This is a genomic window from Paenibacillus helianthi (assembly GCF_001909055.1).
GTDB classification, from domain to species: Bacteria; Bacillota; Bacilli; order Paenibacillales; family Paenibacillaceae; genus Paenibacillus_AQ; species Paenibacillus_AQ helianthi.
Map to the genome: position 1 here is coordinate 1 of NZ_LVWI01000014.1, position 57,671 is coordinate 57,671.

The following is a 57,671-nucleotide window of genomic DNA, read 5'->3' on the forward strand; positions in this document are numbered from 1 at the left end:
TTTGAACGTCTGGATCAATGGACGCGAATGAGGGTGCGAGCCTTTATGCGCAAAAAGAGATCTACGGTGTCAAACCGGCTGATACCAAACAAAGTACTGGAATCAGCCGGAATGGTATTTCTAACAAGCTTACTCACCACACGTTCCTAATTCAGGAGTGAAATAAGCAATCCGGCGACGGATGAAGGAAACTCACTCCTGAAGATGGGGAACTGACGAAGGAAAGCCGTGTGCGGGAAATCCGCATGCACGGTTTGACGGGGAGTCCGAGGGAGTAATCCCTCGTCTTACCCTACTATCTCTGAAGAGGAGGAAAAGGGTTGAGCTTTTGCAGTGGTCTGAGGAAAGGCTGATGACACCCATGATTTATTCTAACTAAGGCATATCTGTGTTTTGGCCTAATCTATTTGAGCAGGGAAAATCCGAATTAGGGAGGTTACTATGGTCACTGGCCTTTATGCTGAAATTCACCGGGTACTTCGTACAGATTCACAGCTTTTAGAGTTAATGAACCTTGATCCGGCAGATGTATTAAGGGTAGAGCAGCGGATTCAAAAGCGATCGCAGCCCTTAGATCTTATCAAAGGCAACCTGCCTTTAATTAGCTTTTATGCGAGCCGGAAGGGCAAAATTAGCCGAGAGAATGATCTGGTTTATCATTCGTTCATCAAATTCAATACTTACACTGCTAATAATGTGGATTTGGCTTTGAAGATCTCAAAACGGATTGTTGAATTATTTCGGAATGTCATAAGTCCGTTTGAGAATGTGGAGAACTTTGAAACAACGCTGTATAAGGAGCATGAAACGCCAATTCTTATGTCTGATGTATATTGTTTCACTACGGTACTTCACTTTTCTCTATCTTTGGACGGGGAATGTTAGGGATTATTGCAGCCCGCCTACTCTATGCAGGAAGAATAAATAAGAGCTTCGGGCTTGCTGATCAGCTCACAGATTAGACAAGCTTGATGTATCCATTAAAGGAGTGAATTTTCGAATGGCTAAAAAGATGATTATTAAGGGTGTTGGACAATTTCTTGCAAAGAAATATGCAGCCGATGGTAAAGGTGTTGAGGTGGTATCGCTGGGTACGCTTCAAAATCTGAAAATTGACCTTAACGTAGAGCTTGAAGATGTGTTCGGTTCTGATGGCCTATTCGCGATTGATAATCTTGTGAAGTCTAAATCGATTGAAATTACAGCTACAGACGCAAAATTCGACTTGGCTCAGCTATCCCTAATGATGGGATCTACAGTTAAAGAAGATGTAAATGGTTCTCTCTGGGTACTCAATGAACAGCATGAACTGATTAAAGGAGAGCTTGACCGCAGTGCTGCTTCCGGACCGGATGTTGCTCTAGCAGAAGTCACATTCGGCAGCACCCTTTATGGCGATGGCAATTTCACTGTGAAGCTGAAGGATGCCAACTCACTCCTTGAGAAAGTGGCGTACAGCTCAACCGTTGCGCCAACAGACAAACAGTTCATGGTGACTTCCGATGCAGGAAAAACCTATGTGATTCTGAATATATCTCATACCAATAAGGATGTTGTACTGAGCTACCAGCGTACAGAGATCATTGATGTGGTAGATATTCTGGTTGACGAGGTTCCGTTCCCGGTTCATATCATTCATCATGGATCATTTTTGCAAAAAGATGGTACGTTTCAAGGTATTGAAACAGAGTTGTACCAATGCCGGGCAAAAGGTACGTTCTCTATCGACGCTGCCCGGGCTACTGCATCTACTTCTCAGATCACCCTGCAGGTGCTTGATCCGGAACGTGCGGACCGCAAGCTGGGAAGTATCAAACGTTATTCGGCAGCCTCGAACGTGTAACTTCTGAAGCTTGCTGCGGATGAACGAGGCCCGGGTCCCTACCCGGGCCTTTGTTTTTTTCAATAAAACAACACAAAAGGAGTGGGATTATGAGCAAGTCTGTCCAGGAACTACTGCATGCGAAAGAGATGAATGAGGCTGCACTAAGACGGATTCAAGCAGAGAGCACAGAAGAGGAATTACCAGAAGACAAGGAAGTTCGTTTATCAGAACGTGTGTGGTTTGAAGAGGATGAAGAGATTATGTTGCGTAATGGAGAACTTTACCGAATTCCACCAATGACTTTTGGGGATACGAGAGAGTTCATGCAGTACCTGAAAACGGTCAATGTAGGCGAAATCATTCTTAACTTTGCACCGGGCCAGGAAGCCAAGGAAAAAACACTTCATGATATTTTGGGGCTGGCTTTTCAAATCTATCCGGAAATTGCTTACCGCGATAAAGCGGGGAAACTGGTAGTGGATCATTCATTTATTGACCGTAATGTTGATCTTCGTACGGCTAAGCGTATTCTGGATGTCATGATGGATCTCAATGGACTAAAAAAGTAGAACGGGCTGAGGGAGAAGAGCCGACAGGGGTAGAAGTCCGCGACACAGAGACAGGAGGGCCTGTCACATGGAGCGAGGTTTTTTTCTATCTTCATAAGCATTGTAACCTCGATAAGTGGGCAATCAGGAGATACACTTACCCGCAGATTCAGGAACTCCTGAAGCAGGTGCACAAATATATTCGTTTTGAGGTAGAGGTTGTAACCGCGCCTCTTCGGGCAATGTTTGGGGGAGGCGGCGGAGAAGAGGAGCAACCCGAAGGTTATAACGATGAAGACTACCGTGAAATTGATGAAGACGGGGTTATGGCGCTGGCACGTATGTTTGGCGGAGGGTAAAAGTGAAGTCCTGCCTATTCTACTTAGGGTGGGCTTTTTTTTATTTGATAAGGGGAGGGATGAACTATGGCATCTGATCATAATCAGGAGCAAAGTAATTCGTTAGAAGCGGAAATTCTGCTCAAAATGGATTCTCTTGCAAGGCAAACTGCCTCATTTGCTGAGCAGGTGGATGCACTCATTGCTTCTTTGGGCGATATCTCGAAGGAAGCGGGAGCAGTAGATATCGTCGGCCGCAGACTGGAAGCAATAGTTGATAGGATAAAGGGGATGAGTAGTAGCATAGACAGTGTTGAGACTGCACCAGATGACTCCCCGGCTGTTTTTCTGGCCCGGAAGATGGAAGCTCTGCAACAAACCCTCACAGATAAGGTCAGAACGCTGCTGGATATTCAATTTACCGAGCTTGCCAAAGCATTGAACGAGCTGAAAGCTGTGCCGGTGAGCTTCGGTAACGATGCTGCTGGCATTCAGCTTGGCGGGTACCCTCAGTACGGGCGGGATTCCTTGGGACCACAGCGGAAACCTGAATATATGAGCGGTGAGCTGAACACTGCCGTGAAGATTCTGGCGGACCAAAGCCAAAAATTAATGTCCTCTGTTATGAATGCTATGCAAAATATCCTGGGGGATTCGTATGACAATGGTGCATCTCTGTTGCTCTCTATGGGGTATGAAGCCAATAAATCGTTTGAATATCAAATGGCACAGGCAGCTTCAAACTTTAAGATGAAGGATGGGGGGGTTCCAAATTCGCCAGAGAAGCCGGTTCAAAATATGGCACTTGCCTATGGACTGCCTGTGGAAGATGCCGCTGCGGCCTACCGGTATGCGTCTACGGCTGCAACCGATCCGCTTGAAGCACAGCAGATTGCAGCTCAGGCTGCCAAACTGAAAAATATTGGGGGCATGGATACCCAGCAGTCCGCAAGTGGTCTTGCTTCTATTGCTGCCAAGTGGGGACTTAACGCAGCAGGTGTTGAAGATGCCGCCAATATGATGGTTGCGGGTTCAAAATTAGCTTTTACCCAAATAAGTGATCTGCTCGAAATGCAAAAATCTGCAAATATCGCCCCTGCATTTATTGGATCTGATGAGGATAAGCGGCAGACGATGGCCCAATCTATTGCTGTGTCTTCCATGTACCCCTCAATCCTAAGCAGGACAGGAGATCCAGGGGAGGCGTTCTTTATGAATATGCTAGCCCCACTGGATAATCCTGCCTCCAAGAAATTTGAAGAGATGTCTCAGCGGACGGGGTTTAAGACTCTCGATCCCTGGAATGGAAGCCAAGATGTGAATGTGGAAAGGGGGAAGCCGCAAAAATCTGGAATGGACATGCTGTTTGCGATTACGGATGTCATGGATAGGCTCGATACGAATGACCAGGATTATGTTCAACAGACCTATGCCAGCAATTTAGGGAATGACTCCGGTGCAGTTACGGCCCTATTAGAGGACATGGCCCGGGTCAATACAGCCCCAAGTGTCCAGGCAGAGGGTGGTGCTGCAAAGTTTGCAGAGAAATTGCAGGACAAGCAATGGACTGCGGATCAATCCAATCAGATGCTTGCAGAGAGTATGCTGACCTATGAATTCCAGGAACAGAAGCTGAAGACGATGTGGGAGGTTTCGACACAAGGGATATTCGATCATCTGAAGGAAGAGTTCCAAACCGTAAGCTCGAGGGTTATTGCCTTTTTAGATGTGATCCGCAGCCATGTCGGACATTCTTCTGAGGAGAATATAAGTCTCGGGAAGGGTGGGCAGGGTTTAGCTGCTCAGCAGGCTCCGAAGGCAGATCTGCAAAATCACATTACGGCTGTACAAAAACGGCTCGATCTCGTAAACAGTAAGCGCAGCGTTCTGAGTGTCGGCCATTTGAATGACAAGCTTGGCACCCAGCGTGAGGAGTATGAACAGCTCAAACTGCAGCGTGCTGAGATCGAAAGCAGTGGTAAATATGGTTCTGAAGAGCATGTAGATGTTAACCGCCGGATGAACAAGAAGCAATGGGATGTCGATCAGACCCGGCGGAGTCTCGTGTGGGCTCAATCGGTTGATCCAAGGCTGGACTTAGAAGCACAGCATTTGGAACGCACACTGACAATGCTTATTCGCCAGATGAAAGAGATGGATCGTCAGGCCGACTTCGTAAACACCCGGATGGAACTGCTGGACACCGCCATGAGGGTTGACAGGCAGGATGGAGATTTGCTGGTTAACAGCATAGCAAGGATATCCGGGGGATTTATCAGCGGGACCATGAATGCCCGGAAATTTGAAGAAGAGCTGAGGCGGGTTAGTTCCAGTGCAGGCCATTCAGATCAACGTATCAAGCAATTCATTAATGACATGGTACAGCTTAATAAAGAGTTCCAAGATACAGGTGATATTCAAAATTATATAGACGCTTTAGCCCGGTTAGATCGTGCGGCTAGACTGCAAAATTCAGGGACTGCCCCTAAGCAGGCGACTGAAACTGAAAGCAAGCCAGCCTCCGAAGGCAAGGACAGGGATAAGGACAAGGACAAGGACAAGGACAAGGACAAGGACAAGGACAAGGACAAGGACAAGGACAAGGACAAGGATGAGGATAAAAAATCCGCCTATGATGTAGCCAAGGAAGTCCAGGAATTTTTCAACGATGATTGGTATGAGGATAAGGATGAGGAAGATAACGGTGGCAGAAGAAGCGGCTCTGGCGGCTCGGATGAGGAAGATAGCGGTGGCAGAAGAAGCGGTTCTGGCAGCTCGGATGAGGATCATAGCGGTGGTAGACGAAGTGGCCCGAGTGGCTCAAATAGAGGTAGAAGGGGAAGCAGAAGAAGCGGCTCCGGCGGGGGCAGAAGGGGAATTGCAGGAAAGCTGGCAGGCTTGACCAGAGGAGCCGGGAAACTATTCTCTAAAGCCGGGAAATTTGGAAAGCTTGCTTCAACGGTGGGTAAGGGACTGAAGATCGGGCTAAAGAAGGTTCCATTGATTTCGGCAGTTGAAACCGCAATGGACTTTTATAGTGATGTTGTCGCTCCGCTCAGCATGACTAAAGAAGAAAGAGCAAAGCAAGATGCGAGCGGACGGGTTGATCTGCAGAAGAAGGCCCAGGCAATCGGCGACGGTAATTTTTTGACGAAAGCTTTTGGTATTGGTGAAATGATTCTGGATGGCGGTATTCGAGGTGGGATTAATCAAATTTTCGGTGGCACCGGGGTTAAATGGACGGAATATGCGGACGCTCTAAAAATTTCGTTTAGCGGGAAAAAAGGCAAAGATCTTACTAAAGCGCTGGAGCAAAAGTTTAAAGGGAATGCAGACTCTGAGAAAGTAACCAAAAAGGTTGAGGAAAAACCAAAGAAGTCGGATGATCCGCTTGATTCGAATGTAGATAGTAAGAAAGGCGATATAGATTATTCTGACCGGAATCAGGCTGTCCGATATGAGGACGCACAATCGATGATGTCCAGAACGATGAGTCTCCAGCAAAACGAAACCGCTAAAATTCAGGCAACCCATGATGAAAGCTATGCCAAGCTTGTCATGTCCGGCGTTCGCGAGGATTCCGCTGAGATGCGGGCCCTCTTCGAAACTTACTTTAAAAAGAATATTGAAATGCTGGACGGTATCCTAAATGGAACGAAAAATGCGGACGGGAAAATCATTGACGAGGGTCTAATCGCCAAACGCGACCGGCAGCCAGCGGGGTCAGATTCTTATAACGAAATAGACGCCCAGATTGCTAATATACAGGGACAAATCTCTTCACTGAAACTCCAGGACTATCAGATGAGCGCTGATAGTGAGTTCAATGACATCATGGGGCAGCTAAATCATGACTTGAAGATTTCAAATGCGGACTGGAGCATGAAGAGAAGTGATGCTATTCTTTCAGGCGCCAGAGAAGACTCAAATGGTGTCAAACAGATTCAGAACGCGATGTCTCAGGATATTAACTCGCGGATTGGTATCACACTAGGCGATTTGCATACCCTGCTTGATAAAAATAAGGATAACGAAACTCAGCGTAATAAAATACTGGAGCAAATTAAGGAGCTGGAGGTTCAGCAGAAGAATAATCTGGTAGACATTAAAAATAGCTTGCTGCAAGGGAAATCCACTTTCAATCTTCCGGATGGTGTACAGGCCATGAGTTATTACGAAATGAAGGTGAGTGAGGGGACAGCCAAGCAGGTATCCTTTGGTTCTGGAGATGTAAATGTCACCATTCAGGCGAATGTCAACGGCCAGCAGGATTGGACGGCTGTAGGCAATCAGGTGGCAGGCATCGTTAAGAATGCCAACGTCAATGTCTCTCGCGAGCTCTCTCAGCAGGTAAAGACAGGGATGCAATACAATCATAGATAGGGGGAGAGGCAATGCCTGCTCAGTATCCTTTTGGAACAGCAAATGATCGCTATAAGAAACGGTTATTTGTAGAATCAGGACTGAATTTCACAGAAGTAGACGCTAAGATCGTAGAACCCTATGCCCCGCCAAGTCCACAATTATCGCTTAAAGAGATCAAGATCATAAATGCTCCGAGCCATTTTCACCAGATGGGCATTTCTAGCTACAAGGTTCAACTGAGCCTGCTCTTCAAAGATAAAGAGGCTTACAATAATTATCTTACCTACTGCGGCTGGACCCACAAGTTTTATGATGAACGCGGAGTTCTGTATTTGGGATCGCTGGAAAGCATCAACCCCTCGCCAGTATGGCTTAATAATGGTTTGGACAGCAATCAAGACCGCAACAGGGGATATAAGTGCGTGATTGAGCTAGTGCTGATCAAGAAGGATGGCTATGACAAGAAGCACCGTTTTGAATATCAGGATACTGAGGGCCACTGGGCCGAAACGGATATAGAAGAAATGGCTGACGCGGGGCTGGTTACGGTGGTACAAGCAGACGGTACTCCGGTTCTCTACTTCAGGCCGAACGGCTATATTACCCGGGCAGAATTTGTTTCCTTTTTAAACCGGACCCGGCGGTTTGTCGAACGGATGTTGAGAGAGTAGCCTGCAGGCTATTCTCTTTTCCGTTCTATACTATAAATGAGGTGAGCTGAGATGACGACTTGGGTAGATGTTACCCCAAATGATTGGTTCTACAACGAGGTTATGGAAGCGTCCGGGATTGATCTGGAAGATGGGAATCCTATGATTTCCGGAATTGAGTATGGGATGTTTATGGCTGATGCCCCTTATTTGTACGAAGAACAGAGTGGTTCAGAGGGAAAAAAGCAATTTACGCTCTCGAAGAAAATCGTCCCCACTCCGGCAAATCCACTATTTGTATATGTAGATGGTGTGCAGACCGTATATAAGAAGGTAAGCAATCCTTCGGCAACATCGACTCTGATTGAATTCTATAGTGCCCCGCGCAAAGGGTCTATCGTGTCATTTGTCAGCCAGGGGAAAGTTCTTACAGACCGTTTTGGCCGTCCGCAGGACCCGACAAGCTGGTCAGGATTCGGGCATCCGAAGCATGTGCTGGATAATGGGGATGATTACGTCTGGGATCCGTTCAACAGAAGCTATCAGGAATATTGTTATGCGTTCGGCCGACCCTTGAAGCGAATTGTAATTGACGAAGAGCTGTGGGGAGTAAGTGTACCCAGCGCGCTTGTCGCTAAATATCTTGGGAACAAAACGGATTCCTATATGGTATCCCCCGCCCCCAATGCCTGTATCTATCTCCCCTATAATCTAAATGGTGTGACCTGCAAATTTAACTATATTGTTTTTAAAGACGGGTACTACCAGCTGAAGGGCGGAGAGTTCAAGGCGACAGCCGGAATGACTTGGCGTAATGACCGTTTTTTCCCCAACGCATACATCACCCGGGGAGAGGCCTTCACCTTAATCGATAGAGTGCGCAAGACGCTGTATAGCCGATTTAGTGATATTGATGCCCCAACCGCCAAGCTGGATCAATATATGTATGCCGAGGAGGGGCAGCGGCGCTTCCGGTTGAATGGCACGTACCCGGCAGGTCAGGGTCTGCTGAAGGTCAAACGTAATGGTGTACTGCTCACTAAAGATGTGAACTATCAAGAGACGGACAACCATACCATTACTTTTGTGAACCCGCAGCCAGCAGGCACTACTTTATATTTTTACTACGAAAAAAAGGTATCTACTAGATTTCTGGATGTGGGTACACTTACCGCACTATATAACAATGAAACTAAAGAGACGATCACCGTAGATGGACGGGTACCGGATGGGTCCTGGTGGGCGGAGCCGGTGCTTTCTATGGAAGGTGAAACCTTTCAGGATGGCCGGTATTTAATTGAAGGCTATGAGCTCTCCCGGTTTATGAATGGAAACCCTGTAGTGGATAACATGTACACACCGATGGATGCGGTTGCCGAAGGACAGAAGAAGCCCTACTTTCTGCCATCCACACTCTTAAACCGGGCCCAGGCTGTAACATTTCTTAACCGGTTCAGAAAATGGTGTATTGAACATTTTAAATGAGTAAGGGGGATAAGGATGCAGTATGTGACCGAAGAAATGCAAAAGCTTCTGGCTGATCGTTTAAAGCTCGGAGAATATGCGAAACCCGTGTGCCGGGTTGAAGTAGACCGCATGGCCTTTATTCCTGGACGAACAGAAGAGATTTCCTTTGTGACCGGAGAGGCGTCAAAAGAAGTGAGTCTTCAGCAGACATTCATTGAAGAGGGGTCAGCGGGACAAACGCTAGTGAACTATCAGGCTATCGTGCCGCCAGTTCCATCCCGGGGGTCTTTCTCCCCGGACGACATCACCAGTAAATTCGGCATGAGAAATGGGAAAATGCATACCGGTATTGATATAGGCGCATCCGTGGGAGAGACGGTTGTCGCAGTATGGTCTGGACGTGTGTCAGCAACGAGTCATAACAAACCCTATACCGGATATGGCTATTATATTGATGTGCAGCATGACAATGGCGTAATGACCCGGTACGCCCACCTTAGTCAGATCCTTGTCCAGGTAGGCAGCGTAGTCCAGCAGGGCGATACGATTGCGCTTACCGGGAATACGGGACATGTGATGTCTGGAGGAAAGGATGTTCAGGGGAATTATGACGACCCCAGCTCTGACCGGTCGAAAGGCAAGGGGGCTCATCTCCATTTTGAAATCAGAGTAAATAATGATCCTAAGAATCCGCAGCCGTACCTGGAAGGCACCTCCAAAATGTTCACTTCTTCGACGAATACAGGTGGAGGTCTTACCAACGGAGCAACGATTAAAGGAACCGTAGGGGCGCAGGTGTTCAATCAGCAATTTAAGGATAAACAATGGATTAATGTCCTGGGGATCAAAAATATAAGCCCCGATGCGGTTAACCTAAGTTCTATACAGTATATGCAAAGGCCAAGTTATGACAGTTACTTGGTTTACGACTTTGTAGCCAAGAAGGTGAATGCACCGCGTTCATGCTCGTTCGACATCGAGTTTGAATCGGCGAAGGATTGCCTTCTAAAAGTCGGGTATTTCAGCAATGTGACGGAAGGTCTGGAGCTCAATATTTATTTCAATACACAGCTGCAGGTGAAGGTTAAGAGATTCGATGCCGGGAGTTCTATAGAATCTGTTGAAGATGTCCCCTTTCCTGCCGGAACATACACCATCAAGGTCGAGGTTCTATGGTATGGCGGGGTCAGCTGCAAGCTGGGCCTGAATGATATAAGGATTAATGAAGTGAATGGCGGGGTGAACACGGATAAGCTGTCCGCTGCGGATCCTGCGCAGAAAAACGGATACTATGAGACCGCTGAAATCGAGTCTATTGTATTCAATGAAGTGAAGAAAGAGAACTCCTTGCAGGTGGGCCAGTTCGTGTATATGGATACGCTGGTTCTGGACAATATTATTTCGGTTGATATAGATGATCAGCTTGAGATGGAGTCGCATGAAGCCCGAATTGTCATTTCGAACCCCGATGGATACTATTCCCCCGACTATAACCCTTTCTATTTCCCTGAAATGTATCAGGAGTCCCCTTGGAGCTACTATATTAATGGTTATCATGTAGGCGTTCTTTCCGAGAATACGCCAGTGCGTATTTATTACGGGTATGGTCAGAATTTTATTCGTGTCTTTACAGGGCTTATTGACAAAGTGGATGGCGTGGCAGAAGACCATCAACTGACCATTACATGCAGGGATATGTATAAAAAAGTACTGAATCATGTGCTGCTGGAGGATAAAGCCTATCCCAAGGTGAGTGTGCTGGACACTAAAAGAACGGAAACGAAAGTAACGGACGCAGGCAGTGTGACCGACGGATACAGTGGTTCCCGCTTTGAAGAAATTGTAGCGAGGGCTAAGTACAATGCCAAACACCCCAACTTCAAGGGAACTGCTGTAGATTACCTCTTCTTGCTGGCTATTGCAAAGCATGAAACGAATATGGGTACGACAGGAGCGGGCCGGGAGTCCAGTGGAGGCTATATCCTGGGATATGGTGTGCCCAGTGGCTCAGCCAAACAACCGGAATATGCGGGGATTAACAAGCAACTGTATTTTGGAGCCAAACGCTACGCAGAGGCGTTAAAAAGCCGGAGCTGGCGGATCAACTCGCTCGAAGACGTGAAATACTTCTGGCGGGGAGGAGACAAGGGAAGTTATCAATGGTCTAAAGACACGAACTGGCCAAATCCGGTATGGAATATCTATCAGAGTTATGTGGCGGACCCTTCACCCTTTGCTGATGTACCGGCATATCCGCAGACTACGTCTTCCACAACTGCAGCAACAGGTACGGGACCAGATGATCTAAAGGCCGCATGGCTGAAATCCGCAGTCGTGACAGATCTGATTGTTTCTGCTGGAATGACCGGCTGGCGTCAAGCTCCAAACGATATCCACTATCCTGACTATGTGATTGAGGAATCGTATTTCATCAGTACTAGCCAAGCTTCTGGTAAAGTTATTCGTGCTGTCCCGAATAAGGAAGGCGAGTTTGAAGAGGTGGACATTAATGCTGTCTTGACACCGAATGGCTGGCTTAACCCTTATATAGAGGAGTATGGCAAGGAGTTCGAGGCCTTCGAGAGTAAAGCTGGGGATGCCATTTCGGAAATTACCAAGGATACCAACTACCGTTCTTACTGTGACCGTTACGGGACATATCGCCTGGAAATGATTAATATGAACAAACCCATCGCCGGGCAGTTTACTGAATATGACAACCTGGTCTCGCTGGAGAAGTCTACCGACTGGAGCCGGGGCCGCAGCCATCTTGCTGTGTTTGATGATGAAGGGAAATATATGCACTTTGTAGACACGGAGATCCTGCTGGAACTCAAGGGCGAGGTCCGGACTGCGGTCCTTAATGTTCCGTATGCCAAAAGTGAGGCGGAGAAGCGTAAGATTGCCGAAAGATTTTTCTTTGACAATAAGTGTATATGCCGCACCCTCCAAATCTCTGTTCCGGGAAATCCTGCGCTGGAAGTAATGGATAGAGTATACATCTCCGACCGCAATACAACGACAAGAAGTGTCTACACTATTAAAGGGATCAGGTCATCGTTCTCCGTCGAGAATGGTTATTTGCAAATCATCGACCTCACCTGGTCGAGCGGAGAGGGGGCTATTCTCTAATGGCCGGTGTAGCCAATGACTATTTAATTTACCCCATTATGGATCTGATTAAGGCGGAGACAAAGAAGGCTGCTACGAATACAACGGCTGCCGATCCATTTGCAGGCACTCCTTCTGTCCTGCTGCTCAGAGAACATCCTCTTGATGCAGAGAAGGTTACCGGGGCTCACATGCTCTATGAATCAGGGTATGTTACTGATATTTATATGACGTTTGGGTGCGGTGATGATATGGCCGGGGTTCCTGTTAACGTGGACTCGGAGCATGCAGACTGGGAATACTACACGGTCTGGCGGCTGGGAGCAGTGAACGTGGTCCGCAAGAATCCGGCGGGGGCAACGCTAGAGAATTTAATTATCGGTCTAAACTATGATGAGGAAAGCGGACACTTAAAAGGGACAACCTTAACGCGTATATAGGAGGGGGTGAAGCAGAATGTCTTTTCAAATCACACACCCGGCAGGAGGCACGATTGATAAAGTCCGCGAGCTGCCTTATCCGCACTTTAGTAAATTCACCCGGCCCTTTGTACGCGGGAGAATGATTGATGTGACGGGTGTGGCGAAGATCTATGAGGATACGTACAGTCTTCCTTATGCAACAGAGTTTCTGTCCGTGGCCTTTGCGGCTAGCGAATATTGCATCGGAGATTTCTGGGAGCTAACTGTCAACGGAGATAAGATATGCGAGACGGTTTATACCAAGGAACTGCCGGAAAGTGTATCCATGGGCAACTCCTTCGGGATCGTCTATCCACTCCCGGACAACGCCGAGATCAAGTTCGAGTACCACAATCTCAGCGGCTCCGCGAAGCAAGTATGGTACAACGTGAAGTTTTTGCGTAAATAAGGAGGGGTGTGTAAGATGCCAAGTAATAGAGTTGCTTGGGTTGAGGGAGAAGCTCAGGCCAAAGATATTATCTTCGCCTTAGCAGATGAGATTGTTGGAGCGAAATTGCCATTCAACGTGAACAATCGCTGGGAAAAGGTGCTGGAGTCCAAGTCTACGAAGTGGGTGACCTACAAGAAGAACTCCAGAGACGGAGTGGCTGGAGTATATAGACATACAAACGGAAAACAATATCCGGTCATTAAACTAAAAAACAACCTTGGCTTAACCATAACCAACTCAGGGACCCCCGTTCAACTGGTAGATGACAATGGATTTGTATACGAGACTGTTCAAAACAGCACAGCAAACGTAAAGACAGGAAGAAAGTTTCAAGTAAACACTTTTACGGTGGATGGGAATACTATTCTTGTGCCTAATGCACTTGCAGTATTAGTGGATGACCCTGAAAACAAAATTCATGAGAAGCAGGCGTGGATTGTCACGCAAAAAAAGCTGCCCTTATTGGGAGGCGATCCTGTATCTGATTCCGAGTGGAATGAGTTTCAGCTTGTTTGTAAAATGCCGGATGATTGGACCTATCTCCTGAAAAATGGAACAGTCAATGTGTATTACAGTTCATATACAAACAGCTCAAACACTTACTGGGCAAACACAACAATGGGCGCGGGGGCTCCGTACACCTTTACTGAAACCTTCTACACAGCAGATGTCACAAATACTGCCGATGATGTGGTGGTACTAAAATCAGTACCGGATGTTCCTGCTGGCGTATCCCCTGCGACCTTCTATATCATGCTGCAAGCTCCAGTGGGCCAGTATAATTACTTCAACGTATCTCAAGGCGAGGGGTTTAGTGGGGTGCCTGCGGGTGGTGAGTCTGAATCAACCTATATCAAGGCTTGCGACATAAGTACAGTGAAAGTGGGCGGCACTCCCACAATAATTAATCAAAAGGAAGCGGAGAAGCAGTATTTGCTTCAGACAGACCCGATGAATAAGTCCAGGTTTCAGCCTCCTACGGTGTCCTGGGTAATGGACGGGAATATTCCAGTAGTCAGCCCTCCGGCTCACTTCTTCTATGGTGCGGATTCAACGGTTACCTGGCTTGCCAACAAAAAGAGGCGTGCTGACTACTGGGTCGGTTACTGGCTGTCTATTAATAATAATAGAGTGTCCTTTGTGTTGGAAGGGGACCCCGCCCCTGATATGGATGCTTATTACCGGACTTTTGGTTATCTTGGCAAGATCACCCCCTTCGCAGATTACGATCATACAGGCAATTTCGGCATTACCGTAGGTATGGGCCAACTGACAGCAGACCGAACAGGCTTCCTCCCCGAGAATATCAAACCCGATAAAAATACGATCTACGCAGGATATGGACGGTATACCTCCAATGGCATGACCTCTGTTTCAATGCTCCGCACGCGATCCAGTGTCTTATTCCAGGCTTACTATCCCGCATTTATTACGCAACTTCCGAACTATAGCGGTGTTGGTACTATTCCACCAGAACTGTCTACTCTAATTATAGAGAAGAGCGGCTTCCAAGCTTCAGCTTGGACGGACAGATATCACGCCAGCCCCATCTATCTGGTTCATCAGTACGAAGGGTACCGGGGTTATCTCGAAGGTGTAGTAGCTATCAACGATCATAATCTGATTAATATGGATGAGCTTGTTGTAGATACCGAGGAGTGGAAGGACCCGGAAGATCATTCTAAAGGGACATGGACTGAAGTCTACAAGTTCTTTAGCGTGAAGTCCGATGTGAATTTCCTTAAGTCCTCTGCGAATCCTGACGAGTGTTCTGTAGCCCTTTTAAAAGAAATCAGATAGGAACTGGCTGTCCATCTCCCTATTCCCCGTAACAGAATCCCCATTACCAAGGAGGAACCATTCCCAATGGCAAATTTTGCGTACATTGAAAAAATCACTACATCTCAGGAGCTTCTGGATACCCTTAAAACAGAAATCACGGCAATTACCAACTATCCCCACAATGCCACAGCAGGAGAAACCCCTACAGCCAATACCTGGGTTGTGGCCAAAGAAGTGGTTGATACCGCCTCTGGAAAAATTAAAGAGCTCACCCTGGAAGGCACGAGTAAGATTGGAGCAACCACGAAAAAGTTTCACGTTGTCTTTACTCACCAAGGATTCACCACAGCAAGCGAACACAGTTCCTTGACGGTTCAGGTGAAGGAGGGCTGGAACGAAACGAAGAACAGCTATGCTAATGAAGGTCATCCTATTAATTTTGAATGGGCCAATGAAGCCTTCTTGGTAGGCGGAAAACCAACCGACCGTACGATTACAAAGCCTGTATACCTATATATGAACGTGATGAACAATCGCTTAGCGCTTGTCGTTGTTGGTGATCCGGCGGTTCACTTTGACGATTACCGAAAGTCGTTTCTATATGTTGGTGCTCTCAAACCGTTCCAATACAACCAAGACGATGTAAGCGGAAATATTATGGTTACAGCAGGAGCGGTAAAAGTTGAACCAACGACCCCAATGGCTGGATTTGACTTTGGTCAATATACCTCATTCGGTAACAATACACTTCAAATGTTCCAAACAAAATCTGGAATAAAATTCCAAAAACACTATCCGGCCTTTATTACACAGGCTCCTACTACAGGAAAAGCTTTTGTCGACACCCAAATCGGTGACACAGGGCTGCTTCTGGAGCCGCAAGGGTTTAATGCCAGCTCATGGACTCGTAAATACCACCTTTCTCCGATTTACGTTGTCCATGCTTACGATGGATATCGCGGCCAGCTTGATTCCTGTATTGCAGTATCGAAAAACAACATTCTCCATTTGGATGAACTTATTGTGGATATCCCAGAAAAAACGGAAGGTAAAGCCTGGAAACAGGAAGTGTACCGCTATTTTGACCATAATACTGAACAGAACTTCATGAATCGTTCGGCTAACGTAAAAATGGGCATTGCGATTCTCAAAGAAGTACGGTACTAAACAATCATATTTCCGAGTCGTATAAAGACCTGGGGACTTCGGTATTCCGCGAAGTCCCTTTTTTCATAGGTGGAGGTGTGCCCATTGAAGGCAAGTAGCCAGTATAACTTCAAACTTGTAGATTTCCACGTATCCAGTACAGGGTATTTCCTAAAGGTTGCCATGCTTGCTCCGGTGTCAAGAAGCTACCACCTGGTATATATTCCGTACTCCAAGTACCCCAGTGTTGTCATGCTAGAGTACCTAGTTGCATCTATGAAGGAACTGCCTGCTGAACTGAACAATGCTCTTATTCAGGCTGTGCAGCAGGAGCTGTCTGCTGAAGCAGGGATTATCCTCTTGGCAGATGAACCCAAACGGTCATCGGCATTAGGTGAAGAAATAGCTGCAGTGAATCTGGGTAGAGTCGGAACCCAGACTGCATTACATGATGCTGTTCGTCCCCACTATTTAGACGGACAGGTCGATGAGAGCGTACGCGATGCAACCCGTTCGGTAGCCTTTGGGGTCAGCGCTGATCTGGTGCCGTTAGCGATCCGTCCTGAGTTATATGGATTGGAAATGAAAGAAGAAAAGGGAACGATTAGAGTTGATAAGCAAGGACAGTATCGGAATGTAGACATCGATGGCTCGTTCCGTACAATCAATCAGCCGACGCGGGTATTCCGCGAAGTACACATCACTAAGAATGTGGCGCGAAACTTGAATAATCTGCGACTTAACGATTTGGCATATCGAATGAAGGAACAGCAACTATTCATTGACGTGGCGGATTCCGCGCAGCGTATTGTGACTTCGGATCTCTCTATTCAAAAGGGTGGAGACGGGCACCGTATTTCTAGTGCAGATGCCGTAGTCGGTGGAGGTACTCATGGCCATCGGGAGCGTATCGTCAACATACTAAATCCTAAGGAACCCTTATTTGCGTCCCGCATAAGCACAGAAGAGGCAGTAATTCCGTGGACTTCAATTCTAGCAAACCGAATGATGAATAGACATCAAACATCTGTTATCCAGGAATATGTATGGGGACAAACTCCCGAGAGATACTTGCGCAGTTCCATAGGGCGAGGTTTCTTGGCTTCCCGAAATAGCATGGCCAGGGCCTGGATCAACTCCGGTAATACCCTTGGTGGACGAAAAATCAGTGCACCTGCTCTGCTGGGAGCACAATTGGAAGGTACACGGAACGACGACCACAACGCTGTATTACAAACGATCATTGGGGCGAAAAAGCTATCCGCGCAATTGCTGTTCATCGACAGAAGTATTACCCGGGCCAAGCTGAAGGCGAGACAGTATCCTTCACACCTTATAGCTATGCTGCAGGCAATCCGTGACTTGGAGTGGGGCACACATTTAAGCGATATTTACAAGGCGGGGAGAAAAGGCAGCCAGACAACCGTTATTGGTCAGCAGAGTCTAGGGTTACGCCAAAAGGCTGTGGCATCAGACCTTATAAAGGCTAACATCAATGCTCAAAGAGTAGTTGCCAGAGAAAAACACCTTTGGATCGTCAAAAATGAGTTGAAGGGCGAACGGATTATTCATAAATTTATGCCCAAGTCATTGGAGAATAGCATTCTGCGGGAAGTTCTCTGGGGTCGCCGTGAACATGAGGTAGACAGCTATATTGAACGATACTTCGATCTGTCTATCCGGGATGTTGAGACAGATGCTTGGGTGGTCCGCTCTCTAATGGACGGTGGAGTTAAAGGAAAACGTGATTTGTTTATTGGCAGGGATAGCTTAGAGGGATGCCGATCCAAAGAGAAGATGATATATGTGCCTCGTAATGTTGTGGAAGGCAGTTCCCGCACCCCTAAGCAGACTTTCATTTCTTGGAACTCGCAAGCGGCACGTATGGAAGCCAAAGAGATGTACCTGGATTACATCAAGCAGGCACAGAGAGAGAGCAAGCAGCGGGCTTATTTGGACAGCTCTGTTGAATCGGATATGAGGCCGAAGGATTCTGTGATTGATGAATTAATCGGCGGAACCGTTCTCTCGCGGTTTGCTCTGTCTGAGGAGGAGATGCTGCTCAGCCAAGGGCACCTTCCTTTAGAGTCATCCATAGGGGAGGATTGGCTGGGCACAAAGCAGCTTATTGAACTGCGGGGGCTTATGGACGAGGCTCTTACCGCTGAGGTCAAAAAATCTCGGGAGGGCTTAACGAAAGAGATCTTTGCCGCAGTTAGAGGGAATAATGGATTGGAAGCTCTTCTGATCGAGGAAATGGTTGTGGCACACATTATCCGTGAGATGCCTGCCTATATACTCGAAGTTATCTACGCTAATAAAGAGTTCCCTGCTGAGCTGATGGATGATGTTCTCGTAGGGATTCGGGATAATTTGACACCTTCTCTTATTGAGATATTCGATATCCTGGCCGAAAAACAGGCACTTGGAGGGTTCATTGAAGAGTTTATCGTAGGCGCAAAAGCGCGTCTGGAGTCGCTGATTGAGAGCGGTATCGTGGGGTTTCAGGAGTCCAAGCCATCTCTGTTGATATTTGGCTGGGAATCCAGTAGGGACACCCTTAGCGAAAGTTCCGTGTTCACAGAGGAGCCGGTGGCCTATGAAGAAGCAAAACCTTCCGTTATTTTATCCGACAAGCTGGCTGAGCAGGAAGCAAAGCCCTCTATTCTCCCTGAGGGACTGACAGGTATCGAAGAGGGAAGACCGTCAGTAATCTCTGAGAGTATGTCTGCTTTTGAAGAACCGAAGCCGTCTTATGCTGGCAAGGATATTCTGGCAGATGATGTATTCCGTCCATCGGTTCTCCAAATTGAGAACCCCCTGGGATATTTTGAGCCAGACGAATCTTTTATACCTGAAAGTACCGAGGCAACTAAACCGACCAACCACTCAGCTGAGATCAGCAGTGGAAGTATACAGGCCCAAGAGCCGGAGCGACCGGCAGCAATGGGTATGGGAACAGAAGCTGAACCCCCTGTCAGAGGCGTTGAGATGATCGACAATCCTTTAGCGGAGAGAGAGGGGAGAGCCTCCTTAGTTGCTGACGGGGATTACGAGGCTTTGGTTAAGAAGCGAATTGCTGAGCTTTCCACGGAATTTGTTTTCGGTACAGGAGGTTCCCGTGCGGGGCACATCGCGGACGTATATTTTCTTGGGGAAGCTGGTGTCCGGGACGGTTTCATTCCGGAAGTAGAGTGGTCCAATTATGCTAAGCTTGCCCTGGAGCAGGCTATTATCTCAGAAGGTATGTTTGCTACAGATCCGAATAAAGCTGCGCTGCTTATGGAGAGTATCCTGGCGTATAAAGGATTGGGGCGTGAGGCTGCCGTAAGCAGTCCTGAACTGACAGGTGACCGGCAGCCAAGTTATGCAGATTTCACGGAAGAGGATGACGTCTTAGGGAACAGAGAAATGAACAGAGAGGGAGAGCTCGATGAGAACGGCGTATCGGGGCAGCCAGAACCACAGCCAACCTATCTTCATCTTGATTTCATTGGATCAAAACTCCCGGATGCGGTTCAAATTATCGAGGGAATTCTAGCAGATAAAGAACTTGCTGAGTCCATAATGCTTGACTACATTGCAGCCAAGAAGCGCGGGCATGACGCTCTTATGGATGAGCCCCTGAATGCCACGGAACAAATTAAGAAAGCATTTTTGGACCGGATCACTGAAATGGGCCAAGGTCTGAGCTTTGATTATAGAGACGATATTATCGAAGACGGGATGAACCCGGAAGATTGGGAGGGGGGCTTCGGAGTACCTGAAGACTACGACCCGCATAATCCGTTCAACGATTACTACCCTTGGACTGAGGAAAGAGACCAGCTCATGCTTGGTCAAGATGACTGGATACGGATGGATAATGAGCACCAGGAGAACTGGCGCAGGGATAAGGACCTTGGAGAGTTCTATTGTGTTAACGGAAACCCAGGAGTCACTGGATTCTACCGCAACGACTTCAAGCACGGAGATTATGTGTTCGAGGTGAGCTTCAAAGTCAATGAGGCCACGGGCGACGATGGGGCAGGCATTTTATTTCGGTACACAGACCCGCAGAACTATTACATGTTCATGATTCACGGAGGCGATTCGGGCGGTACGCTGGGCATGTTGCGTTCGATGCAGCTCTTCAGGATTCGGGGAGGCAAGACCGAAATGCTGGGTTCCCCGATGAACGCTTTCAGCTGGGTACAAGGGAAATGGTACCAACTGCAGGTGTCGGTTATAAGTAATCGCATTAAACTCCTTGTTAATGGGCGTCTTCAGTATGACTTTACAGATTAGAGGTGGAAACTTTGAAATCAACGTTTGGTATCTTTACAAAAGCACAAGGTGAAGTTGTGTTCGGCCGTATGCGGGCGACTCTCGTGAATGACGAGACAGACCCGAACCATCCGGATCATCCAGCCAGCCCTAACAGACCCAGAGTGGACCAACGGGAGCCAGGGTATACCAATCCAGCTCTCGGTGATGAAGGCAAAGGCAAAATTGGGCGCTGGCAGACAGTAAATCTGGATTCTCTGGAATCTGTCATAGATCAGATTATCGAACAATACTTAAGAGATAAGTCCTGGTATTCCACTGTCCGCTGCCGGGAGGCCCTTTGGAATATGTATAGACGGCTTGCGTGGTGGGTGAAGCAGCAGGTTGACCCCAACCGGAGTGACTACCAGCGGGCTTTATTGTTAATTAAAGACTGCATAAGGCACATATTAGAGGAAGCGCAGGACCCTGAGCTTGCCCACAATGTGAGTCTCCCTACATGCCCGGCCCCGTTTTACTTCCCCTTCAAGGCGGATTATTTAAACCACTTTGATGGCAAGGATGTAGAGCGGACACTATTTGACATGACAGATCTTCCTAAGTCCGATGACTTTCATGGCCTTTTTCGATATGTTTCTTCCGTGGAAGATCAGGAATGGGAGATTATTCACGCTGTTGGTGCTAATGAAATGACAGGCAATGAAAATATTATGAAATTGTCTCTGGCAAAATTGCTGCCGGGCAACTCCTCTAAGATCACGTTCAACTGGCGCTGGAAGCGCATGGGTTATATTTCTTTTAAGTACTGGGCAAGTGCAGCCAATGGGAACGGTCTGAATTTTTTCATCAATAACAACCAGGTGGGTGGGGAATGGTCTGCCGGGACCGGGTGGCAGGAAGTGAAATTTAATGTGGCTCCTGGACAAACGTATAAGTTCGACTGGTTAGTACGAAGTCAAGTGGGTGAAAATTTCGGGCAAAATGCTGTCTATATTAAAGATGTCAAATGTATTGAGGTCATTCGCAGCCTAGGCGGGGAGACTCCGCCAGACTTCGATACCCTTGATTCAGATGCTTACGGCATACCCGGATTTGACTGGATCACAAACTCCAAGAGCAGTGTCGTAAGAACTCATTTTAATGGTGTAGTCATAGATGAACAACGAGCTCGAACTCTACGCTATCATCTCGATAATGAATGTGACGGTGTTGTCCGTTTTACGTACCTTATGAACTCCGGGCAGCCTGGGCTGGAGAGTGAGAGCTTCGGGATGTTTTCGGACAACTTACAGGATCGTATACAGATGTCCCAAGGGAAACATGGAAGCTCAGTTCAAGCTGAGCACGGTGACGAGTGGGTGCTTGATGGAACAAGCTCCTCCACCCAGACTAACCAGGCTAAAATTATCTACTCATTAATTGTTGGTGATAAATGTACTGTAAATACTATAGGAGCAGTGGAAATGTTCTGTCCTCCTTTGGAGATAGACCATTATGAGGACAGTCTAGTACAGACTTTGGGAGGTACAGGATGGAATCAGACGGGGAATCTTCATTGGCAAGCTCTTGATGGCAGCTATCGCATTGATAACCCTACAGAAGGCAGCGGGCAGATACAGACGAATGTGTATTTGGAGGACGATGGTTGGTTTGAGTTTAGTTTTGACCACTCCCTGCGTCCTTCGGAGCGATTGGAGGCGCTAGTTGATGGCGAGATTGTTTTTGAATCCGGGAACATCAACTCTGGGAATAACATTCTTATTCCCCTAAAGCCCGGATCGCATATAGTTTCCTTCAGATTAACAGATGAGTACACCGAGGAAGGCATCACATCTATCATCGGGCGGGACTATAGCTATGGATCGGCAACAAAGGGCGATCCTTTTACTACCACAGGCCCTTTCAGGAGCGGGTTTACGATAGTTAGAGATTGGGAGATGAGTAATGCAGGAGCATCTACAGATCAAAATGGAAGCCGCATTAGCTATATGGTCAAGCTTAACCCGGGTGCTTCCTTTTATGTGGAAGAGTTGCTTCGGCTTTCTGCTCCGGTAAATGCAAGCGCAAGCAGTGAGGTCTTTAAAGAGTTGTTTAATAAGACAGATGGCAGCTACGATTCACACATTACAATGACTCCGAATTGGGAGTGGCAGGACATCCTGAGTCCACCTCAGGGGGATGGCGTATACAAGGTTGAGGGTAAGGACGGTACCGAGAATACCATCACTTTATCCGGTGTCCCTCTTTCAAATGACGGATTTGTTGAGTTTGAATACGGAGGGATGTTTGGACCTAAGGAAAACCTCATCTTAGTCATTGATGGCGCTACAGTTTGGGCTGACTCTCATTCCGATAGCAGTAGTAAAGGAACCAAAGTCAGGGTTCCTGTTAGTGCAGGAGATCATATCTACAAATGGATATATAAAGATTTGGGGGGGACAGTGTATACCGACCCAAATACTGGAGGAGGAGAGGTGGATAGCGGAGAGGTACGCTATCCCGCGGGAGTCTTTAGCCAGCCAGTAGGTTACAGCCAGAGCGATTGGACTTTGTTGACAGACCGCCACACTCGGCTGAGAAGTGGAGGTACAAACTTTAATCCGGGGGCTTTTTCACAGGCCTCGGGGACCAACGGGGGAACTATTACACGAAATATCTCCTTCAATAACTTTGCTGAAGTTAAATTCGATGAGTCCCTTACTATTATGGCGGGTACTGCAATCCCCCAAGCAAGTCAGAAAAAACCGGTTACAGTTAAACTCTCGCCGATAAATGGAATTTTAGATGAGAGCAAAGAATATTACTACATTACCCTAAAGCAGATGGATTTTCTTAATGTTGCTGGCTGGGCTTCTGAATCATTCTATACACATGGGACGATAGAATTGGACTTTAAATATCTTACCTACCTGGTCGATCCTACTGGCATAAAAATTGATGATGATAAAAATGGGCGGAATATGTCTGGCCTCAATACAGATCACCGGGGGGAGTTCTCTGCTTACATTGTCCCTGAAGTAGGAGGATTTGACGAGGGAATTGAAATTAATTTCCATATTGCTGAAAATGTGGGGACAGAGCGTTTTCCCGAAAGCATAAACAACTGGAGTCAGGCGAAGGATTGCTCTAGAAAGATTAAAGTTTCCCCGGGCAAATACTACATCTATTTTAAATTGTATGATGCCGTTCATGATTACGACGTTGATGCTAAGGAAAGATACTATTATGCGGCATTTAAAAATGTACGTGTTAATGTCACTACAGCCCCTACAGTTATCTACAACACCTGGGATGACACAGAGGTGAAAGTCGATCTAATCGACGTATCAGATTGGTCCATCATTGATTCCCATACTTATGGAACAAATGGAGCGAAAAGCCGGAGCGTAGCAGTCTCCTTTGACAAAATGAACATGCAGCCAGGGCACGCCTACCAAGTTCGCTATACCCTACTCCAGGGGAAAGGAACAAAAGGAGGGCTATATGATAATGGAGGGACGATGCAGCTTAAGAACGGTCGCTTTTTAGAAACTTGGGACGATTACTGCCATGACCGTAACGGTAAGTACTACCTGCCTGGCAGCAGTCCGTACCCCCCGCCTACGCCTCCTTCGACTCATTCTCTCCCTAAAGCCGACTCTTCCTGCTGGGTTGACGTCATTAAGTTATATGAGTCCAATAAGCCAATTTGTCCTGGTACGGGGCTTGATGTAAGAGTTACCAGAGGTGGGAGTCTGCTATCACATAATATCTACAGTACACCGGGTCAGCAACCGGTTAAGATCAACCTGATGAATAATACCACAACCACGCAAGAATATGAGATTACTATGACCTTTTTGGCAGGGTGCAGCGGTGACAGGGCTTCTCTATATAAAGGAAATTTCAAACTAAAGGACAAAAGTATTATTGAACCGTCATATGCTCAAATTTCGTCTTTCCAAGCGACCAACCACAAGCCCATTTGGATGGGCGGCTGCTACACGAGTAAGATGCATATCAAAGTTTACAATGATGCAGGTACCTTGGTATACAGCCAGGATTTTATGGGGGAAGGACTACATTCGTTCGATGTTAGTAAACTACCCTTTTCACCCTATTCTAAGTACAGAGTTGAGGTCGAAACGGAACAGGGTGGTCAAATTAGTGCGGTAACCGGAAAACAATATCTTACAACCTTCAAACTCGTCGATTTCAAAGCTTTTGAAATTTGGGCTTTGATTCCCGATCCATTCCAAGGAAAACTTGAGTTTTTCGTAGATGATGTTTTGTTCGACACGTACACCTCACCAGGCGGCTTCTATGATGTTTCTTACCCGGTTCCAAAAGGGGCTCATGAGTTTAAGTGGGTATTCACGGAACTCGGAAACGGCTACAGCTGGGATTACTGCGACATTGATCTCCTGGAGCTGACGAACTGGGTATGTGATAGGGTACGTGTTACACCGTATTGCGATAAGGGCGGCGGTGACAAGTGTGTTGAGGAATTAATCAAATGCTTGCTTAAAATGTGGCGTGACCGGCCAAAAGCCTGCACGATTGGAAAGAAAATATGGCTGTTCACGTAATGGGGGGCTTTGTGTGAGTATTGTTTCGCTCAAAAAGAGTGGACTGATTTACTATGACCGTTTTACCGCTCCTGAAATCGATGACCGGTGGGAAATGTCGGGGGATACTTCTGACATTACTTTCTTAAAAGGTGGAGGGCTTCGCATTGAGCATGGGGACGCGGCATCCCGTCTTTTTTTTAACCCTCTAACCGAGACGAAGAATTTTGTCATGGATATTCAAAATAGTTATAACCCCCTGACTACAGGAGATACAGGGGGGCTCATTGTATATTCAAACGAAGCGGAGTATCTGGCTGCAGAGGAGTATTTCGACGCTACCGAAGGCGTAATAAAATCTTATCCTTGGCTTCGGTTGGTACGGGACAGCAACACCTATTCGATCTACTGGTCGGATGATGGTGTTTCATGGAGTATCCAGGGAATAACGGGATTCGCTGCCTCCAGTCCTAAAATTGGTTTGTTCTTAGGAGGGGCTTCCGGGCAGCCTCTTGATGTACAGCAGGTTCGAGTGTATAGAGACCTCGGAATCCTGCTAACAAAATTGGTCCCGGGAACCCGTGTGGCGCTGAGGGACCGGAATAACCAGGTTGTAGCGAGCAATCACTGCCGAACAGGGATGACCGGAATAAAGCTGAATATCTCGTCTCTCCCCCTGCCTTTTGAAGGGAAATTCATGGTGGAATTTCCGGATGGCTCAGTGTACGAATCTTCAGATTTCCTAACCCTATGGGGGGGAGATGAGTATGCTTTTGAACCGTCTGCAGACCTCTATTTCATTGACAGCGATAACCAGGAGCGGAGCTTGTATGCAAATTCCGAAGCCTTCCTGGGACTAATAAACACTCAAGCATACTTGGATATAAAAATGATTATTAGGAACTCCCTGCTCACAGGTTCTTTGAAGAATGTCGCTTTGACCCTAGTGTCCTACAAAGAATCGGACCAATATAGCCGTCTGGTGAGTGTGGCTAACGATACGGGAGGTCAGCCCGGCCCCTTTGTCAACAGTTTGCTATTTTCACAGATTGAGGCCGGTGGGGAGTACACTTTCTGGATCCGGGTAAGAAGGGAAAGCAATATGGACTACCTGACAGGTAAAGATACACAAGCTTATTTTGGAATAAATATAACATCATCCTTTATGAATTGATGTTTGTCTAGTATATAGATTTGAAGGCCTGGAGGTGAAGGGTTTGGCTCTTAGACTCAAGAGGGTCGGTACAGGCAGCGGAGTCGGCAGTGTAACCGACCATAACGACCTTATAAACAAGGGGATTCATACCCACGAAGAGATTGATAAGTATCTTCAGGAGGTTGACGATGCCCGTGGCAACTTCCCTGATCTCAACACTCGAATTGAGAAAGGAGGAAGCGAAAGCCCGGAAACATCTCGGGAGGTTATTGAGGCTAGGGTGGACAAGCTGGGGACCAGCTATCCTACCTTGAAAGCCCGTTTGGATGCAACGCAGGGAACAGGCGGTAGCAGTCCGGGCAGCACGATTTTCGACCATGTGGAATCGCCCGCCAATACACGGCTGGGGACACGGCGGGTATTCACGGTACCTGTTCACAAGCCAGGCTCGGACGTACTTGAAGTATATGTCGAGGGGGTTCTTGTTTCCCGTCTGTCCGACTATGTAGAGATCGACAGCGCCACGATTAAGTTCAACTATGATATTCCAAGTACAGTCTCATTAATATTTAGAAATTCAGCTGCTCCCCAAGAAGTCATTAGCCGTCTTGATACAAATAAGAGTGCTGTTAAGGGGATTGAGCAGGAGCTTGCTACCGCCCGTGGGCTCTACGCCTCTTTAAACGACCGCATGAACGAACTTACAGGCGGTGCAATTCCTAAAGTGAGCCAGATCGACAAGATCGGGATTACTGCAACACCTTCTGCTCCCTATGTGCTCGAGATCCCTGTACCCAAAACACTGGATTACAAGTTACAGCCCGCACACGTTCTGAAGTTCATCCCTGGGGATCAGAGCATTGTTAGGACGGAACACAGCTTTAATAATGGTGATCGTTCAAGTTTTACGGCAGATCCGCAGGTCAATTTTGATGGACAAATGTCTCTTAATACTGTGTTTCAGATAGATATGGCAGGAAGCGTACTCGGGGAGGGTACGGAGTGGAAAGCGGTTATAGATAAGAGCAGCTACAAATTTTTAGAGAAGATTGAGGTGGTGTAGTGTGGCAGAACCTGCAACTACTGGTCAGCGAAGAACAAATGTAAGTGATATGAAAATTGGTGACTATATACCGGTGCGATGGGAGAGTCCAGCGTATGTTTTCGGTAAAGTTCCTGTGGGAATAGTGGAGTGCCCAGTCGGAGGGCAGGCAGTTTCTTCAATTACGAACAGGTTCTGGTACATGGTTAAAGTAGATAAAGGTCTGTTAATAAGCGACAGAGTTATTACTAATACCATTTCGTGGGACTTTCTTAACACTGGGGAAAATATACAAGGTTATTCTTGGAGTGGTGCCGGTACGATTGCAGCAGGTACAATACGTTCATTGACAGGTGGAGTAGCTTTTGCGACAAAAGACGGTTATAAAGCAACAACCGATCAAGGATTCGGTGCATGGCCCGCCAACAACGAGTGGGATAGATATATAGCCAACTACCCTGTGTACAAGATCCAAGAAGGAAAAAATTTAGATGATGTGTTCCACATCAATGGAATAGCAACGCTCTGTCAAGACACCCCTATTAACGGAGTTGGTAACTCCGCCACCAGTGCGCACAGAACTCAGAGAAAAGGCGACGCTCATGGGTTCTGGTCTAATCTGTCGAATTACAGCCATTCTCTCCTAGGTTTTCGCCCCGTATTTGGATATAGGGAGGTGTAACGAATGGCAACTTTAGGTCAATCACTAACGATACCTCAGGCAGGATGGAGAAGATTTTCTTTCGATGCCAGTGCCATCGGATATATTGGGTCATGGACGAAGGACAGCAGCACCAAAGCAAATTATGAGTTTACAGATAATAAATCCATGATGTCTACTGTTGTTGGTGACATGCTTACATTTTCATTCACTGGGACAAAGCTATTGATTAAGGCCTACGCAAACACTGATACGAGTGGATTCAGTATGAAAATTGACGGGCAATCAATAGGTGATATTAAGACTAACTACTCAGTCATAAGAACTGCAGTTGTCTATGAGAGTACTTCCTTATCCCCAGGCCTGCATACTGTAATCATTACAGTATTGGACAAAGCTTTGTTTACTGGCTCTATCTTAACAAGACTTTTTCTTGATTGTATTGATGTAGACGCAGAAGGCGATTTAATGGCTTACGTTACACCAGTGGGAAGTACAATACCCGTGCCGGATATTGGGTGGCGACGGTATGATGTTCCCTGTCCAATGGTTTCACTTACAGGAACATGGACACAGTTGTCAGGCGCCAACAATTACAATAATACGTATATGGCATCCAATACCCAAGGCGATTCGTACTCTTTCTCTTTTAAAGGTACAAGAGTGAGACTCATCGCTTATTCTTCCAGTGCTGCTACTGTAACCACTAATTCGGCGCAAGTCATAATTGACGGCAAAGATGTGGGAATATTGAGTTTCCGCACAGCAGAAACGGTATATCAAGCTTTGCTGTATGAGAAACAGGGACTGGCTGATACGAATCACACTATTCAAATTATTAACAAAGTAAGCGGCTCCTATCTGATTTTAGACGCGATAGACGTGGACATCGACGGCAGACTGACACATCGGGACGAGGTATTTGTTGTTAAGGATCTTACTGTGGGCAAACGAATCCGCTGTAACTACATCGCAGCACCAAACGCAGTAGGTTCCTTTTCGAGACTGGGTGTGGAGACTGCTGTTTTCCTCCCATCAGAAAGTACGTCAACGCCCAGTGGAGATTTTTACTGGATTATGGTAGAGGACCAGAATGGACAGAAGCGTCTTATCGCCGATCGTAATTTGCAGGCCTATATCAGCTGGGATGCCTTAAATGCTGCTGGCATTGCCAGCAGTAGCGGTTTACCCATATCTATTCTCAATAACACCTCTTATATGGAAAGCAACAACCTCCCCGTTGGATTTACCACTGCTGCAAGCTCCATTTACAGTACCTCTTATGATGCATGGACAACCTTCAGCAAAGGGCCAGAGAATGATGGCTCTGGATGGAACAGCTCCTATAGTACTTCAACTGGCTGGCTTAGCTATGAATTTCCAGAACCAAGAAGAATTATAGGATATAGTCTAATGCCTCGTTATAGAGCAGCTTCTCCTGATGTAAATCATATTAGCCAAATGGCAAAAAGCTGGACTTTTGAAGGTCTTAACGGGAATCAATGGGTAGTACTCGATACAAAACAAGGACATATTTGGACCCAAGGGCAGAAAAAAAGCTTTACTTTCGAAAACATCAACAGCTATACGAAGTATCGTATCAATATAACAGATAACGGATCTCCGACCTACGGTATTGCTATAGGCAGGATGGAACTTTTGGAGGCCGATTATACGAACTGGGCCTTTACTACCCGGCTAATAACTGGAGGAACTTCCTCAGCAGACAAGGAGAATGAGTGGGACAGGTACATCGTAGGCTCCACCCTGAACGGTGCGATTACAGCAGGGGATAATAGTGTATGGAATGCCTTTAACGGAGGAAATGGTTTTTATACCTGGACAAGTACTACCTCCGTATCTAGCACTACTCGGAACAGAAGGGGAGGAGGAACTCTTATAATGCACAATGAACAGAGTACCTCTTATTCAGACATTAACTGTAACTTTCGCCCTGTCCTTCTTATTGATAGCTCCATAACTCCAATAAATCTTTATTTATTTGAGGATGGTTCTGATATAAAAAGTTATGCCAATGGGGCATGGGAGATTGTTGGGTCCGCACCTGTCACCAAAGATATGTATGAAACGAGTGGTATGACAGACCTGTCCCTTCTAACGGATGATTCCTTAAAGTCGCTCACGTCAAATACTCCAGTTCTTCACTATTGGACCAATACAGAATCTCCCTCCAAACAACTAAAAGTCAGCTATATTCCTCCAGCAAAGCTAGTTTTGGCAACAGGAGACATTTATTACAGGTATACTGCGGGAATTGATTCCTTCACACTAACGGCTGAGCAATTTGGAGGCGGTATTGTGAAAGTGATCGCTTCAGCGGATGGCGGGTCTTCATGGAAAACGTATGAGAATAATACTTGGCAGCTTATCGATGTAACGAATTTGCCTGAGGTCAGAAATAGAGGGATGCTGCCCACAGATTTTAATAAAGTCCCGTCAGAACGTTGGGCTGATCTGATTCTTACTGAAGAAGGGATAGCTGGAAGGGTACGCTTTGGTTACTACCTTGAGATAGAAGGAGCAAATGATAAGGCCAGCACAGATACCTTAGTGTCCCGGGTTAATATGCTGGGCAAGTGGGTTGCCGCCGCACACGGGGTAGCATATGACTACGAATACCCCTCAGATAGTACCCTCCGTGTCCTTCTGTATGCAGACGGGACTTATAAAATTAATTATTAGGAGGTCATATCTTGAATCGTCTTATAAACTTGCTGGTTCTTGATCAGCTTCGTCCCCTTGATCTGGACGTGGGTGAAATTGATGTAACCTTTGTTAAGAACACCAAGGGAGATGTTATTGAGGAGATTTACGAGGATGTGAGCGGGTCCGCCCCGGTTTTATTGAAGAGGGTTGAGTATGGATATGATGCACAGGGCTCTGTCCTGACAGAGACGGTAACCAAAGGCAGCCTAAAGTACCGTAAGACTTTTGAATGTAATGAGCTGGGTGAAGTACAGAAAATACAGGTACGGCAGGTCGTGGATTAAAAGGAAAATCTGCCTACACTATGAAGTGAGGTGAAGAGCATGGATGTTGTTGTCTCCGGGCAAGTCAAAAAACTGGAGAAAAAAGTAGAGGATTTACTTACCCGGCTTGGACGTATTACCACGATGAAAAAGGTGACGGATGTTATCAATCCCGGCCAGGAAGCAAGCCTTGATCTCTCCATCGGGCCAGACTTAAACAAATATATGATTAAGTATGTCTATGTGGAAGGATTTGAGAACAGCAAAATGGATATTGAGATATTAACCAGTACATCGGATCACCCCTTTCTTGTATACAAGAATAAATCGAATGGTCATATACTCTACGATGTGCTTGATCTCCCGTATGAGGATGAGGATGCAGCAGGGGCGCTTCATCTGAAAATAATGAATTCAGGTTCAATTCCCAGCTCCTTTATAATAAGAGTTTCCGGGCTGGTTTCTAACTAAGGAGGGTTTCACATGTGGTTTGAGGGTGAGTCATCCCCACGAAATATTATTGCAACCCTTGCCAGTTTAATTACGGCAGTGGATGAGAGCTTATCTCCCCCGGCTCCGCTGTGGGAGAATATTTCCTCCAACGTAGGTTCAACCCTTAATGATGATGGGTATGTTTTTCGTTCAAGGGGCAGCTCTGGGAAAGATACAATTCTTGTGACCCTAAAAAATGCCTGGATCGGAAATGGTGCAATTGAAAATAGCTTTTCTGCTGGGCCGACGTTTGGTGTCGTCGAATCATATCTACCGAATGAAACAAATGGGCAGAACGGGAGCTTCAGCAGCTATAAATTGTCGGAGCTTCTGCGGCTTGCTGTAAATACTTCCTGGTATAACATAAACGCGGATAACTACAGGTTCAAGTACACTCTGTCTGTAACAAAAGATCGAATCATCATAACTATTCGCACAAACCGCCCCGGCCAAGGAACCACCTATGCGGATACTGCAACCATTCGTAACGTGCTCTATGCGGGCCTTATAAAAAGGTACGCTGACGAGAAGGGTAGCGGAGCCGTGACATTGTTAAGCAGCTATGCCTCCCAAAATAATGCATACAACTCAGCAAGAACACTGAAGAATCTTCAGAATACGGGAAACGGGCTGTATTCATTTAATAACGGCTTTGTTGTGGAAAATAATCGGGGGTTTGGCGGAAGACTTATGATTGCTGTTCCGATGCCTTTGTACAATAACGTGGAAGGGGTGCGGGGGGAATTGGATGGGGTTCTTACTACGGTTCATAAGCCTCTGGATGGCCCGACTAAATCGACACCAGAAGATGCGTATGTGCTGATTGATGGCAAAGAGTATCTGTGCGTGGTGAAACCATTTTTTAATCAATGGAGCCTGTCTGATAATTTCTCCTCCAGGTCTGGTGTGAGCCAAGCATTATTTATTGAGAAGGTTTAAGGGGGGATAGAGGATGTTTTTTGAAGGAAGATGCACGCTGAGACAGTTGCCTGTTCGAATAAGGGACGCTGTTTTGGCCAAGGACAATAGTCTGCCAACACCGGGCCCTCTCTGGGAGATGGTATCCAGTAATGTTGGAACACTTAAGACAGATGATGGTTACGTCTTTCGCTCGCAAGGTACAGACGGAAAATCAAATATTGTATGGGGGATTAAGTCCGAGGCAGATGGGTTCTACTCTAATGTTAGTAATTGGAATTATGGTTACCGTCTTTTTATGGCAAAGGACTATACTCCGGGAACGGCTGGAGCAAATGGCATCTTTGGTAGTTCAATAACTCACGGGACAGTCGTTGCTTCCAACCTGATTTCAGGGATTTCCGCAGATACCATATTCCTAAGATACTGGATCAGCGTGAAGAAAGATCGGGTGCTGCTCGCCTACCGGTCAGAAGTAAGAACCGCCTATTCCCGTATCAACTTCCACTATATTGGCCGTCCTTTACGCCTATTTGATTCACGAGACACTGTAAGTTGTTTTGGATCAGCAATCCCCTATGGTGGAAATAATACGTATGGAACTGTATGGGTCAGCAGAAAAAATGCTTTTATTGAAGATATTGACAATCAATCGCTTGTTTGGAATACTCCCTCGGTGAATCGAATGTTCGGGGGTAAAGTAATGCCTTCCAGGCCGGTTCTAAAGTCGGGACCCAATCTCCGCGGGATTATGGATTATTACATACTTCCTCAGGATGGCAGGCTCCGTGCAATAGATACCTTAACCATTAAAGGCATAGAGTATGTTGCTCTTGAAATTCCTGCTTATCAGACTGTTGATGTAAACGGGCTTTATTATAATAACCTGTCGCCTATCGTCACAACGAATATATACCTGATTCCAAAAGACTAAGGGAGGCTTTATTCATATGTTTTTTACTGAGACAGTACCTCTTATTCAACTGTACGACAAGCTGATTGAAAAGCTGAAGAGTATTGGTTGGACTGAACGTCAGCATAGTATCAATGCCATACCCCGGATGACAGCAAATACGGTTCCGTCACCCCTGGTCGCTAGTGCCAGTTCTGAGCAGAATTCATCATATAGTGCTTACTATGCGTTCAACGGATCAGGAGGACAGGGTTCAGGGTGGATGGCTGTCAGTACCGCAACTCTTCCTCAATGGTTACGGCTGGACTTGGGAAGTTCCGGAGCAAGACCGTATGCTTCATATGGGCTTTTCGCTTTGTCGTACAACCTTACTGCGGCGCCCAAAAACTGGACACTGGAAGGGAGCAACGACAACAGCAACTGGACAGTACTCGACACACAGACTAACCAGCAAAACTGGGCGGTGGGAGAGCGCCGGGTCTTTAAAATCGCGACTCCTGCGTCTTATCGCTACTACCGAATCAATGTTGCAGCGATCAATTCCACCACCACCTCATCCCCGGCGATTGGCAGCTTGGAGTTCTACGAGTCTGATGCAGTCTCCCTGGCATCAGGCAATTATATCACGGTGCTAAGCTCACCTGGTGAAAGCGGGCAGGATCTGGTAAGTATGTACCTGCATCCCCAGAATATCAAAGATCCAAATGGGAATTTCTTTAATATCGCGGCTATTGAGGGGTATAATCCGAACGGAAGCTATCTGAATGTGTCACCTTGTCCCTATTACACTGCAAATACCACCACCCCAACGGCGAATCCAACAAGCATCCCTGTGACCTATTATCTGGAGGCTAATCTGGACCGCATTATCTTAGCCACGGTGATGGACTTTTCGGCCAATTACCCCGGAACTAATGCAATGTATGTAGGGCTTATCAAGCGCTACTCTACAGACCAAGGAAACGACTCTGTTGCACTTGCGTTAGGGATTTACAATCCCGCAGGCGCTAATAAAGTTAGGCTTCTGCGAAATAAAGCGAACATTTACAATTTCAACTATGATGTTCGGACGATACCTAACAACTTCAGTCCTTCTGTATGGGGAGATCAAATTTTTGTATCTCCATGTTTCCTTGAAGGAGATATGGAGGGGATTCGTGGCGAACTGGATGGAGTATACACCTGTCGAACAGAGAACCTTATCAATGAGGATGAAATCGTTGTTGGTAATGTTACTTACAAGGTGATCTATCTCTCCGCTCTAAGCACTAACTTCCTTCCATACCCTACAATGCTAATGAAACTGCCCACCCCCTGATGGTAGGCTTAAAGGCAGGTGAAGCATAGTGAAACATAATTATCGGTACGAAAATAACTACCTATTCGAGAATCCTAACGGGACGGATACACGGAATGGAAGTCTTCAGCTCGGTTTCGAGGGTTATACTAAAATTAATCTGGGCGGCGGAGCCGGGGGAATACAAGGGCAACCTGTGTATACAGCCCCTAACGGGGTGACAGTAACCTGCTCTGCCGGACCGCTGTCTTCTCCTGACTACAGCATAAAAAACCTGTTTGACGGATGTAAACATGCTGGTTTATTAAGCGCGGGCACCATGTGGATGACGAATACCTGGGATGCAACCTTAACTTTTGACTTTAATATGCTAGGGTCAGTCCCAATAAACCGGATTGTCCTCTACCCGCATGCCTTTTCGAACCAGTTTCTTAAGTACAGAATCTTATCTTCTTCTAATGGTGCCGACTGGGTAGAGCAGGTTGGAAATATTCTCACAACAGGTGGAAAGCAGGGGCAAGCTTATGTTCACGAGGTGGATATCGCTAAGCGGTATATGCGCTTTCAGTTTATTGGACTTAATACAGTGATATCACTTTACGAAATTGAACTCTACTCGGGGCCAAATACATTAAGTGATGGACTGTCAGGCGGTTCGGGAGGGCAAGGGGCACAGCTTGTTTATACCGCACCTAATGGTGTGATTGTCACCTCCTCTGCACGAAGTATTGGCAGTGCAACAGATTATTGTCTGGCCAATTTATTTAATGATGCACCTCCGATGGATGGAAGCTCATCTCAGAATCATTGGCTGACTTCCTCGGTGGGGAATCAAACGCTCACTTTTAACTTCGGTGCACCAACAAAATTTATAGGGGTACGGGTCGTTCCGCGTTGCCGTGACCAGGCTTCTTCTAACTACCGTATATCGGTATCAAACGACGGGATTAATTATTCGGAAATTGTCCCCTGGGTCGTAACGACATCGGATATGCAGACCCCTTATGGGGCAGTGAATGAGCATTTAATTTCCATTACCTCTCAGTATGTTCAGTTCGAATTAACCCAAAACGCCTCCTACGGTGTCTTGCTGGGAAAAGTCAGCTTCATTAAGCCTTTTCCTCTGTATCGAACAGATGCCGCCGGGTTCTACGTAACTACTACTGACAATTCCCAGTACAATACCAATTCCGCAGTGATTAGCAAAATCAATCCAACTCAGCTTGAGCCGGTCGGGACTGCTATTCGGTATTTAGTAAGCACGGATAACCGGGTGACCTGGACGACCTTTGATGGTCAGGATTGGGTAACCGTAGGGCTTGCTACAATCCACACTTCGGGGATGACGGCAGCTCGTCTACGAGCAGTCAAGGTGAATGACTGGTCTAAGGTCACTCGTAATAAGAAGGTCGATCTCGCCATTGGCCTGAGGTCAACTAATTCAAATCTGACCCCAGTGGTATTGAGTATTCAATCCACCTCCCGATATGTAGGAGGAAACACTAAGGGTACATTACTGGGACGAATTAAGAAATTTATACACCGCGGAATCTCTCTTTCCTTGACGGACTCAAGCCTTTATGAGCCCTGCAAGTATAGAGCTGCAGGGAGTGTACCTACATCGCCCCGTACTACAAAAATAAAATCTCTTATCCATCGGGGAACCTCATTTTCCTTAGGACAGGATTCAGCAGCAACCTATATACAGAATGTAGTCCGCCCTTCGGCGGTTTCTCCTGTAGTGCCTATACGGTCAGGGGTTCTCCGAAAATATGTGCATACAGGTACCTGTTTTGTTATCTTTGAATACATCGCAGATACCATTCCAGGTAACCGTGTGTTTAACGGGCATCATTTCTCCGTAGGTTTGGAAAATGAAACGATCACCCCCAGGGTCCTCCCGGAGGAGTGGCATCCTCTTGATTTGTACGTCAAAATTGAGGAGAAGCAAGTTCGTCCGTACAGGCAAGTGCAACAATATTGGGAGCGGTATCCTCAAAAATGAAGCAGCCCCCGTTTGGGGCTGTTTTTTTGGTATGAGAGCAATCCGCCCAATCGGCCTATCCTAATCATACTAGAAGATCAAAGGAGTGGAGCCGTTGCATAAGCAGCTCAGGAAGTTCATTCACCGGTGTAAGCCTGTTGAGTCATCTTTGGCATTCATAGCGGGCTTTTGGGGGCTACTGTTACTTACCCCGCTAGACACTTTTGGTGCCGGTGCTGACTACACCAAATTCTTAAAAACTCTGCCCGAAAATACATGGGGATGGATCATGGTGATCCTCGCCTTGGCAACCGTGGCGGGTATGCTCGGTCGGTATTACCACATCAGGAGAGCTGCGCTCTTGGCGTCAACTTTTATATGGTTCTTCATCAGCTCTCTGCTGTTTGCAGGGAATCAAGCATCTACCGGGTGGGGGGCTTACCTGAACTATGCATTATTATCTTCATGGGCTTACGTGAAAGTGGGGGAGCAAAGGCATGGACGTTAATGCGCTAGTAGCCCTGGCGGGCGTGCTCGTTACAGCGCTTGGCAGTGTGGCTGTGACTAAGTTCAATAATCGCAAGGATCTTACACTCAGCGACCGCCAGCAGCTCTCCCAGGAGCAGAAGCAGATTCGGGACGAGCTGAGAGAAGAGATTAAGTCTCTGCGTGATGAGATGAAAATTTGGCGTGACCGCAGTCTGCATCTGGAGGACGAGCTGCGGAACTGGAAAGAGAAATATACCACGCTGGAGCTCGATTATATCAAGGCGACTGCCAGAATTGAAGAACTGGAGAAACGTCTGAACCAACGCGAAGGAGGTGATTAATTTGTTAACGATCCAGCAGCAGCGAATACCAGTCAATCCGTTCTCGCGGCCAGGGAAAAAGCTTGTGGCCAAGCGGGGCATTGTCATGCATTACACGGCTGATCCAGGTGCTTCTGCACAGGCCATTGGCAATTACTTTAGCAGTCTTAAGAATCAGAATCCGGATGACGGAACAGGTGACCGTTACGCCAGTGCGCACATTCAGATCGACCGGGCAACGATTGTCCAGTCCCTGCCTTTTGATGAGATGGGCTACCATTGTGGCAGCAAGCAGCCTTACCTTCCAGAAGCCCTTTCCAAGCTTGGCTCGTACCCGAATAATTCCACAGTAGGTATTGAGATGTGTATTGAAGCAGACGGATTGATCCATGAAGATACCTTCAACAATGCCGTGGACATGGTAGTGTACCTCATTCAGCATGAGGGTTTCCCAGAAGTGATTTTTACCCATAAAGGGGTTGTCGGCTGGAAGGATTGTCCGCTTCCGTGGGTCAGGAACCCGAGTGAACTTGAACGCTTTAAGCAGGAAGTGCACAGCCAGCTGAATTCACAAGAGGAGGAAGAAGATTTGAACTTGTCAGCGAACCAATGGACGATACTCACTACTCAGCTCAAAGAGCTTTTTGATAAAAAACTCATCACGGATTCTACCTGGATCGACAAGGCGGCCGTAAAGAAACTTACGGTTTCCGAGCTGTTATTCATCAATACCGCTATTCTAAACCGGGGTATCAAGTAAGAAGCTTTCTATAGAAGGAGGGATAAGACATGAACGTAATCACTTTAATGGCGCTAGTGGCCTTTTTATCCGAAGCCTTAACTGAGATTCTGAAACAGGCCTTTCCGATTCAAGACAAACAAACCTATCTGCTGTCCATTGTTATCGGTGTGATTCTGGCCTTTGTTTTCGAGGTGGATTTATTCAATCTTACCGGGCCCGGGCACTATGTCTCTATCGTTCTGTGCGGTATTCTTGCCTCACGAGGCTCCAATTATATCAACGGATTGTTAAAACAAATAGGGATTATCACAGGCAGGTCATAGGGTTGCTGCCAACAAAAGCGAAAAACCGAGCAGAAGTTCTCTCGGTTTTTTTGCTTTGGACCACAGTATACTCAGTTATTTCTTATGTTCTTGTCTACTGCCCGAAGAGGAGCGGTCAATGTAGTTGTTCAACACTTCCAGGGAATCCAGGTCAAGAAGAGTTACGCTTAGTTTAGAATCCAGCAGCAGCTCCGCTACCTTTTTCATAATTCTCCCGGCCCGCATTTGTGAAATGTTCTCCGTTTCTGCTGTCTGGGTCTGATTTAAGCCGGCGATACGATGCTGAAGAACCCGCAGCTCCAACTCGGAAAGATGTTCTTGAATAGAGGCGACTATGTCTTTGACATAACTGCTGTCGGTAGCCTCTTCTTCTGTATTGTCGCTGCTGGTGAGAAAGTCCATATAAGTAGGATCTGAGTCTATGCTGGAGCCATCGGTTACCTTTTCCTGCAAATACTTCACTCTTGATCCAATAAGCATCGCTTTTTTGATCTGTTCCTCTGGTTTCTTCAGATTTTTTGCCAGAAGCTCCACTGATTCCTCTTCGGAACCGTTACCAGTTCGGATGTTAATCTGATTCATTAATTCATGGGCGGTTCGGGTAGGACGGATAATCGGGGCATTGTCGCGGAGGTAGCAGCGGACTTCGCGAACGATGGAGGGTACTGCGTAAGAGGAGAATTTCACTCCCCGTCCGGTGTCAAAAGCCAGGATTGCCTTAATAAAACCCAGGCGGCCGAGTTGAACAATATCGTCTTTTTCCACGCAGTAGTTCTGAACAAGCTTTTCGGGTTTCCCGATGTATTTGTGTACGCTGTGCCAGATTAAGGTTTCATGAAGAATTAAAAGATCACCCAGAAAGTCTGAATCTCTTTTGGCAAGGTCAATATTGGACATACTAGTTAACGAGTAAAAGTTCTTATCATAATCTAAGTTATTGCGTATATGTTCGGGGTAGCTACTCAAGTGGGGACACCTCATATAGTATGAATAATTTCCTGGAAGGCGGTATTTGAGGGGGGATTATTCTAAACTTCGTTCTGCGGAGAGGTCCTTCATTTATCAATGGCTTGATTCGCCAGGTGCTCAGCAAGAGTATTGTCGAACTCTTCTTTAGTGATGATTTGAATTTCTAACTCTTCTTTGGAGAGTACCCATCCTGCACCGTCTGTCATAAGCAGATTGATAAATACAAGGGGATCACTCATAAATTTTCCGTTCACGTAGTCGAATGAAATGACAGCCTTCTCGTAACCGGCGATCTGACCTGTAAACCAGGCATTTACAGATTCTCCGTCTGGACCTGTGTGCGTATTCTGAGGCACAGAAATATACTTGCCAGCTAGAGAGATTACCTCGTCTTCAGTTATGGTCTGATTGTAAATTTGTCTGCTCATACAAGTTCATTCCTTTCATCTGGATGGTGCTCATTTTGCAGTTCCCGCAGTCTTCGGGTGATCGAGCCGGCTGGAGTGGCTTGAATCAAATCCCTTGGCTGCTTTAATTCATCGAACATTACCCAGTAAGCATGCAGAAGCTCATTCTCTCTTTCGACGAGTGAAGGCATGAGCGATACAAGCAGCTTTACGTTTTCTTTAATGGTTCTCATAATAACCTCCTATCAAATAAAAAATCCCTTCCAATCACTATATACGTGAGGAAGGGATGTGAATTTAGGGAGAGTATAAAGTAATTATAAGGTCCAGGGAAAATAAAAAAAAAGGCCCCGGTTAGGGCATGATTAGGGAAATGAATTAAATGACTACAGCACACTTTGCCGTGATGCCGCTCCAAATTTGTGACATCCGTCCACGGCTAATGTCGAATACCTGTGCAATTTCTTTGAATTCATATCCCGAAATACGAAGACGGAACATCTCTTTCTCGCGTTCTGTCAGTCCCAGATGGTCCATAATATCCATCATTAGCTCTGCATTCTCGTAACCGAGATCCTTTGCCCCTGCTTCGTAGGTAACTTGTGTATCGTCGACACCATCAAATATAGCCAACGGAATAGCATTGACAACCTGTAAGTTGGATTTTGCTCCAGCCTTTTTCAGACAATCCCGGATAGCACTCGTTACGATGCGGTCCAGGTAAGTCGATACTTTTGACTTGCTGCTATCATATTTAGGGAGATATCGGTAGACTTTAATCAGCGCTTCCTGCACAACATCCTCACCATCAGTGCCCGCAAGGCGCATTCCATGTACTCGCTTTTCCACTTTTTCCTTGCTTTTTTGAAAAAAAACATCCATTTCTCCCAACGCGTAAAGCTCATCCAGTGTTTCAGTCCCCATGTATATCTGCTTCCTCCCAAGTTGATCACTTGTTAATTCATTATCAATATCTATTGAAATTAGGTATAACGTAGCAATAAATCTGTTCGTATACCTATTATATTATACGAACGAGTGTTCGTATATGAAACTATAGTCATGCTTTTTTGCCCCTGATTAACTAAATATACCACTTGCCAAATGTCGATAGCTGTCGTAAAATGCTGTATTTTTACAAGATTGAGCATTATTCATAATCCATACATCTTATTATAGGGAAGGAAGTCGTAAAATGCTGAATCCAACCATATCCTTCACCTGTTTGTAGTCGAGCTGTTCGCTGCTGATTCTGTTCATAGCTTCGTCAATAATACGCTCTATTGGGCTTGTGGTACTTGTAAATTCAAAAACAATAATCTCCGTTCCGTCGATTGTGTAGGTTACCCGATATGTCTGAAGGCTCATATCCCACCTCCAAAGAAGTTAAGCTGTTCTGTCGTTCCTTGCGTAGTCGTGTATTCTGGATTTTGGGTCACTGAGTAATTCCTCCTGATTCGCGGATTATCATTTGTACCGCTTCCTGTTGTTTTATACGCGAGGTACTGGACGGAATTTAGGGGAGGGATGCTTCGGATTAGGAAAAGTTGGGTTGTATGCGGAAGAACGAAGTCAAGTTGAAGCATTTGAGGGAAAGTAGTGTGGAAATTGGGGGTTAGCTTAAAGTGATGCTGTTCTCTTCATCAATTATTTCATTCATTTCTGCCTGCGTAACATGAATGGCTGCAAATTCACTGCAAACCCTTTGGATTGCCTCAAAAAATGTATAATTTTGCAGAAGGTCTTCGGCATTTAACCCTGCTGTCTGCAGTGCTTCCATCACTTCGTCAAGATCTGATTCACTTGTCAAAGTTTGTGCGGTTTCGATCATCTCTTGAATTGTAGCCATGAGTAAAAGGGCTCTTCTTGCTGGTTTCATTCATTCTCCTCCTTTATTGTAACGCGTTGAATTTAGGAACAGATCAATTTGGGCATCTCAGTATAACTGCATAATGATCATTTGGCAAGTAAACAATAGGGCAAATCAAAAGGCCACGATTAGGTGGCCCTGACTTCGCTTATGATAGAATTCACCAAATCCTCGTTCATGACTTTCTGTGCTTCAATTAAGACTGCTAAAATTTTCACCTTGTCGCCATAGATCGTAAGCAGAATTTTATTGATATGCTCCGAACTTAATCTACCCGCTTTGGCCATGGAGATTAAAGTGACGACAACAATGTCACCCTCAGCTTCACCAGAATGGACCCGGCGTTGTAGTTCATTAGCGATGGCTGTTACCTGGGTTTCACTCATCAAATTGTCCATTTTAGCAAATCCCCTCGCTATTTATAACTTCTTGTAGGTTCGGCTTTTCAAATGGATTAACATCCACCTCCGATGAAATAATACTCAACACAGTATATGGTGCTACAATTACTAGATTAACAGATTGTGTTTTTTAGCCTGCTTTCAATTAAGTTACATGGATCTTCCGGTAATGAAATCGTCTCCTTCCAACATAGTATCATACATCTTCGCTTAATTTTACTCTTGTCTTACTGGTTAATTATTGTAATTATTAGCTCTCGGGGGATTGATTGAAGATTATTACGAAATCCAGAAAGTACTCATAGTAGTATATTTATATAAGAAGGCGGGGAGGGAAGGAGAGGTGATTAACTGAAGCATTACAAGGCAAGATTATATATGTATATATTATAATTTTAACAAAAGTATTGGTAGTATGTTTAGGAGTTTAAAATTATAAGAACATTGGGCTTGTCCTGGAAAGTTGAGCGGACAGCTCTTTTTTTGTGACCATATACGTCTAAAGATTCTCCCCGTCATAATTTATGCAAATAAAGGAGCGGGAAAAATAAAAAATATGCTTCATCCAAATTTGGATATTTTACAGCAAATTCGAAAAATTGTATAGTAATTTCCTATATTGCGAATGTATGTTCGCATGTTATAGTGTAATTACCAATTTATTATGACGACAGCACTTGGAGGTGCGCACCTTGCCTTATGATTATTTTCCAGTATGTAGCGTATGCGGAGCTGTGGATGAATACGTGGCAAAAACATCCCAAAAAGACGAAAACGGCAATCATTTCATTCAGACGCTATGTTCTGTATGCGGTCATCCTATCTCAATAGTTGAAGCACAATACCGTTCTGAGAAACAGCTCCAATATTGTCCAGTAAAAGAGCGTTCAGAAAATTTCTTTCGTGAATTATCTGGTGATGCTTTAATAAAAGAAGCCTTTTTTTTAGAGAGCTTATATCTAGAATGGATGAAGCTTGAAGAAACACAAGGAAAAGTTGATCGGCGACTAGTTTTAGCTAGAACCTTCTGTCTTAAAGAACTCCGGCGGCGACTTATAAGCCCTGAATAACATAGATGCAGAATAACGGGGATAATCTGAAATTCTTCAACTATATGATCATTTATAAATTGAGACAATAACAGCTGAATAAAGGAAAGGATAAATGCGAAAATTACAGGCTATTACCCGATTGTACCGGGTAATGGCCTGTTGTTGTATAGAGTCAGAAGATCTCTATTAATGGCCTCTTAATAATCTAGAAGGCGTCCATTGTCATGCCAATGACCGTACATTTTATTTTCTCTAGTGTTTGATATCAATTTGTCTAATCTGCTCCTGAATATATCCGGCTGATTTTTATGGCTTTGTATCGTGTCGATCCGAACTCTTTGGTAAAGAGCCGGAAATGCCAAGAAATTTTCATATACTTGTCTTTCCTCTTGTAACCTTTGTTCTATGACCCTATCTATTGTAAAAGATTTGTAATCCATATCAGGAAGCGTCTTTCTTCCTTCGTCTCTCATGAACCCCAACTTTTCGAGGCGGCGGACCCGTTCTTTGTTCAATTCAGTCCATCCACTTCGTCTGCTTCTGGGAGACAGTCTCTGCGCCAGCTCTGATTCCGATATTTTCTTTTTGACCCCATCAATCCAGCCAAAACACAAGGATTCTTCGACCGCATCTAAATAGAGCAGCGTATCCGGGTGTGGTGTCATACCTACTACGACCCAGCAGGATTTCTCGGTCTTGGAATTTTCCTGCAGCCAAACCCTCAAGTCCTCTCTTGATACTGCTGTGATTAAATTTTCGATTTCCATAAAAAGACAAACTCCTTTCTGGTAGAGCGTCAGTCTGAGGATTCCAAGCGCCTCTCCGCCAGAACGGAATCATCATCAGGTTCCTGATACCAAAAAAGGGCATAGTCGTTCATCGTGGATGCGTGCCCCAGTTGACGCAGCATTGTAGAAATATTGCCCCTGTGATAGGTTCCGTGATTAACCAGATGCAGCACGATTTCGGACAGGCGTGTCTGGCGGATTCTGGTGAACGGATTGTTAAGCAGAATGGTTTGCTCCAAATCGGATTGGTTTTGGAACCATTCGCTGTATTGTTCTGCTAGCTGGGCAAATAGATGGGAGTATTCGTCCACAGAATGCAGGAGGTTCTTATTAAGCGGTATGGTTGCTTGCAGCGCCTCTGGCATACCCGTACCAGTTACAACCAGATACCACATTGTATCTACCGCATAAATGTGACTAAGGGCATGAGCAACGGTGGGGAACGAGCTGTTCACTTCTTGACTTAGCACAGAGGATGGGAGTTCCTTGATCCTCCCCAGGATCGTCTGGTTGGCCCAGGTGTGGTAATTCAACATTTGTAGCGGATGATTCATTTGCAACGTCTCCTTTGGACTTATCATGAATTTGATTTGGTTTCTGTTGTAATCATAAAAAAAGAAGTTTGACAACAGAGTGTCATACTTCTTCATAATGTTTGAGTGTATTTTGAAGCTGCTCTTTTATAATGGCTCGTAGTAGAGGGGGTTCTAGGACTTCGGCACCGCTGCCAAAACTCAGCAGAAGGGTCCAAAGCCATCGTGCGCTCAATGGTTTGTAAACTGGAATTCGCATCGTCATACTCCCATCGGCATGGAATTGCTTATGGACCTGATGAAACTGATCCATCGCTTCCGCCAACGCCTCCGGCCCTATCCGGACCACTACATCCTCCAGCTGATCTTGCTTATCCTTGTTAGAACAAGCAGCCACCTCCGGCACGCCGTGATGCGGTTCAAATGATTCCTGTGTCAGGCGCAAATTCATCAACCGGGACAGCCGGAACTCCCTGTAATCCCCCCGGGTTCGGCAAAATCCATAAACGTACCAATTCCGAAATTTAAAATGAAGCCGCAGCGGTTCCATATCGCGGGTAGTACGCTCATTCTCCGCATTGATATATTCAAAGCGGACGATATTACGCTTCGCAATGGCCGTACGTAAATGAGGAAGCACATCGGGCTCCGTCCGGAGAGTTTCAAGGTCCACTGCCAGGCTTGTGGTCAAGTGCTCCGGTCCGATCGTCTGAAGCCGTTCGATAGTCCCCTGCGCACGCTCATCTTCAAATACGGAGGAAAGGCTTCTGAGCACGGTAATCAGGGAATTGACATCATAAGAACCGAGCAAGCTTTTATCCATTTTGTATCCGTTCATCATGCCATAACCGCCTTTAGTCCCCTGATAGGATACGACCGGAAAGCCGGCAGCACAGATCACATCGATATCCCGGTAGATGGTTCTTTGGGAAACCTGGAACTCATCGGCCAGCGTGGAGGCAGACAAAACTTCGTGATTCAGCAGCTTATAGATTATAGAGATCAATCGCTCCAATTTCATAGATATAACCGCCTGTTATTCCGTTTCGTATTACTGCCCGTTATTATATCACAGGATACAGCAGTCAAGAGAAGCGCTGACGGTATTGGCGCGGTGAAATGCCCTCCAGCTTCATGAAGCTGGAGCTGAAATAAGGAGCCTGGTTGAAGCCGACCTCTTCGGCAATCCGCGCAATGGGGAAGCTGGTCTGCATCAGCAGCAGCTTGCTCTGCTCAATGCGGTAGCGGAGCAGATATTCTATGGGGGAGCAACCGTACTCCCTGTTCATGCAGCGGGCAATGTAGACCGGATGGAAGTTAAGACTCTCCCCGAGCCTTGCAGTCGTGATTTCCTCGCGGTAGTGGGCCCGCAGGAAGGAGGCGGCCTGTTCAGCACAGGCGGTGGACTGGGAACCGGAGCGGCCCTGCTCTATGGAAGCCGCGAGCTGCTGGAGGATTTCCTGGAAGAGAATTTGCTGCCTGAAGCGGACGGAGGTCAGATGGGCATTGCTTTTGAGCTGCTCCAGCTGGAGTAGAAGCTCCTCTATTCTGGCAGGCTGGAGCAAGGTGATGTGCTGGGAAAGGCGCAGGCTGAACGGACCGATCCCGAAGTACGCTGCGGGAAGCGGCTCGGCAGATACACTGGATTCAACAGCTGGATCAATCATGGCTCCACCGGCTTCATACAAAACAGAGGAAGATGCACTATCCACACTCCAGCTGCCGGACGTTTGGAAATGCAGCCAATAATAGGCCGTATCTTCACGGCAGCCCTCACTTCCATAGTGATGGCAATCCGGCCGCAGGATAAGCGCTTCGCCTGCGTTCACTGTAAAGCTTCGGTCTTCCTCGCCGATATAGAGGCAGCCCTGGCGGACGATCAGCAGATCGAACACCTGAATGTGCTGGCGGTTTGGATGAAGATAGCCAGTCTGGAATTGATTCAGCCCGCTGATAATGTAATGAGGCAAAGGCGGGACGGAAAATTGTAAGATATCCATGGCGTTTTCCTCTCTATTGAAGGTTTGGATATTGAAAGTTTAGGTTTCGTCTGTGGTACATTTTTCAGAGTATATCACCTATAATTTAGTTCTGACAAGATGAATTGTATCGAAGTGGGCGCAGGATTCGAGTAAGGGCGCGCACCGGAGGAGGGTTGATTTCGTGAAATCTATAACCGGGAAAGCCGGTCTGTGGATGCTGGCCTGGCCGATCTTCATCGAGATATTTCTGCAGACGCTGCTGGGAACGGTGGACACGATTATGGTCAGCCGGATTTCGGATGACGCGGTTGCGGTCGTAGGAATTTCCAATCAGCTGTTCGGTGCGTTGACCACGCTCTTCACCACCTTGGCTGGAGGGGCGGGAATACTGATTGCGCAGCGTCTGGGTTCGGGGCGTTCAGAGGAAGCGCGTACGATAGCTATTATGGGAGTAACGTCCAGCAGTATCCTGGGCTTCGGAGTTAGCCTGCTAATGTTCCTGTATTCTGATCCCACGGCCCGGCTGCTGCATATCTCCGAAGAACTGCTGCCGCTCGCACATGTCTATCTCACCTATGTCGGGGGCGGATTGTTCCTGGTCGGGATGACCGTTGCGCTGGGTTCAGCGATCCGCAATACCGGAAATACCCGTGGTCCGATGTATACGGGAGTGGCGGTGAATATCATTCATATTGCCCTGAACTATCTGCTGATCTTTGGAGTGCTTGGGTTGCCGGAGCTGGGCCTGGCCGGCATCGCGGTGTCCAATATGATCAGCCGGCTGCTGGGTGTCTTCATTCTGCTGTATCTGTTCATCCGGTCCTTTGAACGTACGGTCCGGCTGCGGGATTTCCGGATCTTCAACCGGAGGCTGTTCGGGGAGATCGTCCGTATCAGCTGGCCGCTGGGCCTCAATTCTTCATCATGGGTACTGTCACAGCTGGTGATCTATTCGTTTATGGCAATACTCGGGGCAAAAGAACTGGCAGCCCGCACCTATCTGAATACGCTGGAATCCTTCTGCTTCACGTTGGGTTATGCCGTCGCGATGGCTGGACAGATTCAGCTTGCTCATCTCTTCGGCGCCCGGCAGATGCAAGAGGTCTATCAAGGGGCTTACCGCACGCTCTATATCGGGTTGGTTATTGTCGGTGCCAACGTGCTGCTGCTGTTTGTGTTTGGGAGAACGCTGCTGGGATTTTTCACAGAGGATGAGGCGATTATTTCGATAGGGGTATCCCTGCTAGCCCTTAATCTGCTGCTGCAGCCCTGCAAAATGCTGAACATGGCCATGGGTAATTCGCTCAATGCGATTGGGGATACCCGCTATACTATGTATGTCTCCATCTGCTCCATGTCGCTCATCGGTGTGGGCTGCTCCTACTTCCTCGGGATCAGTGCCGGCTGGGGTCTGACAGGCATTTATTGCTGTATGATTGCCGATGAGGCGACAAGAGGGCTGCTGGTGCTGCGGCGCTGGCGGAAGCGGAAGGTGCTGAGTGAGGCAGAACGGCGAATGGATGAGGAAACACCGGGGCTGGCGGTGAAACGGGGCCGGGCTCTTTTCGTGGAATCTTAGATTAGTGATGCATATGGTCTTCTATATAATGCTCCGGGGCTGTCCTGATACAGGAGAGTTTACGGGGCTTTTTGCCGTTCAACCTTTGTTTACTCCACAGAAGTCAGAAATGTTCACTAGGCGATAGTCCACAATATACAGGAATACCCTTAAGCTGCACTATTCACCCTGGAAGGTGTCTTCTATACTCAAAACATACATTGGACGGTGCGGTTGAACACAGCTTCAGGCGTCCAAGCGGGGGAGCAGGCATATGCTGCCGCAAATTATTTTATAGGGGTATAGGAGGGTGAAGGCTTTGAGATACCGCAAACGCAAGAGTGGAATACCACTCGCCATTGAGCTTCCTATTAAGGGGGCGGGGCTGCCGTCCGAGACGGGGGCCTGGGCACAGAAGAAGAAAAAGAAAGGTTTCCTGCATGAGCTGGTCCATAATCGGATTCTTTTTCTGATGCTGCTGCCTACACTGCTGTTCTTTCTGGTCAATTCGTATTTCCCGATGGTCGGCGTGTATTACGCGTTTACCCAGTTTGATTTCAATTCCGGTTTGTTCGATGCACCCTTTGTGGGTCTCAAAAACTTCGAATTTCTCTGGAAGTCCGGCACGCTGGTGAAGCTCACTCTGAACACGATTGGCTACAACCTGGCGTTTATCCTGCTGGGGAATGTGCTCGCGATTGTCTGTGCGATTCTGCTCAGCGAACTGCGTATCAAATGGTTCAAAAAGCTGACCCAATCCATCATGTTCCTGCCGTATTTCGTCTCCTTCGTTATTCTGAGTGTTATCGTATACAACGTGTTCAATTATGATAACGGTTTCTTAAATACGCTGCTGGCCCAGTTCGGGGCGGGACCTGTCGATGTCTACAATAAACCGTCGGCCTGGATTTTCCTGATCATTCTATTTTATCTCTGGAAGAATCTTGGCTACAGCATGGTCATTTACCTCGCTTCCATTACTGGAATCAGTGAAGAGTATTATGAAGCGGCCAAAATCGACGGTGCCCATATCTTCCAGCGGATCTGGTATATCACCGTGCCAATGCTGAAATCGACCTTTATAGTGCTGTTGCTGTTCTCGCTGGGAAGCATTATGAAAGGGCAGTTTGACCTCTTTTACCAGCTGATCGGTAACAACGGGGTCCTCTACAATACCACAGACATTCTGGATACGTATGTGTTCCGTTCACTGAAGGTTACCTTTGATGTCGGAATGGCGACGGCGGCAGGGCTGTACCAATCGCTGTTCGGTTTCATTCTGATCATGACAGTGAACTACATTATCCGCAAAATAAACGATGATTACGCTTTGTTCTAGGATGTACTGAACACGATACGGAAGGAGAAATAGAGCATGCATATCAAAGACGATCATTATACAAGGCTGCTGCAGGGTCTTGCCTACACGGTTATCATTCTGGGCTCTCTGGCCTGCCTGATTCCGTTCCTGCTGATTATTTCGGCATCCTTGACTGCCAATGATTCGATCATTAAGGATGGTTATCATCTGATTCCGGCGGTATTCTCGCTGGAGGGCTACAAAACGGTGTTTACCTTCCCGGACGAGGTGCTGCGTGCATATGGCGTTACACTGTTCACTACGGTGACGGGCACGATACTGGGACTGTTTTTTATGACTATGGCCGGATATGTACTGGCCCGCAAGGATTTCAAGTACCGTAATACCTTCTCATTCTACATCTACTTCACCACCCTGTTCGGTGGGGGGCTGGTACCCTGGTACATTATGATGACCAAATATCTTCATCTTACCGATTCGTATGGGGCGCTGATTTTTCCGGGGCTAATGACACCGTTCCTGATTATTCTGATGAAGAACTTCATCCGTTCAGCCGTTCCTGAGGAGCTGTTCGAATCCGCCAAAATCGACGGAGCCGGTGATTTCAAAATCTATTGGAGGATTGTCCTCCAGCTGTCGATGCCCGGCATCGCCACGGTCGGCCTGTTTCTCGCCTTGGCCTACTGGAACGACTGGTTCTCGTCTTCGCTGTTCATCAATGATCCGCATAAGTACCAGCTGCAGTTCCATCTGTACAATGTAATCAATTCGGCAGCTTTCATTGCCAACATGGGCGCGGGTACCGGTGTCAGCCTGGGCAGTGATTTGCCTACCGAGTCAACCAAAATGGCGATGGCCATCGTCGTTACCGGACCCATTCTGTTTCTGTACCCGTTCATCCAGCGCTATTTTGTAAAGGGCTTGACCGTTGGGGCTGTAAAAGGTTAGAACCGAGTGGCAGAAAGTACCATTACCGTGCTTCTGTTATTCGGCTAACATAGAGTCATACAAGATAAGGGTAGCTCACCAAACGTAGCGTATGCTTCCAAAGTCAGTTTTGTACGAAGCCTGAACAAGGGAGCTGTGCTCACAAAACTTAGCGTATGCTTTCGAAGTCAGTTTTGTACGAAGCCTGAACAAGGAAGCTGTGCTCACAAAACTTTTAGGAGGGTTCATATGAAAAAGAAAGCAGGCAGAAAAACTCTGGCAACGCTTACAACAACTGCGCTGGCCCTATCGCTTCTTGCAGGATGCGGTGGTAACAACAGCAACAGTAATGCTAACAAAGGCAGCGCTGGAACAGAAGGCAAGACCAATACTGCCGCCACAACAGAGGGTAACGCAGCCCCCGCAGCTGAAACTGGAATCGATACCTCGAAGAAGGTTGAGCTTCAGTTCTACATGCTTGGAGACGCTCCGAAGGATCTGCCGATCATTCAAGATGAAATCAATAAGATGGCTCAGGAAGATCTGAATGCTACCGTGAAGTTCAACTATACAAGCTGGACGGACTGGGATCAGAAATACAAGCTGCTGCTGTCCTCCGGCCAGGCGATTGACCTGATTTTCACAGCGGACTGGACCCAATATCAGTCATACGCCAAACGCGGCGCGTTCCTGGCTATCGATGATCTCCTGCCCAAGGCTGCACCGGAGCTGCAGAAATTCGTCCCTGAATCGATGTGGGAGGATGTGAAGGTAGACGGTAAAATCTATACGGTTCCTGCGACCTTTAAAGAATACGTAACTAACGGTTTCGTATATCGCGAGGATCTGCGCAAGAAATATAATCTGCCGGCTCCAAAAGATCTGGCTACCTATGAGGCCTACATGGACGGAATCAAGGCCAATGAGCCGGATATGATGCCTATATCCCTAAACAGCGACATCGGCAATAATCTGCATTACATTTATACGGAGTTGAATAAAATGGTCGGTGCTCTGCCTTACGGTATGGGCGTGAAGTATGAAACACCTACAACAGTCTACTCCTATTGGGGCTCTGATGAGCAAAAAGAAGAGCTGAAGACCATGAAGCGCTGGGCGGACAAAGGGTTTATTCCCAAGAACGTGCTGAACATCAAGGATACGATGCAAGACCCGATTACTTCAGGTAAAGCGGCCAGCATGTTCGGAGATAATCCTAACCGCTTTAACGATATGAAGATGAAGATCAGCACAACACATCCTGAGTGGGAGCTGGCCTATTCTCCATTCGGTAGAACTACAGGCTATGCTACGCCGGTACATCCGATACACAATGGTTTTGCCATTCCCAAGAGCAGCAAAAATCCCGAAAGAGCACTTGCTTTCTATCAGAAGCTGGTCCTGGACAAACGGTATAACCAGCTGACGCAATACGGTATTGAAGGCAAGAACTACACTGTAGAGGGCGGTTACTACAAGCTGGTAGGCACTAGCCAATCCAATGGCTTCTCCCGAGAGGGAATGAACGGCTGGGCTTGGAGAAATCCGGAATTCATGTTGTTCGATAAGGGATTTGATGGAGTAAAGGCGATCTTCGACGAGCTGGACAAGATTCAGAAGCCAGATTTGTTCCTGGGCTTTGCGGAGGATTACAGTTCGTATCAGGCTGAAAAAGCGGCTCTGGAGCAAGTTGAGAAGCAGTACCTGTTCCCGCTGGAAGCCGGGCTGGTAGATGATGTGGATAAAGGACTCGAAACCTTTATGCAGAAGGCCAAGCAGGCTGGTCTGGAAAAGATCCAGGCGGAATGGACGAAGCAGTGGAATGCTTATACTGCTGAAAAAGGGATCAAATAATAGAGGAGTGCCCCGGCAGCGGTTTGCCGGGGCTTCTTTTTGTCTGGAGCCCAGCCAACTAGAAAAATGTCATATTTGGTGCTGGCCGTAACTCCAGGGAATGTTTGGACTTCCGGCCGCTGTTGTCTCCAGATGTTTTGGATTGTACCGCTTATAGCGGATAACATCCGGAGACAAAGGCGGACGCTATCGCTCCTCCAGTTCCAAACTTCCCCTCCGTTACTTTTCACCTTAATGGTATTTTCCAAGTTCATCAGGACAAGACAAAATGCCCCTTTGCCGCTTCCGGGACAAAGGGGGAGGAGAAGGGGGTTTCTATTTCTTGGAGAACAGCTCGATACTTTGCGTCTCCAAAATTGGATTCCAAATGCGTTCAACCGATATGGTAAGCGGCTGCGGGTAATCTGCAGCTTGACTGTCAAAAGATAAACTCATCTCATCTATTCCTGTGCCATCACTAGAGATCGTGGTGCCGCCGAAATTGTGTAGTGCAGTTTCTCGATTCGTTCTTTCATGCACCTGGCCGTTAGCATCGGTAAAATTGTCGTCGAGCCATGTGCCGGTGTACTCCGCCTGAACCGCCCCTTGCGAATCGGTATAATAAGACAGGTTGGCTACTTTGCGCCGCAGCAGAATCTCATCCGCTGTTGCATTATGCTCTTGCTTGGATGTGACCATTTCAAAATCGTCTGTCGGCGCTTCAATAATCTGCTGCTTGTTCAGATCGGCTACAAATTTCATGCGGTCCGGTTCCAGAGCCGAAATGCCGGCAATCTTCAGCGAGGCGGAATCCGGCTGGTTAAGCCCGGTATGCCTGAACACCAGTGTTGCCTGCGAATGGTCTTTGTACACTTCGGAGTTATCGGCCGTGATTCTGCCCGGATAAACTAATTTATCGATTTGACTCCCGGTTGTTGCGATCAGAACGGGGTTAAGCAGGCTGAACATCCGTTTGGTGTTCGCCTTGTCATACTCCAGATCAACATAGGTATTCAGCGGAGTATATTGCACTTGGAGTACTTTGATCTTTTGACCGTCCACCGTCAGCGTACGATTCACAGACAGTGTACGCTCCTGGTCTTTAAACCTGGCCGGGTCAAGCTCGAACGATACCTCCAGGGCGGTCCGATACTTGTTGCTGCTGGAAGTGAGCGCCTGGTCGGACGTTCCGGTGAGAATCAGAGTGAACTTCACATCCTTGGAATAGGCGATGGAGGCCGGATAGTTGGTGGAATAAATAAAATCCTTGCTTTGGCCGGGCTGGATCCGGGAGTCACTATCGTACGCCATTTCCAGGGCTGCGCCTCGATGCGGATATGGAACCTCGAAATCCCCGAATTGAATCTTCGTATCCGCAGGAATAACTTCTGTATCCGTATCGTTTTGCACGCTGAACAGGATATACACTTTACGGCCATCCGTGACGGCGCCATCCACATCCATGCGGTAACCTTTGTTTGTCGCACTCTGACGGACTGGCTTGATCAGATCCCGTTCCAGAATGTCAGCAACCAGCCGATTGTGTAAGGGCTGGTTGCGATAGGCCGCAAAATCATCCCAGCTTTTGGTGCTGGCCGCCTGTGCTGAACCGCCGAGGTCAGAATCGCCTGTATCTCCGGCTGGCAGGCCGATGGAGAAGAAAATCAGAAAAATGGCTGCGGCCGTGGCTAATACGGCCCCGGCTCCATAGGAATAGAAACGCCGTTGGCTGCGTTTTTTGCCTTGCGCCACTCCGCTGCGCATTGCATTATAAATTTTCATTTCCTGAATCGTCTCCGCATTTAGATTGACCTCTTTGGCATCCTGTTTCAGGATACGTTCTTCTTTTTCCAACATCTTTAGCCACCTCCCACATGCTCACAAATAGTTCCGCAACTGCCCCAGTCCTTCACGCAGCCAGGTTTTGATTGTGCCCTCAGGCTTATTCAGTACCTTGGCAATTTCGGCGGTCGTCATATCCTGGTAATACTTGAGCATCACGGCATGCCGGTATTTCGGCTTCATCCGGTTCATCGCCCGCTCCAGATCGAGACGATCGCTGCTCCTCATCTCCTGGGCTTCCTGCTCCTTCAGCTTCTCCGCCGGAACGACGCGTTTTTTGCGCCGCAGCTCATCCATGCAGCAGTTGATGGTAATCCGGATTAGCCACGGTGTGAAGGCCTGTTCGTTTTTGAGCTTTTTGTGCTTCATCCAGGCCCGGCACGAGGCTTCCTGCACCGCTTCCAGGGCATCCGCTTCGGAACGCAGATAGCTGTACGCGATCGCATACAGTTTACGGTGCTCGCCCGCAAGCCGTTGAAAGAATACCTCTTCATCCATCAGCGTAACATCCGCTGTATTGGCCTTGTTCATTATCTTCTCCACCATTCACCATCCCCTCTTCCTTGTTTGTGTCGGTCTATGGAAGAAGTCGCCCCGAAATATGTTTTCACAAGTAAGACGGAGTTGACCGGAAAAACGATTGATTATTTTACTAAATTAAAACACATACAAGAATAGGCCAACCAGTAGTTCTGGCTGACCTAATAATACTAAGACAACCTAAAGGTGTCTTAAGAGGATACTATGCATGCTTGGAGCGGCGGTAATCGGTAGGCGTGGTGCCAAAGCTGCGCTTGAACATCCGGTGCAGGTAGGAACTGCTGGTGAACCCGCAGCGTTCGGCAATGGTGGTTACAGGCAGATCGGTATTCTCCAGCAGGCTGCAGACTTCGCGCATCCGCACCTCCAGGATGACGTCCACGATGCTGGCCATCGTTTGCTGCTTGTATAGGCGGCTGATATAGATTGGCGACATATCCAGCTCGTCAGCAATCTGATTGAGGCTTAGGCTGGGCTCCATGTAGGCCTCATTTATTTTTTGATTGATCAGGCGGACCAGTTCGGGCTGCTTGGAGCTTTTTTTCTCGGCCAGCTGTTCATGCATTTCATTGAAAAGAGCGAAAAAGGCCTGCTCCAGCTCCGCGACCGTTTCTACCAATTCCAAAGTGGGCAGTTCGACAGCCCCCTCATTTTGCAAGCGGTTACGTTTTTGGACGTTGATGATAATCTCCTTGATGGTCACGCTGAGTCTGGATACAGTCAGCTGTACCGACGAGAACGGATAGGCTGAGGTCTCGCGGATAATGCTGCTGAAATGCTCACGGGCTTCTTCCATTTTGCCGCTCATCAGCGCATCGACGAGTCTTTTTTCTTTTTCTGTAGGATAGTGATAAAGGTTAGCTTGAAGGGCATGGATGGACTGGGCGCTGATCATGCAGCCATGCCCGTAGAACAGCCTATGATTGGAAGCTTCCCTAACCTGCTTATAGAGCTGGTGCAGCTGCAGGGGATTGCGGTCAATATGACTATAGGTAAGGGTCAGACTCACCTTCAAATAGTCGGAGCAGGCCTGCTGAATCTGGCGGAGCAGCGTCTCAATCAGTTCGGTGTCCGTGTATTCCTTGGGATCTACAATATTCAAAAGCACCAGGATGCCGTCATCGTTCATGTCTACAGTCTCCACACGATAGGTCTGACCACAAATTTCTGAAGCGATATTCATAATGGCGAACTTGTAGGCCAGTAAATACGATGAACGGGATTCCCTGAACTCCTGGTAATTGTCAATCCGCAGCAGAATCAAGCGGTAATCATCATTGAAGGTGAAATGGATACCGAGCTGGCGCAGCTTCTCGACCTGCTGGATGGATTGCAGGGGCTTGAGGCCGAGAATCAAATCGCGCAGCGTATTTTGCCGGATGGTGAACATGCTGTCGCGTTTTTCGGATTCCAGAATATTCATCTCCCGGACAATCCGGTCGATGGGAAGATACAGTCTGCGCGACATGAGCCAGGAGAAGGCGATACCTGCCACAAAAATCAGTGCGGCAATCAGCAGGGTGGCGTTGCGGATGCTGTTGGTCTGCTTGGTGATGATATCGTAAGGTGTGATGCGCACATACTGCCAGCCTAAAGCATCCTGCGAAGTATATGAGATCAGCGAGCTGACCCCGCCGAATTTCCCGATAAAAGAGCCGGAGGCCTGACCCTGAATCCGCTGCTGAACCCAATTGGTCTCCAGCGGAGACAATTCCTGCGGCTCAAGACTGCCTACGGACAGAAATTTTCCTTGATCAGCGAGAATAAAGGTAGCGCTCCTGGAGTCCACGGGACTGGTGATTTCTTTGTTAATCCATGGCGCCGAAATGTTGACAATAACGGCAGAATTGATGGCCCGGTCCCAGCCAATGGCGTCGAAGCACAGGAAGGTATAGGCCCGGACCCGGTCATTCTCCGCGGCGCCGTTGGAATACACGCGTGGAATGGGGGTGAACGGTTTGTATTCTTGATAATGATTCAGAATATCCAGAATGCTCGTGTCTACTAATTCCTGCTCCGTAAATACACCGTTCTGGCCGTGTGAAGAGGCGATGTACAGCTTTGCGCTTTTGGGATTGTAGACATAGATGGACTCGATATAAGGCATGGAGCTGAGGTAATTCCCCAGTTCGGACATGGCTGCCGTAACATCATAGATATCCGGTTTGTCGTAAAATACAATTTTGGAGACAGTGCTGTTGCGGTAGATCTGAAATGAAAGCGATTGCGCGGCATCGGTCATGTTGACCACCTCTTTGCTCGTTTGCGTGAGGTTGCCAAGGTCGGAGCGGAAAGCCTGCGTTTTTTCCACGCCAATATAATAGTTGTAATAGATGATGGTGGAGACAAGGAAGGTTAAGGACACACATAACGTCATACTGACCAATATTTTGCTGTACAGTGCTCTTTTGTTGCCGATCTTGTTCAGTCTCATAAGCATCCCCCTGATTCACTGTGTATGGGTGTGATGATCACGCCTTCTCTCTATTGTTCACAGTATCAGTATAAGCTTCACACCGTGAACAGAACAGTGGAGCAAGATGAGAATATTGCACAGGCTGAAGTTCAAGGGAGTGAACAAATCTAATATTTATGTACAAAAGCTACTTACAGCGCATTTTGATTTCTTGATAAAGTAAATGTACACAACATAATCCAATTGTGCTAGGCTAATTAATATTTATTTTGCTGGTACAACTTTACTCTTGTGGATATGAGAAGGGAGCAGGACGATTGCTGAAAGTAATGCTGGTGGATGATGAGCCATGGGTGCTCGAAGGATTAAGGACTATGGTGGACTGGAAGAGATATGGATTTGAAGTGTGCGGGGGGGCTCAGAACGGCCCGGATGCGTTCTGGATGATTCAAGAGCTTCGGCCGGATTTGGTGCTCACGGACATTAATATTCCTGTGATGAATGGATTGGAGCTGATTACCAGGGTGAACGAAATTATGGACAAGGCGCCGCGGTTTGTAATTTTGAGCGGATATGACGACTTCAATTATGCCCGGACAGCCCTGCGTGAGCGGGTCGATCAATATTTGCTGAAGCCGATTGACGACGAGGAGATAGGGATTCTCTTAGATAAGCTAGGCAGGATGATCCGAAATGAAATCGCTTCCGAAAAAGAACGCTGGAAGGAACAGGCCTGTTTGACCAGCCATCTGCTCGGCCGTTTCATTCAGGGCGAAGACAGCGAAGAACTACGCCAGCTCTCCAGGGATGTGCTGCAGCTTGATGAAGATGCTGAACTGGTGTGCATTCTGATTGCAGCCGCTACTCCTGTGGTCCATGCAGAGAGACAGAGGGATGGAGGATTTCCTTGGGAAATCAGTTATGCGTTTCAGGATGGCGCGGGCCGGG

The 57,671-nt window shown here is 47.0% G+C and carries 48 protein-coding genes (1 of these 48 running past the window's edge); 34 read left to right on the forward strand and 14 right to left on the reverse strand.

Annotated features, from left to right (window positions below; genetic code table 11):
• Positions 1 to 441: 441 nt before the first annotated feature.
• The 28 genes from A3844_RS06100 to A3844_RS06240 all read left to right on the forward strand — a co-directional run bounded on the left by A3844_RS06100 (position 442) and on the right by A3844_RS06240 (position 38,284).
• On the forward strand, positions 442 to 885 hold the full coding sequence (locus tag A3844_RS06100; protein WP_074106913.1) for a hypothetical protein: 444 nt from the start codon (positions 442 to 444) through the stop codon (positions 883 to 885).
• A gap of 115 nt (positions 886 to 1,000) precedes the next feature.
• Positions 1,001 to 1,843, forward strand: coding sequence for a major tail protein (locus A3844_RS06105; RefSeq protein WP_074106914.1), 843 nt, complete (start codon positions 1,001 to 1,003; stop codon positions 1,841 to 1,843).
• Positions 1,844 to 1,932: 89 nt separating this feature from the next.
• Positions 1,933 to 2,394 (forward strand): hypothetical protein, encoded by a 462-nt coding sequence (locus tag A3844_RS06110; protein WP_074083690.1) that lies wholly within the window; start codon positions 1,933 to 1,935, stop codon positions 2,392 to 2,394.
• Positions 2,395 to 2,561: 167 nt separating this feature from the next.
• The gene (locus A3844_RS32705; protein WP_167374639.1) at positions 2,562 to 2,732 is read left to right on the forward strand and encodes a hypothetical protein; all 171 of its coding nucleotides are present in this window, start codon (positions 2,562 to 2,564) and stop codon (positions 2,730 to 2,732) included.
• A gap of 66 nt (positions 2,733 to 2,798) precedes the next feature.
• Positions 2,799 to 7,094 (forward strand): hypothetical protein, encoded by a 4,296-nt coding sequence (locus A3844_RS32710; RefSeq protein WP_167374640.1) that lies wholly within the window; start codon positions 2,799 to 2,801, stop codon positions 7,092 to 7,094.
• Between the two features lie 11 nt (positions 7,095 to 7,105).
• A complete protein-coding gene (locus tag A3844_RS06130) occupies positions 7,106 to 7,747 on the forward strand; it encodes an S-layer homology domain-containing protein (protein WP_074083692.1) in 642 nt (213 codons plus the stop codon).
• Positions 7,748 to 7,798: 51 nt separating this feature from the next.
• Positions 7,799 to 9,211, forward strand: coding sequence for a hypothetical protein (locus A3844_RS06135; RefSeq protein WP_074106917.1), 1,413 nt, complete (start codon positions 7,799 to 7,801; stop codon positions 9,209 to 9,211).
• A 15-nt stretch (positions 9,212 to 9,226) separates the two neighbouring features.
• A complete protein-coding gene (locus tag A3844_RS06140) occupies positions 9,227 to 12,325 on the forward strand; it encodes a M23 family metallopeptidase (RefSeq protein ID WP_074106918.1) in 3,099 nt (1,032 codons plus the stop codon).
• A complete protein-coding gene (locus A3844_RS06145) occupies positions 12,325 to 12,744 on the forward strand; it encodes a hypothetical protein (protein ID WP_074083695.1) in 420 nt (139 codons plus the stop codon). The genes A3844_RS06140 and A3844_RS06145 overlap by 1 nt, the downstream gene beginning before the upstream one ends.
• Before the next feature lie 16 nt (positions 12,745 to 12,760).
• Positions 12,761 to 13,174 (forward strand): hypothetical protein, encoded by a 414-nt coding sequence (locus tag A3844_RS06150; RefSeq protein WP_074083696.1) that lies wholly within the window; start codon positions 12,761 to 12,763, stop codon positions 13,172 to 13,174.
• Positions 13,175 to 13,189: 15 nt separating this feature from the next.
• Positions 13,190 to 15,016, forward strand: a complete 1,827-nt coding sequence (locus A3844_RS06155) for a hypothetical protein (protein WP_074106919.1) — start codon at positions 13,190 to 13,192, stop codon at positions 15,014 to 15,016.
• Positions 15,017 to 15,082: 66 nt separating this feature from the next.
• Complete coding sequence (locus A3844_RS06160) at positions 15,083 to 16,165, forward strand: hypothetical protein (RefSeq protein WP_074106920.1); 1,083 nt, start codon at positions 15,083 to 15,085, stop codon at positions 16,163 to 16,165.
• A gap of 84 nt (positions 16,166 to 16,249) precedes the next feature.
• Positions 16,250 to 20,431: a 3-keto-alpha-glucoside-1,2-lyase-like domain-containing protein gene (locus A3844_RS06165; protein ID WP_074106921.1), complete on the forward strand. Its 4,182-nt coding sequence runs from the start codon at positions 16,250 to 16,252 to the stop codon at positions 20,429 to 20,431.
• Positions 20,432 to 20,442: 11 nt separating this feature from the next.
• Complete coding sequence (locus A3844_RS06170) at positions 20,443 to 24,978, forward strand: hypothetical protein (RefSeq protein ID WP_083606723.1); 4,536 nt, start codon at positions 20,443 to 20,445, stop codon at positions 24,976 to 24,978.
• A gap of 13 nt (positions 24,979 to 24,991) precedes the next feature.
• Positions 24,992 to 26,131 carry a hypothetical protein gene (locus tag A3844_RS06175; protein ID WP_074106922.1) on the forward strand — a complete coding sequence of 380 codons (1,140 nt, stop codon included), beginning with the start codon at positions 24,992 to 24,994 and terminating at the stop codon, positions 26,129 to 26,131.
• Positions 26,132 to 26,174: 43 nt separating this feature from the next.
• The gene (locus tag A3844_RS06180) at positions 26,175 to 27,176 is read left to right on the forward strand and encodes a hypothetical protein (RefSeq protein ID WP_074106923.1); all 1,002 of its coding nucleotides are present in this window, start codon (positions 26,175 to 26,177) and stop codon (positions 27,174 to 27,176) included.
• Position 27,177: 1 nt separating this feature from the next.
• Positions 27,178 to 27,837, forward strand: coding sequence for a hypothetical protein (locus A3844_RS06185; protein WP_074106924.1), 660 nt, complete (start codon positions 27,178 to 27,180; stop codon positions 27,835 to 27,837).
• A 3-nt stretch (positions 27,838 to 27,840) separates the two neighbouring features.
• Positions 27,841 to 30,519, forward strand: a complete 2,679-nt coding sequence (locus A3844_RS06190) for a hypothetical protein (protein ID WP_074106925.1) — start codon at positions 27,841 to 27,843, stop codon at positions 30,517 to 30,519.
• Positions 30,520 to 30,530: 11 nt separating this feature from the next.
• A complete protein-coding gene (locus A3844_RS06195) occupies positions 30,531 to 30,827 on the forward strand; it encodes a hypothetical protein (protein ID WP_074106926.1) in 297 nt (98 codons plus the stop codon).
• A gap of 39 nt (positions 30,828 to 30,866) precedes the next feature.
• Complete coding sequence (locus A3844_RS06200; RefSeq protein WP_074106927.1) at positions 30,867 to 31,277, forward strand: hypothetical protein; 411 nt, start codon at positions 30,867 to 30,869, stop codon at positions 31,275 to 31,277.
• Between the two features lie 12 nt (positions 31,278 to 31,289).
• Positions 31,290 to 32,237: a hypothetical protein gene (locus tag A3844_RS06205; protein WP_074106928.1), complete on the forward strand. Its 948-nt coding sequence runs from the start codon at positions 31,290 to 31,292 to the stop codon at positions 32,235 to 32,237.
• Between the two features lie 13 nt (positions 32,238 to 32,250).
• On the forward strand, positions 32,251 to 33,150 hold the full coding sequence (locus A3844_RS06210) for a hypothetical protein (protein ID WP_074106929.1): 900 nt from the start codon (positions 32,251 to 32,253) through the stop codon (positions 33,148 to 33,150).
• A gap of 16 nt (positions 33,151 to 33,166) precedes the next feature.
• Positions 33,167 to 34,447 (forward strand): discoidin domain-containing protein, encoded by a 1,281-nt coding sequence (locus A3844_RS06215; RefSeq protein WP_074106930.1) that lies wholly within the window; start codon positions 33,167 to 33,169, stop codon positions 34,445 to 34,447.
• A 28-nt stretch (positions 34,448 to 34,475) separates the two neighbouring features.
• Positions 34,476 to 36,431, forward strand: a complete 1,956-nt coding sequence (locus A3844_RS06220; protein WP_074106931.1) for a discoidin domain-containing protein — start codon at positions 34,476 to 34,478, stop codon at positions 36,429 to 36,431.
• A 94-nt stretch (positions 36,432 to 36,525) separates the two neighbouring features.
• On the forward strand, positions 36,526 to 36,918 hold the full coding sequence (locus A3844_RS06225; RefSeq protein WP_074106932.1) for a hypothetical protein: 393 nt from the start codon (positions 36,526 to 36,528) through the stop codon (positions 36,916 to 36,918).
• Positions 36,908 to 37,240, forward strand: a complete 333-nt coding sequence (locus tag A3844_RS06230; protein ID WP_074083714.1) for a hypothetical protein — start codon at positions 36,908 to 36,910, stop codon at positions 37,238 to 37,240. The genes A3844_RS06225 and A3844_RS06230 overlap by 11 nt, the downstream gene beginning before the upstream one ends.
• Before the next feature lies 1 nt (position 37,241).
• Positions 37,242 to 37,979, forward strand: coding sequence for a peptidoglycan recognition protein family protein (locus tag A3844_RS06235; RefSeq protein ID WP_074106933.1), 738 nt, complete (start codon positions 37,242 to 37,244; stop codon positions 37,977 to 37,979).
• Between the two features lie 29 nt (positions 37,980 to 38,008).
• Positions 38,009 to 38,284, forward strand: coding sequence for a hypothetical protein (locus A3844_RS06240; RefSeq protein ID WP_074083716.1), 276 nt, complete (start codon positions 38,009 to 38,011; stop codon positions 38,282 to 38,284).
• Between the two features lie 75 nt (positions 38,285 to 38,359).
• On the opposite strand, the gene A3844_RS06245 is transcribed toward A3844_RS06240, so the two are convergent.
• The 7 genes from A3844_RS06245 to A3844_RS06275 all read right to left on the reverse strand — a co-directional run bounded on the left by A3844_RS06245 (position 38,360) and on the right by A3844_RS06275 (position 41,928).
• Positions 38,360 to 39,250 (reverse strand): sigma-70 family RNA polymerase sigma factor, encoded by an 891-nt coding sequence (locus A3844_RS06245; protein ID WP_074083717.1) that lies wholly within the window; start codon positions 39,248 to 39,250, stop codon positions 38,360 to 38,362.
• A gap of 89 nt (positions 39,251 to 39,339) precedes the next feature.
• Entirely contained in the window at positions 39,340 to 39,681 is a 342-nt protein-coding gene (locus A3844_RS06250) for a hypothetical protein (RefSeq protein ID WP_074106935.1), read from the reverse strand.
• Positions 39,678 to 39,893 (reverse strand): hypothetical protein, encoded by a 216-nt coding sequence (locus tag A3844_RS06255; protein WP_074083719.1) that lies wholly within the window; start codon positions 39,891 to 39,893, stop codon positions 39,678 to 39,680. The genes A3844_RS06250 and A3844_RS06255 overlap by 4 nt, the downstream gene beginning before the upstream one ends.
• Positions 39,894 to 40,038: 145 nt before the next feature.
• Entirely contained in the window at positions 40,039 to 40,584 is a 546-nt protein-coding gene (locus A3844_RS06260; protein WP_074083720.1) for a sigma-70 family RNA polymerase sigma factor, read from the reverse strand.
• Positions 40,585 to 40,833: 249 nt separating this feature from the next.
• Entirely contained in the window at positions 40,834 to 41,028 is a 195-nt protein-coding gene (locus A3844_RS06265; protein WP_074083721.1) for a hypothetical protein, read from the reverse strand.
• Positions 41,029 to 41,275: 247 nt separating this feature from the next.
• Complete coding sequence (locus A3844_RS06270) at positions 41,276 to 41,539, reverse strand: hypothetical protein (RefSeq protein WP_074106936.1); 264 nt, start codon at positions 41,537 to 41,539, stop codon at positions 41,276 to 41,278.
• Positions 41,540 to 41,658: 119 nt separating this feature from the next.
• Positions 41,659 to 41,928, reverse strand: coding sequence for a hypothetical protein (locus A3844_RS06275; RefSeq protein WP_074083723.1), 270 nt, complete (start codon positions 41,926 to 41,928; stop codon positions 41,659 to 41,661).
• A 695-nt stretch (positions 41,929 to 42,623) separates the two neighbouring features.
• Here A3844_RS06275 and A3844_RS32230 point away from each other — a divergent pair.
• Positions 42,624 to 43,001, forward strand: a complete 378-nt coding sequence (locus A3844_RS32230; protein WP_143192023.1) for a hypothetical protein — start codon at positions 42,624 to 42,626, stop codon at positions 42,999 to 43,001.
• 179 nt (positions 43,002 to 43,180) lie between these two features.
• Here A3844_RS32230 and A3844_RS06280 read toward each other — a convergent pair whose 3' ends face one another.
• The 4 genes from A3844_RS06280 to A3844_RS06295 form a co-directional block, all read right to left on the reverse strand.
• Positions 43,181 to 43,750: a YdeI/OmpD-associated family protein gene (locus A3844_RS06280; protein WP_074106937.1), complete on the reverse strand. Its 570-nt coding sequence runs from the start codon at positions 43,748 to 43,750 to the stop codon at positions 43,181 to 43,183.
• A gap of 29 nt (positions 43,751 to 43,779) precedes the next feature.
• Positions 43,780 to 44,325 carry a DinB family protein gene (locus A3844_RS06285; protein WP_074106938.1) on the reverse strand — a complete coding sequence of 182 codons (546 nt, stop codon included), beginning with the start codon at positions 44,323 to 44,325 and terminating at the stop codon, positions 43,780 to 43,782.
• Between the two features lie 82 nt (positions 44,326 to 44,407).
• Positions 44,408 to 45,325: a helix-turn-helix transcriptional regulator gene (locus tag A3844_RS06290; RefSeq protein WP_074106939.1), complete on the reverse strand. Its 918-nt coding sequence runs from the start codon at positions 45,323 to 45,325 to the stop codon at positions 44,408 to 44,410.
• Between the two features lie 64 nt (positions 45,326 to 45,389).
• Entirely contained in the window at positions 45,390 to 46,304 is a 915-nt protein-coding gene (locus A3844_RS06295) for an AraC family transcriptional regulator (protein WP_074106940.1), read from the reverse strand.
• A gap of 163 nt (positions 46,305 to 46,467) precedes the next feature.
• Between A3844_RS06295 and A3844_RS06300 the strand changes: the two genes are divergently transcribed.
• From A3844_RS06300 to A3844_RS06315, 4 genes are all read left to right on the forward strand, one after another.
• Positions 46,468 to 47,865: an MATE family efflux transporter gene (locus tag A3844_RS06300; protein ID WP_244169708.1), complete on the forward strand. Its 1,398-nt coding sequence runs from the start codon at positions 46,468 to 46,470 to the stop codon at positions 47,863 to 47,865.
• Positions 47,866 to 48,316: 451 nt separating this feature from the next.
• Entirely contained in the window at positions 48,317 to 49,183 is an 867-nt protein-coding gene (locus A3844_RS06305; protein WP_244169711.1) for an ABC transporter permease, read from the forward strand.
• Positions 49,184 to 49,219: 36 nt separating this feature from the next.
• The gene (locus tag A3844_RS06310; RefSeq protein WP_074106941.1) at positions 49,220 to 50,113 is read left to right on the forward strand and encodes a carbohydrate ABC transporter permease; all 894 of its coding nucleotides are present in this window, start codon (positions 49,220 to 49,222) and stop codon (positions 50,111 to 50,113) included.
• Between the two features lie 228 nt (positions 50,114 to 50,341).
• Positions 50,342 to 51,946, forward strand: a complete 1,605-nt coding sequence (locus tag A3844_RS06315) for an extracellular solute-binding protein (protein WP_074083729.1) — start codon at positions 50,342 to 50,344, stop codon at positions 51,944 to 51,946.
• Between the two features lie 315 nt (positions 51,947 to 52,261).
• Here the strand turns inward: A3844_RS06315 and A3844_RS06320 are convergent, their stop codons facing one another.
• The 3 genes from A3844_RS06320 to A3844_RS06330 all read right to left on the reverse strand — a co-directional run bounded on the left by A3844_RS06320 (position 52,262) and on the right by A3844_RS06330 (position 56,741).
• Positions 52,262 to 53,782 (reverse strand): DUF4179 domain-containing protein, encoded by a 1,521-nt coding sequence (locus A3844_RS06320; protein ID WP_074106942.1) that lies wholly within the window; start codon positions 53,780 to 53,782, stop codon positions 52,262 to 52,264.
• A gap of 21 nt (positions 53,783 to 53,803) precedes the next feature.
• Complete coding sequence (locus A3844_RS06325) at positions 53,804 to 54,313, reverse strand: sigma-70 family RNA polymerase sigma factor (protein WP_083606724.1); 510 nt, start codon at positions 54,311 to 54,313, stop codon at positions 53,804 to 53,806.
• 196 nt (positions 54,314 to 54,509) lie between these two features.
• The gene (locus A3844_RS06330) at positions 54,510 to 56,741 is read right to left on the reverse strand and encodes an AraC family transcriptional regulator (RefSeq protein WP_074106943.1); all 2,232 of its coding nucleotides are present in this window, start codon (positions 56,739 to 56,741) and stop codon (positions 54,510 to 54,512) included.
• Between the two features lie 299 nt (positions 56,742 to 57,040).
• Here A3844_RS06330 and A3844_RS06335 point away from each other — a divergent pair, with 299 nt between their 5' ends.
• Positions 57,041 to 57,671, forward strand: partial view of a helix-turn-helix domain-containing protein gene (locus tag A3844_RS06335; protein WP_083606725.1) — the 5' end (the start) only. The gene runs 911 nt beyond the window's last position; the window shows 631 of its 1,542 coding nt (coding positions 1-631); its start codon is at positions 57,041 to 57,043; the stop codon falls past the right edge of the window.

Bases quoted from the DNA above. Each gene is read 5' to 3' on its own strand.
- A3844_RS06100 (WP_074106913.1), top strand. From the start codon at position 442: ATGGTCACTGGCCTTTATGCTGAAATTCACCGGGTACTTCGTACAGAT.
- A3844_RS06105 (WP_074106914.1), top strand. From the start codon at position 1,001: ATGGCTAAAAAGATGATTATTAAGGGTGTTGGACAATTTCTTGCAAAG.
- A3844_RS06110 (WP_074083690.1), top strand. From the start codon at position 1,933: ATGAGCAAGTCTGTCCAGGAACTACTGCATGCGAAAGAGATGAATGAG.
- A3844_RS32710 (WP_167374640.1), top strand. From the start codon at position 2,799: ATGGCATCTGATCATAATCAGGAGCAAAGTAATTCGTTAGAAGCGGAA.
- A3844_RS06130 (WP_074083692.1), top strand. From the start codon at position 7,106: ATGCCTGCTCAGTATCCTTTTGGAACAGCAAATGATCGCTATAAGAAA.
- A3844_RS06135 (WP_074106917.1), top strand. From the start codon at position 7,799: ATGACGACTTGGGTAGATGTTACCCCAAATGATTGGTTCTACAACGAG.
- A3844_RS06140 (WP_074106918.1), top strand. From the start codon at position 9,227: ATGCAGTATGTGACCGAAGAAATGCAAAAGCTTCTGGCTGATCGTTTA.
- A3844_RS06145 (WP_074083695.1), top strand. From the start codon at position 12,325: ATGGCCGGTGTAGCCAATGACTATTTAATTTACCCCATTATGGATCTG.
- A3844_RS06150 (WP_074083696.1), top strand. From the start codon at position 12,761: ATGTCTTTTCAAATCACACACCCGGCAGGAGGCACGATTGATAAAGTC.
- A3844_RS06155 (WP_074106919.1), top strand. From the start codon at position 13,190: ATGCCAAGTAATAGAGTTGCTTGGGTTGAGGGAGAAGCTCAGGCCAAA.
- A3844_RS06160 (WP_074106920.1), top strand. From the start codon at position 15,083: ATGGCAAATTTTGCGTACATTGAAAAAATCACTACATCTCAGGAGCTT.
- A3844_RS06190 (WP_074106925.1), top strand. From the start codon at position 27,841: ATGGCAACTTTAGGTCAATCACTAACGATACCTCAGGCAGGATGGAGA.
- A3844_RS06200 (WP_074106927.1), top strand. From the start codon at position 30,867: ATGGATGTTGTTGTCTCCGGGCAAGTCAAAAAACTGGAGAAAAAAGTA.
- A3844_RS06205 (WP_074106928.1), top strand. From the start codon at position 31,290: ATGTGGTTTGAGGGTGAGTCATCCCCACGAAATATTATTGCAACCCTT.
- A3844_RS06210 (WP_074106929.1), top strand. From the start codon at position 32,251: ATGTTTTTTGAAGGAAGATGCACGCTGAGACAGTTGCCTGTTCGAATA.
- A3844_RS06215 (WP_074106930.1), top strand. From the start codon at position 33,167: ATGTTTTTTACTGAGACAGTACCTCTTATTCAACTGTACGACAAGCTG.
- A3844_RS06230 (WP_074083714.1), top strand. From the start codon at position 36,908: ATGGACGTTAATGCGCTAGTAGCCCTGGCGGGCGTGCTCGTTACAGCG.
- A3844_RS06240 (WP_074083716.1), top strand. From the start codon at position 38,009: ATGAACGTAATCACTTTAATGGCGCTAGTGGCCTTTTTATCCGAAGCC.
- A3844_RS06250 (WP_074106935.1), bottom strand. From the start codon at position 39,681: ATGAGCAGACAAATTTACAATCAGACCATAACTGAAGACGAGGTAATC.
- A3844_RS06255 (WP_074083719.1), bottom strand. From the start codon at position 39,893: ATGAGAACCATTAAAGAAAACGTAAAGCTGCTTGTATCGCTCATGCCT.
- A3844_RS06260 (WP_074083720.1), bottom strand. From the start codon at position 40,584: ATGGGGACTGAAACACTGGATGAGCTTTACGCGTTGGGAGAAATGGAT.
- A3844_RS06265 (WP_074083721.1), bottom strand. From the start codon at position 41,028: ATGAGCCTTCAGACATATCGGGTAACCTACACAATCGACGGAACGGAG.
- A3844_RS06270 (WP_074106936.1), bottom strand. From the start codon at position 41,539: ATGAAACCAGCAAGAAGAGCCCTTTTACTCATGGCTACAATTCAAGAG.
- A3844_RS06275 (WP_074083723.1), bottom strand. From the start codon at position 41,928: ATGGACAATTTGATGAGTGAAACCCAGGTAACAGCCATCGCTAATGAA.
- A3844_RS06280 (WP_074106937.1), bottom strand. From the start codon at position 43,750: ATGGAAATCGAAAATTTAATCACAGCAGTATCAAGAGAGGACTTGAGG.
- A3844_RS06285 (WP_074106938.1), bottom strand. From the start codon at position 44,325: ATGAATCATCCGCTACAAATGTTGAATTACCACACCTGGGCCAACCAG.
- A3844_RS06290 (WP_074106939.1), bottom strand. From the start codon at position 45,325: ATGAAATTGGAGCGATTGATCTCTATAATCTATAAGCTGCTGAATCAC.
- A3844_RS06295 (WP_074106940.1), bottom strand. From the start codon at position 46,304: ATGGATATCTTACAATTTTCCGTCCCGCCTTTGCCTCATTACATTATC.
- A3844_RS06305 (WP_244169711.1), top strand. From the start codon at position 48,317: ATGCTGCTGCCTACACTGCTGTTCTTTCTGGTCAATTCGTATTTCCCG.
- A3844_RS06310 (WP_074106941.1), top strand. From the start codon at position 49,220: ATGCATATCAAAGACGATCATTATACAAGGCTGCTGCAGGGTCTTGCC.
- A3844_RS06315 (WP_074083729.1), top strand. From the start codon at position 50,342: ATGAAAAAGAAAGCAGGCAGAAAAACTCTGGCAACGCTTACAACAACT.
- A3844_RS06320 (WP_074106942.1), bottom strand. From the start codon at position 53,782: ATGTTGGAAAAAGAAGAACGTATCCTGAAACAGGATGCCAAAGAGGTC.
- A3844_RS06325 (WP_083606724.1), bottom strand. From the start codon at position 54,313: ATGGTGGAGAAGATAATGAACAAGGCCAATACAGCGGATGTTACGCTG.
- A3844_RS06330 (WP_074106943.1), bottom strand. From the start codon at position 56,741: ATGAGACTGAACAAGATCGGCAACAAAAGAGCACTGTACAGCAAAATA.